53 protein-coding genes (2 of these 53 cut by a window edge) are annotated in these 57,300 nt (G+C 57.4%); 25 read left to right on the top strand and 28 right to left on the bottom strand.

The genetic code is table 11. The features are described from left to right. From ghrB to ACL2XN_RS18275, 3 genes are all read left to right on the top strand, one after another. Positions 1-439, top strand: the 3' portion of a protein-coding gene (gene ghrB, locus ACL2XN_RS18285; protein ID WP_410016684.1) for a glyoxylate/hydroxypyruvate reductase GhrB. Its footprint begins 536 nt before the window's first position; the window shows 439 of its 975 coding nt (coding positions 537-975); the start codon falls outside the window, past its left edge; the stop codon is at positions 437-439. 158 nt (positions 440-597) lie between these two features. Further along, entirely contained in the window at positions 598-1,596 is a 999-nt protein-coding gene (locus ACL2XN_RS18280; RefSeq protein WP_410012963.1) for an AI-2E family transporter, read from the top strand. Positions 1,597-1,684: 88 nt separating this feature from the next. Next, the gene (locus ACL2XN_RS18275; protein WP_410012959.1) at positions 1,685-2,953 is read left to right on the top strand and encodes a valine--pyruvate transaminase; all 1,269 of its coding nucleotides are present in this window, start codon (positions 1,685-1,687) and stop codon (positions 2,951-2,953) included. 77 nt (positions 2,954-3,030) lie between these two features. Here ACL2XN_RS18275 and ibpB read toward each other — a convergent pair whose 3' ends face one another. Both ibpB and ibpA read right to left on the bottom strand, forming a co-directional pair. Beyond that, positions 3,031-3,492: a small heat shock chaperone IbpB gene (gene ibpB / locus ACL2XN_RS18270; RefSeq protein ID WP_410012958.1), complete on the bottom strand. Its 462-nt coding sequence runs from the start codon at positions 3,490-3,492 to the stop codon at positions 3,031-3,033. Between the two features lie 114 nt (positions 3,493-3,606). After that, entirely contained in the window at positions 3,607-4,020 is a 414-nt protein-coding gene (gene ibpA, locus ACL2XN_RS18265; RefSeq protein ID WP_410012957.1) for a small heat shock chaperone IbpA, read from the bottom strand. A 288-nt stretch (positions 4,021-4,308) separates the two neighbouring features. Between ibpA and ACL2XN_RS18260 the strand changes: the two genes are divergently transcribed. Next, on the top strand, positions 4,309-4,659 hold the full coding sequence (locus tag ACL2XN_RS18260) for a YceK/YidQ family lipoprotein (protein WP_413721704.1): 351 nt from the start codon (positions 4,309-4,311) through the stop codon (positions 4,657-4,659). 26 nt (positions 4,660-4,685) lie between these two features. Here the strand turns inward: ACL2XN_RS18260 and ACL2XN_RS18255 are convergent, their stop codons facing one another. The 15 genes from ACL2XN_RS18255 to ACL2XN_RS18185 form a co-directional block, all read right to left on the bottom strand. Beyond that, on the bottom strand, positions 4,686-5,735 hold the full coding sequence (locus ACL2XN_RS18255) for a LacI family DNA-binding transcriptional regulator (RefSeq protein ID WP_413729209.1): 1,050 nt from the start codon (positions 5,733-5,735) through the stop codon (positions 4,686-4,688). A gap of 152 nt (positions 5,736-5,887) precedes the next feature. After that, the gene (locus tag ACL2XN_RS18250) at positions 5,888-6,043 is read right to left on the bottom strand and encodes a hypothetical protein (protein WP_413729208.1); all 156 of its coding nucleotides are present in this window, start codon (positions 6,041-6,043) and stop codon (positions 5,888-5,890) included. Between the two features lie 11 nt (positions 6,044-6,054). Beyond that, positions 6,055-7,401 carry an MFS transporter gene (locus tag ACL2XN_RS18245; protein ID WP_410012954.1) on the bottom strand — a complete coding sequence of 449 codons (1,347 nt, stop codon included), beginning with the start codon at positions 7,399-7,401 and terminating at the stop codon, positions 6,055-6,057. 377 nt (positions 7,402-7,778) lie between these two features. Next, positions 7,779-9,128: an MFS transporter gene (locus ACL2XN_RS18240; protein WP_413729207.1), complete on the bottom strand. Its 1,350-nt coding sequence runs from the start codon at positions 9,126-9,128 to the stop codon at positions 7,779-7,781. A gap of 123 nt (positions 9,129-9,251) precedes the next feature. Then, positions 9,252-10,196, bottom strand: coding sequence for a dihydrodipicolinate synthase family protein (locus ACL2XN_RS18235; protein ID WP_410012952.1), 945 nt, complete (start codon positions 10,194-10,196; stop codon positions 9,252-9,254). Continuing rightward, on the bottom strand, positions 10,193-11,854 hold the full coding sequence (locus ACL2XN_RS18230; RefSeq protein WP_410012951.1) for a signal transduction protein: 1,662 nt from the start codon (positions 11,852-11,854) through the stop codon (positions 10,193-10,195). Before ACL2XN_RS18230 ends, ACL2XN_RS18235 begins: the two co-directional genes overlap by 4 nt. A 25-nt stretch (positions 11,855-11,879) precedes the next feature. Continuing rightward, positions 11,880-13,469: an FGGY-family carbohydrate kinase gene (locus ACL2XN_RS18225; RefSeq protein WP_413729206.1), complete on the bottom strand. Its 1,590-nt coding sequence runs from the start codon at positions 13,467-13,469 to the stop codon at positions 11,880-11,882. 523 nt (positions 13,470-13,992) lie between these two features. Further along, a complete protein-coding gene (locus ACL2XN_RS18220) occupies positions 13,993-14,931 on the bottom strand; it encodes a 2-hydroxyacid dehydrogenase (RefSeq protein ID WP_413721709.1) in 939 nt (312 codons plus the stop codon). Positions 14,932-14,946: 15 nt separating this feature from the next. Then, a complete protein-coding gene (locus ACL2XN_RS18215) occupies positions 14,947-16,260 on the bottom strand; it encodes an MFS transporter (protein ID WP_410012948.1) in 1,314 nt (437 codons plus the stop codon). Between the two features lie 127 nt (positions 16,261-16,387). Beyond that, complete coding sequence (dgoD, locus tag ACL2XN_RS18210; protein ID WP_410012947.1) at positions 16,388-17,536, bottom strand: galactonate dehydratase; 1,149 nt, start codon at positions 17,534-17,536, stop codon at positions 16,388-16,390. Between the two features lie 268 nt (positions 17,537-17,804). Next, positions 17,805-18,572, bottom strand: coding sequence for an SDR family oxidoreductase (locus tag ACL2XN_RS18205; protein ID WP_413729205.1), 768 nt, complete (start codon positions 18,570-18,572; stop codon positions 17,805-17,807). Between the two features lie 99 nt (positions 18,573-18,671). Next, positions 18,672-19,295, bottom strand: a complete 624-nt coding sequence (locus ACL2XN_RS18200; RefSeq protein ID WP_410012945.1) for a 2-dehydro-3-deoxy-6-phosphogalactonate aldolase — start codon at positions 19,293-19,295, stop codon at positions 18,672-18,674. Next, a complete protein-coding gene (locus ACL2XN_RS18195; protein WP_410012944.1) occupies positions 19,279-20,175 on the bottom strand; it encodes a 2-dehydro-3-deoxygalactonokinase in 897 nt (298 codons plus the stop codon). The genes ACL2XN_RS18200 and ACL2XN_RS18195 overlap by 17 nt, the downstream gene beginning before the upstream one ends. Further along, positions 20,172-20,870, bottom strand: a complete 699-nt coding sequence (locus ACL2XN_RS18190; protein ID WP_410012943.1) for a FadR/GntR family transcriptional regulator — start codon at positions 20,868-20,870, stop codon at positions 20,172-20,174. The genes ACL2XN_RS18195 and ACL2XN_RS18190 overlap by 4 nt, the downstream gene beginning before the upstream one ends. A 249-nt stretch (positions 20,871-21,119) precedes the next feature. After that, positions 21,120-21,812, bottom strand: coding sequence for a FadR/GntR family transcriptional regulator (locus tag ACL2XN_RS18185; protein ID WP_410012942.1), 693 nt, complete (start codon positions 21,810-21,812; stop codon positions 21,120-21,122). 284 nt (positions 21,813-22,096) lie between these two features. Between ACL2XN_RS18185 and ACL2XN_RS18180 the strand changes: the two genes are divergently transcribed. Together ACL2XN_RS18180 and uxuA are read left to right on the top strand one after the other, a co-directional pair. Further along, positions 22,097-23,404, top strand: coding sequence for an MFS transporter (locus ACL2XN_RS18180; RefSeq protein WP_410012941.1), 1,308 nt, complete (start codon positions 22,097-22,099; stop codon positions 23,402-23,404). Positions 23,405-23,462: 58 nt separating this feature from the next. Beyond that, positions 23,463-24,647, top strand: a complete 1,185-nt coding sequence (gene uxuA / locus ACL2XN_RS18175) for a mannonate dehydratase (protein WP_410012940.1) — start codon at positions 23,463-23,465, stop codon at positions 24,645-24,647. Between the two features lie 64 nt (positions 24,648-24,711). On the opposite strand, the gene yidA is transcribed toward uxuA, so the two are convergent. The 6 genes from yidA to dnaA all read right to left on the bottom strand — a co-directional run bounded on the left by yidA (position 24,712) and on the right by dnaA (position 33,727). Then, complete coding sequence (yidA, locus tag ACL2XN_RS18170) at positions 24,712-25,527, bottom strand: sugar-phosphatase (protein ID WP_413730992.1); 816 nt, start codon at positions 25,525-25,527, stop codon at positions 24,712-24,714. Positions 25,528-25,690: 163 nt separating this feature from the next. Further along, positions 25,691-27,379, bottom strand: a complete 1,689-nt coding sequence (locus ACL2XN_RS18165; protein WP_413729204.1) for an ankyrin repeat domain-containing protein — start codon at positions 27,377-27,379, stop codon at positions 25,691-25,693. Positions 27,380-27,676: 297 nt separating this feature from the next. Then, entirely contained in the window at positions 27,677-30,091 is a 2,415-nt protein-coding gene (gene gyrB / locus ACL2XN_RS18160; RefSeq protein ID WP_410012937.1) for a DNA topoisomerase (ATP-hydrolyzing) subunit B, read from the bottom strand. A gap of 18 nt (positions 30,092-30,109) precedes the next feature. Beyond that, complete coding sequence (gene recF, locus ACL2XN_RS18155; protein WP_410012936.1) at positions 30,110-31,204, bottom strand: DNA replication/repair protein RecF; 1,095 nt, start codon at positions 31,202-31,204, stop codon at positions 30,110-30,112. 24 nt (positions 31,205-31,228) lie between these two features. Further along, entirely contained in the window at positions 31,229-32,329 is a 1,101-nt protein-coding gene (dnaN, locus tag ACL2XN_RS18150; protein ID WP_410012935.1) for a DNA polymerase III subunit beta, read from the bottom strand. Between the two features lie 3 nt (positions 32,330-32,332). Then, positions 32,333-33,727: a chromosomal replication initiator protein DnaA gene (gene dnaA / locus ACL2XN_RS18145; protein WP_410012934.1), complete on the bottom strand. Its 1,395-nt coding sequence runs from the start codon at positions 33,725-33,727 to the stop codon at positions 32,333-32,335. A 644-nt stretch (positions 33,728-34,371) separates the two neighbouring features. Between dnaA and rpmH the strand changes: the two genes are divergently transcribed. From rpmH to ACL2XN_RS18115, 6 genes are all read left to right on the top strand, one after another. Continuing rightward, positions 34,372-34,515 carry a 50S ribosomal protein L34 gene (rpmH, locus tag ACL2XN_RS18140; protein WP_162368595.1) on the top strand — a complete coding sequence of 48 codons (144 nt, stop codon included), beginning with the start codon at positions 34,372-34,374 and terminating at the stop codon, positions 34,513-34,515. 17 nt (positions 34,516-34,532) lie between these two features. Then, positions 34,533-34,892, top strand: coding sequence for a ribonuclease P protein component (gene rnpA / locus ACL2XN_RS18135; RefSeq protein WP_162368594.1), 360 nt, complete (start codon positions 34,533-34,535; stop codon positions 34,890-34,892). Then, positions 34,856-35,113, top strand: a complete 258-nt coding sequence (gene yidD, locus ACL2XN_RS18130) for a membrane protein insertion efficiency factor YidD (RefSeq protein WP_410012933.1) — start codon at positions 34,856-34,858, stop codon at positions 35,111-35,113. Before rnpA ends, yidD begins: the two co-directional genes overlap by 37 nt. A gap of 2 nt (positions 35,114-35,115) precedes the next feature. Continuing rightward, a complete protein-coding gene (gene yidC / locus ACL2XN_RS18125; RefSeq protein WP_410012932.1) occupies positions 35,116-36,762 on the top strand; it encodes a membrane protein insertase YidC in 1,647 nt (548 codons plus the stop codon). A 95-nt stretch (positions 36,763-36,857) separates the two neighbouring features. After that, positions 36,858-38,222: a tRNA uridine-5-carboxymethylaminomethyl(34) synthesis GTPase MnmE gene (gene mnmE / locus ACL2XN_RS18120; protein ID WP_413721714.1), complete on the top strand. Its 1,365-nt coding sequence runs from the start codon at positions 36,858-36,860 to the stop codon at positions 38,220-38,222. A gap of 16 nt (positions 38,223-38,238) precedes the next feature. Beyond that, positions 38,239-38,523 (top strand): CopG family transcriptional regulator, encoded by a 285-nt coding sequence (locus tag ACL2XN_RS18115; RefSeq protein ID WP_413729203.1) that lies wholly within the window; start codon positions 38,239-38,241, stop codon positions 38,521-38,523. Between the two features lie 59 nt (positions 38,524-38,582). Here ACL2XN_RS18115 and ACL2XN_RS18110 read toward each other — a convergent pair whose 3' ends face one another. After that, entirely contained in the window at positions 38,583-39,449 is an 867-nt protein-coding gene (locus ACL2XN_RS18110) for a LysR substrate-binding domain-containing protein (protein ID WP_410012929.1), read from the bottom strand. A 108-nt stretch (positions 39,450-39,557) separates the two neighbouring features. On the opposite strand from ACL2XN_RS18110, the gene ACL2XN_RS18105 reads away from it, so the two are divergent. After that, positions 39,558-40,157, top strand: a complete 600-nt coding sequence (locus ACL2XN_RS18105) for a LysE family translocator (protein WP_410012928.1) — start codon at positions 39,558-39,560, stop codon at positions 40,155-40,157. A gap of 294 nt (positions 40,158-40,451) precedes the next feature. Beyond that, entirely contained in the window at positions 40,452-41,357 is a 906-nt protein-coding gene (locus tag ACL2XN_RS18100; RefSeq protein ID WP_413729202.1) for an Rpn family recombination-promoting nuclease/putative transposase, read from the top strand. A 148-nt stretch (positions 41,358-41,505) separates the two neighbouring features. On the opposite strand, the gene ACL2XN_RS18095 is transcribed toward ACL2XN_RS18100, so the two are convergent. Continuing rightward, entirely contained in the window at positions 41,506-42,366 is an 861-nt protein-coding gene (locus ACL2XN_RS18095; protein WP_410012925.1) for an aldo/keto reductase family oxidoreductase, read from the bottom strand. 96 nt (positions 42,367-42,462) lie between these two features. On the opposite strand from ACL2XN_RS18095, the gene ACL2XN_RS18090 reads away from it, so the two are divergent. Both ACL2XN_RS18090 and ACL2XN_RS18085 read left to right on the top strand, forming a co-directional pair. Next, complete coding sequence (locus tag ACL2XN_RS18090) at positions 42,463-43,356, top strand: LysR family transcriptional regulator (RefSeq protein ID WP_413721718.1); 894 nt, start codon at positions 42,463-42,465, stop codon at positions 43,354-43,356. A gap of 400 nt (positions 43,357-43,756) precedes the next feature. After that, complete coding sequence (locus tag ACL2XN_RS18085; protein ID WP_413729201.1) at positions 43,757-46,483, top strand: cation-transporting P-type ATPase; 2,727 nt, start codon at positions 43,757-43,759, stop codon at positions 46,481-46,483. 209 nt (positions 46,484-46,692) lie between these two features. Here ACL2XN_RS18085 and ACL2XN_RS18080 read toward each other — a convergent pair whose 3' ends face one another. Both ACL2XN_RS18080 and ACL2XN_RS18075 read right to left on the bottom strand, forming a co-directional pair. After that, the gene (locus tag ACL2XN_RS18080; RefSeq protein ID WP_413729200.1) at positions 46,693-48,012 is read right to left on the bottom strand and encodes a ferric reductase-like transmembrane domain-containing protein; all 1,320 of its coding nucleotides are present in this window, start codon (positions 48,010-48,012) and stop codon (positions 46,693-46,695) included. A 472-nt stretch (positions 48,013-48,484) separates the two neighbouring features. Continuing rightward, a complete protein-coding gene (locus tag ACL2XN_RS18075; RefSeq protein ID WP_410012921.1) occupies positions 48,485-49,393 on the bottom strand; it encodes an alpha/beta fold hydrolase in 909 nt (302 codons plus the stop codon). An 89-nt stretch (positions 49,394-49,482) separates the two neighbouring features. On the opposite strand from ACL2XN_RS18075, the gene ACL2XN_RS18070 reads away from it, so the two are divergent. The 8 genes from ACL2XN_RS18070 to ACL2XN_RS18035 all read left to right on the top strand — a co-directional run bounded on the left by ACL2XN_RS18070 (position 49,483) and on the right by ACL2XN_RS18035 (position 56,666). Beyond that, positions 49,483-49,869, top strand: a complete 387-nt coding sequence (locus ACL2XN_RS18070; protein ID WP_413729198.1) for a MerR family transcriptional regulator — start codon at positions 49,483-49,485, stop codon at positions 49,867-49,869. 264 nt (positions 49,870-50,133) lie between these two features. Further along, positions 50,134-51,024: a glycine betaine ABC transporter substrate-binding protein gene (locus ACL2XN_RS18065; protein WP_410012919.1), complete on the top strand. Its 891-nt coding sequence runs from the start codon at positions 50,134-50,136 to the stop codon at positions 51,022-51,024. A 19-nt stretch (positions 51,025-51,043) separates the two neighbouring features. Then, entirely contained in the window at positions 51,044-52,618 is a 1,575-nt protein-coding gene (locus ACL2XN_RS18060; protein ID WP_413729197.1) for an HAL/PAL/TAL family ammonia-lyase, read from the top strand. After that, positions 52,593-53,240: an ABC transporter permease gene (locus tag ACL2XN_RS18055; RefSeq protein ID WP_410012917.1), complete on the top strand. Its 648-nt coding sequence runs from the start codon at positions 52,593-52,595 to the stop codon at positions 53,238-53,240. The genes ACL2XN_RS18060 and ACL2XN_RS18055 overlap by 26 nt, the downstream gene beginning before the upstream one ends. After that, the gene (locus ACL2XN_RS18050; RefSeq protein ID WP_410012916.1) at positions 53,237-53,881 is read left to right on the top strand and encodes an ABC transporter permease; all 645 of its coding nucleotides are present in this window, start codon (positions 53,237-53,239) and stop codon (positions 53,879-53,881) included. Before ACL2XN_RS18055 ends, ACL2XN_RS18050 begins: the two co-directional genes overlap by 4 nt. 5 nt (positions 53,882-53,886) lie before the next feature. Further along, positions 53,887-54,837: an ABC transporter ATP-binding protein gene (locus ACL2XN_RS18045; RefSeq protein WP_410012915.1), complete on the top strand. Its 951-nt coding sequence runs from the start codon at positions 53,887-53,889 to the stop codon at positions 54,835-54,837. Between the two features lie 21 nt (positions 54,838-54,858). Next, positions 54,859-55,863 (top strand): ornithine cyclodeaminase family protein, encoded by a 1,005-nt coding sequence (locus ACL2XN_RS18040; protein ID WP_410012914.1) that lies wholly within the window; start codon positions 54,859-54,861, stop codon positions 55,861-55,863. Continuing rightward, positions 55,860-56,666: a phosphate/phosphite/phosphonate ABC transporter substrate-binding protein gene (locus tag ACL2XN_RS18035; RefSeq protein WP_410012913.1), complete on the top strand. Its 807-nt coding sequence runs from the start codon at positions 55,860-55,862 to the stop codon at positions 56,664-56,666. The genes ACL2XN_RS18040 and ACL2XN_RS18035 overlap by 4 nt, the downstream gene beginning before the upstream one ends. Here ACL2XN_RS18035 and ACL2XN_RS18030 read toward each other — a convergent pair. Continuing rightward, entirely contained in the window at positions 56,655-56,876 is a 222-nt protein-coding gene (locus ACL2XN_RS18030; RefSeq protein WP_410012912.1) for a DUF1127 domain-containing protein, read from the bottom strand. The genes ACL2XN_RS18035 and ACL2XN_RS18030 overlap by 12 nt on opposite strands. Positions 56,877-57,069: 193 nt before the next feature. On the opposite strand from ACL2XN_RS18030, the gene ACL2XN_RS18025 reads away from it, so the two are divergent. Then, positions 57,070-57,300, top strand: the beginning of a protein-coding gene (locus ACL2XN_RS18025) for a PLP-dependent aminotransferase family protein (RefSeq protein WP_413723518.1). It continues 1,185 nt past the right edge of the window; the window shows 231 of its 1,416 coding nt (coding positions 1-231); it begins with the start codon at positions 57,070-57,072; its stop codon lies beyond the right edge, outside the window.

Genomic DNA, 57,300 nt, shown 5'->3' with positions numbered 1-57,300 from the left:
GCACGCCGAGGCGGAAAGCCGTTTTGACGCCGAGTATTGCGATCTGGATACCCTGCTGGCCCGGTCTGATTTTGTCTGTATCATCCTGCCGCTGACGGATGAAACCCATCATCTGATCGGCCGCGAGAAGCTGGCCCTTATGAAACCCGGCGCTATCCTTATCAATGCCGGACGCGGTCCGGTAGTGGACGAAGCGGCGCTTATCGAGGCGCTGGAAAACCGTACCATCCGCGGCGCCGGCCTGGATGTCTACGAGCAGGAACCGCTGCCGGTGGATTCGCCGCTGCTGCGCCTGCCGAACGTGGTGGCCATGCCGCATGTGGGCTCCGCCACCGATGAAACCCGCTATCAAATGGCCGCCACCGCGGTGGATAATCTGATCAACGCCCTTACCGGCCGGATTAGGGAAAACTGCGTTAATCCCCAGGTCATCAAATAACCCTTGCTCCCATCGCCTTTACATAACGATTCCCCGTCCACCCGGGCGGGAAAAGCGTATCATGGCCGCTAAAATAAACGTTGCCGGCATCAGCGCTACGCTATGCTTTTTTATGGTATGCGATAAAATGGAATCAAGCGGTATGGAAAGGAACAATAATGACTATTAGTCATACTCACATCAAAATCAGCACCTTTGTGTTGATGCTGCTGTTTATTGCGATCATTATCCCTTTGCACTTATTTCCCTGTTTTGTCGCGGGGTTCCTGGCCTATGAAATCATTTTCGCCCTTACGCCCTGGTTTGAGCGCATCATCGGCGGCCGGGCGCGCTGGGTCGTGGTCAGCATCATCGCCGCCGTGGTAGTGATTGTCATGACGCTATCCATTGTCAGCCTGGTCAGTTTCCTGACCTCGAATATCCAGCGCGGCATTGATTTAACCGCCGAAACCAACCGCATTTTCTCCGGCGTCAAAAATCGTCTGCCCGATATATTGCCAGCCTACCTGCCGGACAGCGCGGAAGAGCTGAAAAACCAGGTTTTCGCCGTGGTGGAAAAAAACCTCATTACCATCCGCAATATGGGACGCAGTTTTTTGCACGGCTTAATCACCATCCTTATCGGGCTGATTATCGGCGCGATTATCTCATTGAATAAGCCATCGGGACGCACCACCTATTTTCGCGAGCAAATGCTGCAGCGCGTACAGAATTTATCCAGCTCTTTTCGTAATATCGTGTTTGCCCAGATCAAGATTTCGCTGGTCAATACCATCCTGACCTCTATCCTGCTGCTGGTGATTTTTCCGCTGTTCAAGGTGCATCTGCCGTTATCCAAGACGCTGGTGGTGGCCACCTTTATCTTTGGCCTGCTGCCGATTATCGGCAACCTGATATCCAATTTCCTGATGATTATCTCGGCGCTCTCCGTCTCGCTGCCGATAGCGGGCGTGGTGCTGGTATATTTGATGCTGATCCATAAGCTGGAATATTTCCTCAACGCCGAGATTGTCGGCAATCGCATCCAGGCCAAATCCTGGGAGCTGCTGCTGGCCATGCTGGTGTTTGAAGCGGCGTTTGGACTGGAGGGGCTGGTGGCCGCCCCCATCTATTACGCCTACCTGAAGACCGAATTGCGCGGTCTGGATCTTATCTGAAGCGCCGTCGCAAAATAGCGGTTGCCTGGCGTGACGCAAACGGTATGGTAACACTCAGGCTTACGTTAATATTATCCGAACCCATTTTATGACCTACTCGCTTTTCGGTAAAAAATTCACCCGCCATTCCGGCATCACCCAGCTGATGGCCGATATGAACGATGGCCTGCGCGCACCGGACGCCATTATGCTCGGCGGCGGCAACCCCGCCGCCATCCCCGAAATGGAGCGTTATTTTCACGCGCTGTGCCAGTCCATGCTGGCCGACGGCACCCTGGGCGAAGCTCTGTGCAACTACGACGGCCCCCAGGGCAAAAACGCGCTGCTGACCGCGTTGGCGGCCATGCTGCGCCAGGAGCTGGGCTGGCCGGTGACCACGCGCAATATCGCGCTGACCAACGGCAGCCAAAGCGCTTTTTTCTACCTCTTCAACCTGTTTGCCGGGCGCGGCGCGGACGGCGGCCTGCGTCGGGTGCTGTTTCCCCTGGCGCCGGAATACCTGGGTTATGCCGATGCCGGGCTGGAGGAGGATATGTTTGTCGCCGCCAAGCCGACCATTGCGCAGTTGCCGGACGGCCAGTTCAAATACCATGTGGATTTCGAACATTTAAAAGTGGGCGGGGATATCGGGCTGATTTGTGTTTCCAGACCGACCAACCCCACCGGCAACGTGATTACCGACCAGGAGCTGCTGCGCCTTGACGCGCTGGCCCGCCAGCATCAGGTGCCCCTGCTGATTGATAATGCCTACGGCCTGCCGTTTCCCGGCATTATCTTCAGCCAGGCCGCGCCGTTGTGGAATCCCAATATTATCCTGTGCATGAGCCTGTCCAAGCTGGGCCTGCCGGGGGCGCGTTGCGGTATTATCATTGCCAATGAAGAGGTTATCGACGCCGTCAGCAATATGAACGGCATTATCAGCCTGGCGCCGGGCGGGCTCGGCCCGGCGCTGGCCGCCGAGATGATCCGGCGCGGCGATTTAATGCGCCTGTCGCAAACGGTGATCCGCCCGTTCTATCAACAACGGGTGCGGGAAACCATAGCTATCCTGCGCCGCTACCTGCCGCCGGAGCGTTGCCTTATCCACACGCCGGAAGGGGCGATTTTCCTCTGGCTATGGTTCCAGAACCTGCCGATTACCACCGAGACCCTCTACCAGCGGCTTAAACAGCGTGGCGTGCTGATGGTGCCGGGGCATTATTTTTTCCCCGGGCTGGAAACCGAGTGGCCGCATGCGCAGCAGTGTATGCGTATGAATTATGTGCCCGACGCCGATAAAATCGAGCGGGGCATCGCGATATTGGCACAAGAGGTGGAGCGGGCGTTTCGGGAAACGGCGGGCAGCGCTGGCCAATAACCTGGCCGCGGTTTTTAATGAGCGAAAACGCCGCGCGGTAACTCCGCGCGGCGTTTTCACGATCAAGACCGGTGTTATTACTGGCCGGCCGCCGGGGCTTCAGCCTGATGCTCAAGCACCTGGGGCTGGGCGTCGCCGATGGCGATCTTGCGCGGCTGCAGGGATTCCGGCACATGGCGTTCCAGCGCAATATGCAGCAGCCCGTTAACGAACTCCGCCTGCGTTACCGTCATATGTTCCGCCAGGGTGAAGCTCAGGGAGAATTCTTTGCAGACCAGCCCCTGATGCAAATATTCAACCTCGCGTTCGGGCGGGGTGGGCTTGCCGGCAATGGTCAGGCGCGGCCCTTCCACTTCAAGCGTGAGCTCTTCTTGCTTAAAGCCCGCCAGCGCCAGGGTGATGCGATAATGGTTATCATCGCTTTTTTCAATATTATACGGCGGGAAGCTAAAGGCTTCCTGATTGCCCTGCATGGTGCTGGCTAATTTATCGAAACCGATCCACTGACGCAGTAAAGGTGACAGATCGTAATTACGCATGGTATTAACTCCTTCTATGAAGCGAGATTATTTTCCCCAGCCCGCGGCTGGGTTAGCCCCCGGTTACGGCAGGCGGATGTTATTACATTATCGCGGCGATCGGCCGCGATCGGTTTAATTGATTTCGATACGCCGCGGCTTTAGTGTTTCCGGCACAACGCGTTCTAAATCAATATAGAGCAAGCCGTTTTCCAGATTGGCGCCTTTAATTTGAATATGCTCGGCCAATTGGAATTTGCGCTCGAAATTGCGTTCGGCAATCCCCTGGTATAAATAGTTCCGCTCGGCGGGTTCTTGCGCATGAGCGCCTTTAACCGTTAATAAATTATCATGGGCGGTAATATCCAGCTCATGTTCGGCGAAACCGGCTACGGCGATGGCAATGCGGTACTGGTTTTCATTAACCAGTTCAACATTGTAGGGAGGATAACCGCCATTGCCCTGACTTTGTCCTGATTCAAGCAGATTTACCAGCCGATCAAAGCCAATAGCGGAACGGTACAGGGGTGACAGATCAAAATTACGCATACAACAGCCTCCAACATTCAGCGAGGTGACAAACAACCTTCCGGATGGACAGGTCAGTGACCTAAATACCCTTACGGCGTACTTATCTGGGGTCACATTAATAAAATGGAGCCGGCCGCGGCATTTTCAAGCGTCAATAAGAAAAAAATCTCCTTCATTTAGCAAAAACTGCAAGTCACGGGCTGAATATCCATTACACTGATAACGGCAGTAGGGAATACTTACCGCAATACCGGGCGGAATGCATAGCGTTAGTAAAATTACCACCCTAATGGATGTATAGGAATCATGTTGAAACAAGTATTATTCATTCTGACAACAGGCTGCGCGTTGCTGGCCAGCAACGGGTGCTCAAGCGTGATGAGCCACACCGGGCCCGACCAGGGTTATTATCCGGGTACCCGCGCCAGTGTGAATGTCATCCGGGATGAGGATACCAGTTGGGCCATGGTGCCGCTGGCGCTTATCGATCTGCCGTTCTCGGCGGTGCTGGATACCCTGCTGTTGCCGTATGATTATCTGCGCAAGGATAGCGATAAATCCGCCGATTCACCGCGCGAACGTATGCTGCACAGCGGCGCCAACAGCCCCGGCGGTTCCCGGCATAAAAACAAGGCCGGCGGCGCCCATACCCTATAAGCCGCCACGCCGGCAACCGGGGGAGTTTAAGCTTGCCCGGCCGGATCGGCCTTGCCCTGGGCCTGCTGACAGAACGCCGCCCGCCGGCGGTGCTTAAGCGTCATGGGAATGACCGACTTGACCGGCGCCGTTTCGCCCTCCATGGCCTGCGTCATCGCCTGGAACGCATGCTCGACCCAGGCATCCTCGTCCTGGCGCATCGACCAGGTGTTATTGGGTAAAAAACCCAACATGGGATGCTCATCGAAAGTGCCGATATTCATCTCGGCGGGAATATAGCCATAATGTTCGCGCAAGACGTTAAGCGCGCCTTCCAGTACCGGCAGCGACGAGGCGATAAAGGCCGGCGGCGCATCCTGGTGCAATTCGAAAAAACGCTGCATCAACAGCTGGCCGTCTTCGCGCCGGTTATGCTGGGCGGTCAGTACCCAGTCCGCGTTTTCGCTGATGCCATGAGCGGCCAGGGTCTCGGTAAAGCCCTGTAAGCGCTGTTTTATGGTCGGCTGTTGCATATCGCCGGCCATAAAAAACAGCGGCAATGTCCCGGCATCAATGATGGCATGGGTTAACGCCGCGCTGCCGTTGACGTTATCGCTGACCACCAGCGACACCGCGCTGTCGCTGAAATCGCGATCGAGAAAGACCAGGGGTTTGGTAAAACGCTTGATATGGTGATTTTGCGCCGGCAATGACGAGGGCACCACGAACAGCCCGTCGACATTGCGCTGCTGCATGGTTTCCACCAGGGTATTTTCGCGTTCGGTATCGCTATAGGTACAGCTGGTGGTCAGTTGATAGCCCGCCTCGCGGCAGCGGATTTCCAGTTTTTCCGCCAGGGTGGAGAAAAACAGATTGGATAACCTGGGAATAATCAGCCCCAGGGTATCGGTTTTGTTCAGCTTCAGGCTGCGGGCGGCATGATTAATGGTATAACCGTATTCGCCCACGTAGCTGGCAATCCTGCTTTGCGTTTTGGCGCTGATACGATATTGCCCGGCTTTACCGTTAAGCACCAGGCGAACGGTGGTGATTGAAATACCCAGCGCTTTGGCTATCTGCTCTACGGTCTTGGCCATCTTATCGGTTAATCCTGTTATCGAATTCTGTAGATAACGCAGTATAACGGACTGGCTAACTCGAATCAGCGGATAATTACGCCAAATACTCACGCCTTGCTCAATAAAAAGTGGTTTTTCCCCTCCGGCCGGCGCGGATGCGTCCATTCCGGTCAGAGTGTCACGCCCTGTTGCCGTGCTTTCTGCGTCCGTTGCCGGGCAATGGGCCCGGCAACGAATGTCAAGATCGCCTCACGCTCAGCGCTGCTTTGCAATAGCGACTCGCCGGTGGCGTAATGAAAATAGCGCCGCCGGGTTATTTTCGTCATGTTGATCAGGTTCAGCGCTCTTTTATCGCGGACAGATCCGCCCGATAGCTCTCCTTGGTAATACACACGCAGCAAATGGTAATCGTCGCCATGACGGCTAAGAATAGCGATACCGGCCAGGAATCGCCGCCGGACCAGGCAATCAGCAGGGTACCGATCATCGGCGTCAGGCCGCCGACAATATTGGCCAATTGGAACCCCAGCGACACGCCGGTATAACGCACATTGGTATCGAATAATTCGGAAAAAAAGGCCGGCTGCACGCTAAACATCATGCCCAGGCCGACGGAATAACAAAAGGTGGTGGCGAAATAGAACATTTTCACCGAGCCGGTATCGATCATCCAAAACAACGGAAACGCAAAAATCAGCGTAATAGCCGCGCCGGCCAGATACACCGGCCGCCGGCCGATTTTATCCGACAGATAACCGAAAAACGGGAAGGTAAAAATACCGACAAAACTGGCCAGCAATAAGCCGTTGAGGGCGGTTTCGCGGCTGAAGTTTAATTGCCGGGTGACATAGGACATAAAAAACGCCACGGTCAGCCAGCCGAGCACGATTTCGCCCATGCGCATGCCCATGGCGGTCAGCACCGCGCGCCAATGGTATTTCAGTACCGCGATAATCGGGAAATCATGTTTTTGGCCGGTGGCTTTGCCTTCGGTAAATACCGGCGTTTCTTCAATTTTGGAGCGGATATACAGGCCGACAAACAACAGGGCGACGCTGAGCAGGAACGGAATGCGCCATCCCCAGCTCATCAGCTGCGGTTCCGGCAGCCAGGCGACGATGGCAAACACCGCCGTGGCGATAAACAGCCCCAGCACATTGCCCAACTGGACAAAGGTGCCGAAAAAACCGCGCCGGTGCACCGGGGCGTATTCCGTGACCAGCGTGGTGGCGCCGCCCCACTCGCCGCCGATGGCGAATCCCTGGCACAAGCGCAGGAAAATCAGCAGCAGCGGCGCCAGATTGCCGATGGCGGCGTAACTGGGCACCAGGCCGATACAGAATGTCGAGGCGCCCATGATCATCAGTGACAGCACCAGCGATTTTTTACGGCCGATTTTATCGCCGTAATGACCAAAAACGATGGCGCCGATAGGCCGGCTGACAAAGGTAATCGACAGGGTAAGAAAAGAAACGATCAGACCCATAAACGGCGTGAGATTGGGAAAGAATAATTTCGGGAACACCAGCGCGGCGGCGGTGCCATAAATAAAAAAATCATAAAATTCGATGGTGGTGCCGCTCAGCCCCGAACCGAGCACCGTCATCAATTTTTTATTCTGCGCCTTTTTTGCCTCTGCGCTGGTGCCGGCGTCGGCCAATGTTGAATCAGTTAAGATAGACATAACTCATTCCTTATGGATAGAGGGAATCATTACCAGACGGACCCGCCGCCATCGACGTTCAGGCTGCAGCCCGTCATATAAAAGGAAGCATCGGGCGCCAGGAAGATAATGGCGCCGTGATATTCCTGCGGACGGCGTCAACGTCTCATTTCTTGCTAAGTCGAGTTAGCAATTTAGCTAACGGCAGATGGGCTGGCAAAGGGTTTTGTTATGAAGTGTGAGCAGGATCGAGGCGAAAGTGTTAACGCCATGATGACGTTAAGATACAGCCAGGGGCAACGCCGCCGGCCGCCGGAAAAAACGGCGGACGGCGGACGGTAAATCAAACGGCGGGCAAACCCCCTGGCAGGGGAAGATCCGTTGCACAGCCCCGGCAATCAGTGATCGAGCGTCAGGTCGCGACGCGAGGTCTCCGGCGCGCGCCAGGCGGCGTAGGCAGCCACCAGCGCGGCAATCACCACGTACGTCGCCACATAGGTCCAGTCGTCATGATCCAGCGCGGTCAGTCCCTTGGCGATAAAAGGAGTAAACCCGCCGGCGACGATCGCGCCCAGCTGCGCGCCGATGGACGCGCCGCTGTAGCGCACCTTGGGGCCGAACAGTTCGGTAAAGAAGGCCGGCTGTACGGCGTTAATGGAATTATGGGCGATATTGATCAGCAGGATATACCCCAACACCATCAGGACAAACGAGCCGCTTTCGAGCAGCCAGAAAAACGGAAACGCCATGGCGGCGGCGAACAGCGCGCCGAAGATATAGATAGGACGACGGCCGACCCTGTCGGACAGCATGCCGAAGAACGCATGCATCGGAAACGCCAGCACGCAGGTGGTCATCACCACATTCAGCATGGTTTGCTTATCCACCCCCAACTGCGAGGTGGCGTACGAAACGGCAAATACCGTGGCCAGAAAGAACGGCACGCTTTCGGCAAAGCGCAACACCATGATCAGCAGAATACTGCGCCATTGGTGACGCACCACCTCCACCACCGGGCTGCTGGCTTTTTCGCCGGGCGCGGTGGTGGGATTTTGCCGCTCGCGACGTTGCACCGCTTGAAATACCGGCGTTTCTTCCAGGCGGCGGCGCATATACAGGCCGACCAGCACCAGGGCGAAGCTCAGCATAAAGGGAACACGCCAGCCCCACGACATCAGCTGATCTTCCGGCAACAACGTGATGAGCGCAAAAATCCCGGTGGCCAGCAGCTGGCCGGAAAAGCCGCCGGTTTGCGGGATGGACCCCAACAGGCCGCGCCGGTTGGCCGGCGCGCTTTCCACCACCATCAGCATGGCGCCGCCCCACTCGCCGCCGACCAGGAAACCCTGGGTAAAGCGCAGCACGACGAGCAGAATGGGCGCCCAGACGCCGATTTGCGCCCAGGTAGGCAGGCAGCCGACCAGGAACGTCGCCACCCCCATGCCGCCCAGGGTAATCATCAGCGTGTATTTACGGCCCAGGGTATCGCCCATATGGCCGAAAAAAATACCGCCCAGCGGCCGGGCGATAAACCCGACGCCGAAGGTGGCGAACGACGCCAGCATCGCCGCCAGCGGGCTGATGGTCGGGAAAAATATTTTGCCGAACACCAGGGCGCTGGCCAGCCCGTACAGCAGGAAGTCATAAAATTCGATGGTATTGCCAATCCAGCTGGAGATCACCACCCGGCGAATATTCGACCTGTCGAGCAGTTTGCGGTCTTGGGTTATATCAAGAGAAATAGACATGGGTTCCTCATTATTTCTTATCTGTCCCGCCTGGGCCGGACAGGTTATAGGTTGTGGCGCGCAGCCGCGCGCCACGGGCGTAGGGCAAAGATCGTCTTAAAACTCTTGTGGCCGGCGTCGGGTTTACTGCGGGAGCACCAGTTGCCGTATTTCGTCGCCCAGGCGCGCCATGCTGTCCACCGCCGCCGGGAAAAAGCTGTCGTTGAACGCGCCGATGCCGCGCACCCGGCACTGCATGGTAGTGAAGTTGCCCAGTTCCCGCTGCCAGTATTTAGCGCAGGCGGGATAATCCAGGCTCTCGATCAGGGCGGCGGTGGCGAGATAATCAGCCACCCGCCGCGCCTGTTGCGGCTGGCCATGCCAGTTTTCATAGAGCCAGACATAGAGCTGCGGATGGAAATTGGCCATCACGCCGCTGTAGGCGTGGCAACCCGCCTGCCAGGATGCCAGCAGGGTTTGGCTGTTGGCGTTGGCCAGGTGCAGCCGGGAACCCTGCGTCAGCGCCAGCCGGCGCCGCATGGTGGGCAAATGGCAACTGGTGTCCTTGATAAAGGTGTAGCGATCGCTTAACGCGCACCAGCGGATAATCTCATCCGACAGCAGGCGTTTATACGGCCAGGGACATTCGTAAATACCTAAATCCAGCGTCGCCGGCAGCTGTTGCGTCAGTCGTTGCAGGGTAGCCAGCGTTTTTTCATCGCTCTCGCCTTGCAGCGCCAGACGGTTGCTTATCAGGATCAAAGCGTCAATGCCGGTCTGCGCCATGGCGCCGAGCTGTTCCACCTGCTGGCTCAGCCCGCTGGCGGTGTGTCCCGACGCCACGACCGGCACGCGTCCGTCCACCTGGGCGACGATGCGCCCGACCAGTTCGCGTGATTCTTTATCACTGAGGAAAAACATCTCGCTCGACTGGCAGTCGGCGAACAGGCCGTGCACCCCGGCCGCCAGATACCACTCCACCAGCTTTTCCAGCGACGCCCAGTCAATCTCGCCCCGTTCGTCAAAGGGCGTTAACATCACCGGCCAAATGCCGGCGTATTTTTGCCCATCCCGCGCCGATTGCGTCATGCCCGTGGCCCCGCCAGCAGATCAACCGCGCTGCCCGCCGCCCGTACCCGCACGCCGAGCGTCAAGGCCTGGGCGACAAACGCCTGATAGACCTCGCCCAGCAGATCCTGATCCACATAGGCCAGCGTCAAATGGTTGCTTTGATGGCCCGCCATCAGATCGTCGCGCCCGATGCCGTCCAGCACCGCATTCAGCAGCGGCCATTCATAGTTGGTGGCGCGGCGGCGGCGCTCGAATTCCTCCGGCGGCAGCTCAACGGCGGTGCCGGTGCCCATATGCATGACCACCTGCGTGCCTTCGTAATGGGCGCGCGCCCAGATAAAACGCCCGGCTTTGCCCTGCCCGGCGATGGTGGAGCCGCCGTAGGGGAAAAACATCGCCGGCTGACGATAACCGGTAGCCCCGGCGATACCGCCCTTCAGGTGGGCAAACGGCACCGCACCGGAGATTTCCAGATCCCAATAAAACGTACCCTGGTAGTCGCTGCCCCAGCGGATATCGTGCAGGGTGGTCTCGGCGGGCAGGCCCAGGCCATCCAGCAGGCGCCACATCATCACCTGCGGGATGGCGCTGCCCATATCCACTTCATTGATGCAGGGAATGGCCTTGCCCGGCCAGATAATCCCGCCCTGCTCATCCGGGATGGGAAACCGCTCGGCGTTGCCGATAGCGCCTTCGGCAAAATCGGACGCGGCGCAGCAATCCTTCAGGCCCTGCTGATATTGCACCCCCACCGCCGCCAGACCGAAGCGCTGCACGAAACGCGCCATGGCAATCATCATCGCGCACTGTTCCAATACCTGCTCACGCGTCAGCGACTGGGCTCCGTCCGTGCCGAAGTCAAATGTCATGCCGCGCTGCTCATACCAGGCGAGGCACTCCTCGCGCAATGACGCCGGCACCTTGGCCATTTCCACCAACAGCGCCGATTGCGACAGGGATTCCAGCGGGATGCCCGCGTTTACCAGCGCCTGCTGCGGGAAGACCCCATTAATCATGCCCATGCAAAAGGTATCGAACAGGCCGATAATCGCCTTATGACGCAGGATGTATTCCCCCGCCGCCCGGCCGATTTGCCCGGCCGGGCTTGCCATCAGCGCATGGGTGGGCGCGATATCGCGCAAATAGCCGGTCTTATGGCTCAACGCGCCGTCGCGCAGCCAGGTGCTTAATCCCTGGTAGAACAACTCGTCGTCAAAATTTTCCGACCACAGGCGGGAATAGGCGGCGCCCAGGCTGGTCAGGGTGCCCGCCATGCAAAGCATACCCACCAGGCCCGGCCAGGTGCCGTCGAAATTGGCCAGCAGTAATACCGGGCCGCGATGATGCGCCAGCGACGGCGCGATATGATGGGAATACTGCCACGCGGTCAGCAGCACGATAACCGGCGCGTCGGGGTCAATGGCGGCGAACAAATCGCCGCCTTCTTTCTGGCTGCTGATAAAGCCATGGCCGCGATCGGCATGGATCGGATGGGCGCGCTTGATGCGGTATCCCAGTTTTTCCAGCGCCGCCTGCAGCTTTTGTTCATAATCCTGCTGGGTCGGCCAACAGGTGACATTAGCCGGTTCACGCAAATCGGCATTGGCGACCAGCAACACTTCCCGATTGCCTGCCTGGATCATCGCCGGTGAAGGCGGAAGGGTAAATTTCAACATGGTTTGCTCCTGGTAAATAATAAGGTCAGCGCCAAACGCGCATGTCGTTTTCGGCCCGCTGCGCATCGTCATAAAGCCGCAGGTAAACCTGGTATTTCGCCTGATGGAATGCCGCGCTGCCCGCATCGGCGCGGATAACCTCGCCGGGACGCACCAACGCGCGCGCCGCGTCGGTCAGGGTGGGAAAGGCACCGGCCGCCACCGCGCCCAACAAGGCCGCGCCGAGAGTGACGGCGTCATCCTCGGCCGACAGCTCGATATCGCAGCCGGTGACGTTGGCGTATTCGCGCAGCCAGAGGGGATTTTTGGTGGCGCCGCCGCAGATCAGCAGCCGGGTAATATGATGACCGGCCTGGTTCATGGCGTCGATAATATGGCGGGTGCCGTAGGCAATGGCCTGCAGGGTAGCCAGGTAGAGCCGGGCCAGCGCATCCGGTCCCTGCTCCAGCGTCAGGCCTATCACCGCGCCGCGGGCGAGCGGATTGGCGCGGGGCGAACGGTTGCCATGATGATCCGCCAGCACATGCAGATGGCGGGTGGGGAACGGATCGCGCCGTTCAAGGTCGTCCACCCAGGCATTAAGCAGCTCATAGTCGCTGCACTGCCGCTCACGGGCCTGCTGTTGCAGCAACGGCCAGGCGGCATGCCCCCGCAGCGTCCATTCCACCAGCGCGCCGGCGGCGCTCTGGCCGCCCTCGCTCAGCCACCAGTCCGGCAGCATCGCGCCCCAATAGGGTCCCCATACGCCCGGGACATGAATCTCACGCCGGTTAACCAGCATATGGCAATTCGACGTACCGCTGATAATGGCCAGGGCGCCCTCGGGTTGGGTTGCCACCAGCGCCAGTCCGCCCGCATGGGCGTCGATAATGCCGCCTGCCACGGTCACCGCGGTGGTCAGGCCGCACTCCCGCGCCGCCCGGTCGCTGAGTCGCCCTGCGGGCCGGCCCAGTTCCAGGATCGCCGGCGGCACCTTCTCCAGCAGGTCTTCCAGGTCAATCGCCCGCAGCAGCGGGGCGCTGAACTGGTTTTCATGGGCCAGGTAATTCCACTTACAGGTCAGCGTGCAGGTGCTGGCGGCATCCACGCCCGTGGCGCGCCAGACCAGGAAATCCGCCAGATCAAACAGTCGCCAGGTCCGTTGGTAACGCTCGGGAAAATGACGCTTCAGCCACAGGACTTTCGGCAATTCCATTTCCACGCTCACCTCGCCGCCGACATAGTCCAGCGCCCGATCGCCTGTGGCGTTGATATCCTGGGCTTCCCGCACCGCCCGATGATCCATCCACATAATAATATCGTGCCCGGCGGCGTTATCTTCGGCCAGCGAAACCCCCTCGCCGGCGCTATCCACCGCCACCAGCGAACAGGTCGCGTCAAAGGCCAGGGAAACCACCGATTCAGGCGCCACGCCTGCGGTGGCCACCGCCTCTTGAATCGCCGCGCAGGCCTGCGACCAGATTTCCTGTGATGATTGTTCGACCACATCCGGCCGGGGATGGAACTGACTGATAGGGCGCACGGCAAAGCCCAGCCGGGCGCCTTGCTTATCAAACACGCCGGCCCGGACGCTGGCCGACCCCACGTCCACACCGATAAAGCACTGGTTTTTCATGCTTGCCCCCTTTGCTAAGTCGAGTTAGCAATTTAAGCAAAGGTATTGGCGGTGACAAATGAATTTTATGGGATTTGTGAGCTGGATCGGGAAGCGAGACGTAAGGCGATGATAATCAAAAAATTATAACGGCCAGATCTTTCTTTACCGCCGGGCGCGGTAGGCTCTTTGCGCACCGGACCCGCCGGACAGGCCAAGCAGCACGCCATAACATTGATAGCCGGACCTTTCTCCCGCATTTAAATGCGGAGCAGCCAGCCTTGGCAGGGGTTTCTCTTGAGCTTGCGGGGGCTTATGTTGCCGCGGTGTGGGCTTCGCTTGCCGTGCGTTAAGGTGTTTTATGAGCGGCCAGGGGGACCCTGCATACGGCTCCCCTGGTCGCTTGCCCGCGCCGGGCAGTTCATCTCTCCGCCCGGCATATGGCAAGCGAAACCCGCGCCGAAGCGACATAAACGTGGCGGCATTCATCTTCGCGGGCACCCCATATTGCCAGGCCACATCAGCCCATAGCGCGCCAAGCGGATTAGTACGGCGCCACCGGCGTCAACAGCGGCTTGCCCGCCAAAAACGCCGCGATATTATCAAACACCAGATCCGACATCGCGCGCCGCGTATCATGGGTTGCGCTGGCCATATGCGGCGTAATCACCACATTCGGCCGGTTAAACAACGCCGCGGGCACCTCCGGCTCGTGGCTGAACACATCCAGCCCCGCGCCGCCGATAATCCCCCGCTCAACCGCCTCGATCAAATCACCCTCATCCACTACCGTACCCCGGGCGATATTAATCAAGATCCCCTGGGCACCGAGGGCGGCCAATACCGGCGCGTTCACCAGCGAACGGGTTTTCTCCCCACCGTTAACGCACACCACCAGGAAATCGCTGGCGGCCGCCAGTTCCACTACCGAGGTATAAAACGGCCAGGGACTGTCAGGCAACTGACGATAATCATGATATGAAATCGCCATATCAAAGGCCGCGGCCCGCCTGGCAATCGCCTGGCCGATACGCCCCATGCCGATAATCCCCAGCCGCCCGCCGGATACTTTTTTGGTCCAGGGATACCCCCCGTCCCGCCAGCCGCCCTGCTCGATAAACCGCTGCGCGCCCACGATCTGCCGTGAGGTCGCCAACAACAGCCCCATCGCCATATCCGCCACGTCCTCGGTCAGCACGTCAGGCGTATTGCATACCGCAATGCCCCGACGCGTGGCCGCGGCCACGTCAATACCGTCATAACCCACGCCGAAATCGGCAATCAGCTCAAGCTGCGGGAATTGCGCGATAAACGCCTCGGTGACGGTGGATTCGCCGTTCACCACCAGCACCCTGGCCTGCCGCGCGGCCGGCGGCCGTTCCGGCTCCGGCAGCGAGGAATAATCCACCATATGGAATTGCTCTTCCAGGCGGCGCGTCAGCGCGTCGGGTAACATGGCGGCCTTGATAACGGAATAAGTCATAAATAATCCCTGCGATTAATGTGATAACGGTGATACGGCGCCTGGCTTTACCGCAGGCGTCCGGGTCCGGCCGACAAAGATGCCCACCACGCCGCCAATCACCAGCGCGACGGCGATAATCATCAGCCCGTAATGATAACTATTGGTCAGATCCTTGATTTTCCCCAGCAGCGGCGGCAGGCCCAGGCCGGCGAAATTGGCGATGGCATTGATAAAGGCAATGGAGGCCGCCGCCGCCACCCCGGTCAGTTTCTCGGTGGTCACCGCCCAGAATATCGGCGTCAGGGCAAAGTTAAAGCCCACCGTCAATACCAGCAGAATATAGGCCAGCCACAGGTTGGCGGTAAAAATGGAGATGCCCAGCAGCAGCCCGGAGATGATCAGCGGTACGCCCAAATGCAGCGCGCGCTCTTTGGTTTTGTCCGAATGACGGCCGTTGAGATACATAAACAGGCAGGCGAAGACAAAGGGCACCGCCGCCAGCACGCTGATAACAAAATTGCTCTTGTCCGCCACCATGCTTTTTAATATCAAGGGCAGGAATAAGGTAATGCCGATGGAGCAAAACGCTTGCAGGAACCACACCAGGCTCAACAGCCACACCACTTTATTTTTCAGCGCGCTGCCCCAGGAATGGTCCTGGCCCACGACCGCGTCGGCGTTATCCGCCGCCAGGGTCGCCTTCAGCCAGCTTTTTTGCTCCGCACTCAGCCAGTGGGCTTTATCCGGGCTGTCGGAAAGGTAAAACAACACCATCACGCCCATCACAACCGCGGGGATGCCTTCAATAAAGAACAGCCAGCGCCATCCCTCGATACCGCCCAGGCCATGCAGACCCAGGAGACTGCCGGAAACCGGCAGGCCGATAATCGACGCCAGCACCGAACCCATATAAAAAAACGACATGGCCCTGGCCCGGTTGCTTTTCGGGAACCAGCAGGAAATATAATAAATAATACCGGGAGCAAAACCGGCCTCCGCCATCCCCAACAAGAAACGCATGACATACAGCTGGGTCGGGGTATGGATAAAGCCCATGCCGGTGCTGACCAGCCCCCAGGTTATCATGATGCGCGCAATCCATAATTTGGCGCCGACCTTCGTCATTAAAATATTGCTGGGCACTTCGAAGAGAATGTAGGAAATATAAAACATGCCCACGCCCAGCCCATACATGCTGGTGGTCAATCCCAGGTCGGCGTTCATTTGCAACGCCGCCACGGAAATATTGGTTTTATCCAGGTTGGAAATAAAATAGCACAAGATAATAAACGGGATTATTTTTAAATTCAGCTTGGCCAGGGTAGAGGTACTTAAATCGATATTCATATCATCACCTTTAGGCCACGCCCGGCCTGGGAGCACAGGACTCCTGACTGGGCGTGGTGAAGCAACGCGGGATGGTACTGCTTAATATTATGGCATTACTATAATGGCACTCATCTATAGCGGGTAATTACCACTCCGCCACCGCACCGTCAGGATAACGCCATACCGGATTACGCCATTCACCGGCGTTTTTACTACGCTCAATCACCAGTTCCTCATTAATTTCCACGCCCAGACCCGGTTTATTTAATGGATAAAAATAACCGTCAGTCATTTTAAAGTCATCTTTATTAATCACATAATCCAGCAGTTCCGCACCCTGGTTATAATGAATACCCATGCTTTGTTCCTGCAAAACCGCGTTATAGGAAACAAAGTCCACCGCCAGACAGGACGCCAGGGCAATAGGGCCTAACGGGCAATGCGGCGCCAGCGTGACATCGTAAGCCTCCGCCATTGACGCGATTTTCAGGCATTCGGTAATGCCGCCCGCATGGGACAGGTCGGGCTGGGCAATCGCCAGGCCGCCGGCCGCCAGCACGCGTTTAAATTCAAAGCGCGAGAACATACGTTCGCCGGCGGCGATGGGGATCGAGGTTTGCGCCGCCAGGCGCGGATAGTACTCCGCCTGTTCCGCCAGCACTGGTTCTTCGATAAACAGCGGCCGGTAGGGCTCCAGCTCCTTGATCAGCAGCTTCGCCATCGGGGCGTTAACCCGCCCATGGAAGTCGAGGCCGAACTCGATATCATTACCCATGGCTTCACGCACCTGGGCCGCCACCGCCACCGCCGCATCCACCTTGCGTGAATTGTCGAGCAGGCCCATCTCTTCGCAGCCGTTCAGCTTAAAGGTATCAAAGCCAATCGCGGTGAGTTTTTTCATGCCCGCAATCACATCGGCCGGGCGATCGCCGCCGACCCAGCTATAGGCCTTGATGCGATCGCGCACCAGGCCGCCCAGCAGTTGATATACCGGTACGCCCAGCGCCTTGCCCTTGATATCCCACAACGCCTGATCGATGCCGGCGATGGCGCTCATCAAAATCGGCCCGCCGCGGTAAAAACCGGCGCGGTACATCGTCTGCCAAATATCGTTGATGCGCGCCGGATCCTGGCCGATGACATAATCCGCCAGTTCATGCACCGCGGCCTCGACGCTCTTGGCGCGGCCTTCAATTACCGGCTCGCCCCAGCCAACGATGCCCTCGTCTGTTTCGATTTTCAGGAACATCCAGCGCGGCGGCAGCCGGTAGGTGGTGAGTTTGGTGACTTTCATACTCTGTTTTCCTCTCAAGCCTGACTTTAATGACTCCAGCCTGCGGTGTGAAGCAGCGCTATCATGCCCATGATTGTAGCACCATCATTTTATATTGTACTACAATCTGGATCACACTTTAGGCAATCCAACGGCGGGAAAACGCCGGCGCCCGGGACTGACAACGGCGTATTCTGGACGCCAGGCATAAAAAAGCCGGTCATATTCTGACCGGCGGGACGAAAAAGGTTTGCGGGCCGGGTGAAACCCTGCCCGGCGCCCAGGCGCGTTACAACACTGAAAGCCATCCGCCGTCGACATAGATGATCTGCCCGCTGACATAGTCGGACGCCGAAGAGGCCAGGTATATGGCGGTGCCGATCAGCTCTTCCGGTTTACCCCAGCGTTTGGACGGATTGCTGCTTTTAACCCAGGCGTCAAATTCCGCGTTGTTCACCAGATCGGTATTCATTTCGGTAATAAAATAGCCCGGGCCAATGCCGTTGGCCTGGATATTATACCCGGCCCACTCCGCCGCCATGGCGCGGGTCAGCATCTTGATGCCGCCTTTCGCCGCCGTATAGGGCGCAACGGTTGCGCGCGCGGCCTCGCTGGTCAATGAACAGATATTGATAATTTTACCGCCGTCGCCTTTGGCGATCATCCTGGATGCCGCCTCGCGGGATACGATAAACGCGCTGGTCAGGTTGGTGTCGATCACCCGCCGCCAGTCGGCAAGCTTCAGGTCGACCAGCGGCTGGCGATGCTGGATACCGGCATTGTTTATCAGGATATCCACGTGCGCGCCCTCGTCATCCAGCCGGGCGAATACCGCCGCCACCTGCTGCTCATCGGTGACGTCAAACGCCATACCGCGCACGGCCAGCCCTTGCCCGCGGAGCTCGGCCACCGCCGCCGCCAGGGTATCCTCATGCAGACCGTTAAGGATCACGGCGGCCCCGGCCCCCGCCAGGCCCTTGGCATAGGCAAAACCCAGGCCGCGCGCCGATCCGGTGACCAGCGCTGTGCGGCCGGACAAATCAAATAAACCCGTCATGGTATTCCCCCTTTCCGTTAAGCGTAACACAGCCTTGGTCGCCTCGCCGGGCGCACGGAAGGGCATCACGCGGCTTGCCGCGCGCGCCGGCCGGCGGGACTAGCGTGCCTGCGCCGCGGCCCGGTAAGCGGCGACAAAAGCCGCGGCCTGCTCCCGCGTGCGGCCGACCGGCTGGCCGGCGCGGTAAAGATCGCTACCCAGGCCCGCGCCGATACATCCGGCCTTCAGGTAGAGATGCAGATTTTCCGGCGTAATGCCGCCGACGGCGAATACCGGTATTTCCGGCGGCAGTACCGCTTTCAGCGCTTTAATATAATCCGGACCGAACGACACCGACGGGAAAATTTTCAGCGCCTGCGCGCCGGCGTCCAGAGCGGTAAAAGCCTCGGTGGCGGTGGCGCACCCGGGACATACCGCCATGCCATGGCTTACGCCGCGGCGGATCACGTCAGGCTGGATATTGGGCGTGACCAGCAGCTTGCCGCCCAGCCATGCCAGCTCGTCCACCTGCGCGGGCTTCAGCACCGTGCCGCCGCCGATCAGCGCGCGGTCGCCAAACGCCTGCACCGTTTTGCCGATACTTTCCTGCCAGTTCGGCGAGTTCAAAGGGATTTCCACCGCGTCAAATCCCGCCGCCAGCAGCGCCTCGACATGCTCCAGCACTTCGCCGGGCGTAATACCGCGCAGGATGGCGATTAGGGGAAGTTTATCGTTCCAGTTCATTGACTATGCTCCTTATGCCGGCCTGGAATGACGCATCGCCATCCAGTAACCGGTCGTTAAGACCCGCATATTGCAGCGCCTGACGATAGCGGGCCGCAAGCGACGGATTGCCGATAATGGTAATGGTTTCACCGCCGCCGATGGCCCAGCCGCGCTGCATCTGCGCCACTTCATTGCCAATCAACAGGCCGGAGAGCCATTCGCTCACCGCGCTGGTATCCAGCTGGCCCAGCACGTGGGCGGCGCGGGTTTCGAACAGGCACCGCAGAATATGGCTTTCACGGAAGCCCTGCTCCATTCCCTGGCGGAAAATATCCGGGTTCGGCCGCTGTTCGCCGACGCCGACGCCCACCAGCGACTGCTTCATCAATAAATGGTGCAGTTCTCCGGTCATCACCGTGCGGAAATCATCGATCACGCCGTCATTGACGCGCACCCATTTACTGTGGGTGCCGGGCATCAGGTACAGGGCGCCGGGCTGGGAACAGTAGGCCCCGAGAAGCTGGGTCTCCTCGCCGCGCATCACGTTGCAGTTGCCGTCGCCGATAATGCTGATGCCGGGAATAATCCAGGCCTTCCGCGGCGCGGCCTGCGCCACCAGGGTCAGCCGTCCGGCCAGGTCGCCCAGCCGCGTGGGGCACGGCAGGTAGGGCACCGGCACCCAGCCGGCATTGCTGCCCACCATGCCGGCCATCACCACCGGCACATCGTGCTGCCGCCAGGGCGCCAGCACCTCATGGAATACCTGCTCCGCCGTGCGCGAGCCCAAACGGGTGACCCCGGCCTCGGACTGCTGGCTGCCGGCCAGTTCGCCGTCCAGGTACAGCCAGGCGCGTAAGTTTGTCGATCCCCAATCTATGGCGATATAACTGTTGCTCATGTTATGTCCTTCAGCCTTTTGGTCGAGCTGGCAATCATGGTGACCGCCGCCTGCTCCGCCGCCTCGCAATCCTGATGCCTGATGGCGTCGTATAAGTTTTTATGCTCTTGCAGCGTGCGCGGCATATTGCCTTCGTCCGCCATATAGGTGCGCTCGAACACCGCGCGTTGCAACGAGCTGATGGCCACGCCCAGCTGTTGCAACACCGGATTATGCACCGCGCTCAGCACCGCCTGGTGGTAACGGATATCCGCCTCATTAAAGGCATCACGATCGTGACTGTTGGCAATCATCTCGTTCAGCGCCGTCTCGATAACCGCCAGTTCGCCGGAGGTGGCCCGCTCGGCCGCCCACCGCGCGATGGTCGGTTCCACCAGATGGCGCACCTCGGTCAGCGAGGCGATTAACCGCGGGTCATAATCCAGCGCCAGCACCCACTGCAAGACATCGGTATCCAGGTAATTCCACTTATTGCGCGCGCAAACAAAGGCGCCGCGATAACGAATAATCTCGATTAAATTCTTGGCCATCAGGGCGCGCAGCACTTCACGTATGATATTGCGCGAGGTTTCGAACTCCTCGCACAAATCCGCTTCCGACGGCAGTCCCGTTCCGGGGATATACTTACCGCTGACGATCTGCTGACCCATTTCATGGATGATGCGATCGGTTTTGCTGAGAGCCTGACGGTCCATAACATTTCCCACAAAGTGATAAAAATAAGGCCACTTTATCATTTAATGGTTTTATGTCGCGGCACTGCTGCACAATTTTGCTTTAAGCGCTAAGAACCTGTGAACTATTGTAGCACCATATTTTTATATTGTACTACAATCTGGATCACGTTTTAGACATGCCATGGGCGGCGAACGCCACGCGCATGGCCGGAAGATGGAAAAGCGGGGAGGATACACTGCTACGGTAAACCGCCAATGCCGCGCGGGCTACTTCCCGTCGTCGAACAGGCGATCGTAGACATGCTGCAGATGCAATTCCATGCACAGCCTGGCACGCGCGGCGTCGCGCTCGATAATCGCCTGGGCGATATCATTGTGATCGCGATTCATGGACAACGGAAAATCGTTATCGGCATAATGGCTTTCCAGCCGGACAAAACGCGAGCTTTTACGTTTGTTCCACAGATATTCCATCATATCGCGCAGCACTTCATTGCCGGTCATTTCACTGATCAGCACATGAAAACGCTTATCCTCGCGCAGGAATTTTTCATCGTTGACATGCAGCTGGGTTAAATCGTGGGTCACTTCCCGCAATTCGGCGCGTTGGTCATCGGTGCCGTTGCGCGCGGCCAGTTCCGCCATCGTTGACTCGAAGATTTGCCGCGCCTTGATCAGGGATTTCAGGCTGAACTCTTCATCGGCGTGGGGCTGGGAGAGTTTGGGCAAGGGATCGGCGACAAAAACGCCGTTGCCGGTGCGGATTTCCACCCAGCCGGTAATTTCCAGCGCAATCAGCGCCTCGCGGATGGAAGAACGGCTGACGCCGAGCTGTTTCGCCAGTTCCCGCTCGGCGGGAATCATTTCGCCTGGCTTGAACTGACCGGTATTGATACACCCGATCAGTAAATTGGAAATCTGCCGGTAAAGACGTTCAACTTTAAGCGTAGGTAATTCCATATTGCCTCCAGCGCAAAACCCGTATCGCCGGCACGTCAGCCGTTAAATTGGCGAGAGCTTAACACAGCGGCCGGGACGGCAAAAAAAATTAATCGCCGCGGATCTCAGCGCTTAAGACGATTAATGAGATCTGCATCACGGAAATCAACCAAATGTTAAGGAATAGTAGCCAGGTCCAGTGGCCTGACCACCAGACCTTCAGTCCTTTTCCCTGTAACCATCGTGAAGTGATTCTCTTACAGGGTCAATAAGACAACAAAAAAATCGCTGTTGAGGATCCTTGTATGCCCACCATTGCCCTAGATCAATTGCAGCCGCTGCAAAAAACGGCCCGGATCAAAAAGATCCAAACGGTCTCGCTGATTTTATTATTTATCGCCGGGATCATTAACTTTCTCGATCGCGGCTCGCTGTCCGTCGCCAACCAGGCGATCCGCGGCGATCTGGGATTATCCGCCACCGAATTCGGCGTCTTGCTGTCGGCCTTTTCGTTATCCTACGGCATAGCCCAATTGCCCAGCGGTATCCTGCTCGACCGCTTTGGCCCGCGCATCGTGCTCGGCGGCGGCCTGTTCTTTTGGTCGCTGATGCAGGCGCTGGCCGGTTCGGTGAATTCATTTTCCCATTTTATTATGCTGCGCATCGGCCTTGGCATCGGCGAAGCGCCGTTTATGCCCAGCGGTGTAAAGGTGATCGGCGACTGGTTCCATCCCAGGGAACGCGGCGTGCCGGTGGGCATATTCAATTCCTCCACCACCCTCGGGCAAGCTTTTGCCCCGCCGATCCTGGTTGCGCTCCTGCTGGCGTTCGGCTGGCGCACCATGTTTGTGATGATTGGCGTCGCCGGCATTGTCATCGCGTTATGCTGGTGCGTCTGGTATCGCAACCGTGAGCGCTTTCCGCTTACCGCCGAGGAGCAGCAATACCTGGATGCTTCCGCCACGCCGCGCAACGTCACCCGCCTGTCCTTCGGCGAATGGGGCGCGCTGTTTAAACGCCGCACGGTATGGGGCATGATCCTGGGTTTCAGCGGCGTGAACTATACCGGCTGGCTGTATTTGTCCTGGCTGCCGGGCTACCTGCAGGCCGAACGCGGGCTAAGCCTGGCCAATACCGGCTGGGTGGCGGCAATCCCCTTCCTGTTCGGCTCCATCGGCATGCTGGTCAACGGCGTGGTGGCCGACCGGCTGGCCAAGAAAGGCTATTCCCTGATTAAAAGCCGCAAGACGCTGATCTGCTTTGGCCTGGTGTGCTCCGCCGCCTGCACCCTGCTGGTGGTACAATCCACGTCCACCACCATGGCGGTGGCCTTTATCAGCCTGGCGCTGTTTTTTATCCATTTCGCCGGTACCTCCGCCTGGGGGCTGGTGCAGGTCATGGCGCCCTCGCGCATGGTGGCGTCGGTAAGCAGCATCCAGAACTTCGGCAGCTTTATCTGCGCCTCTTTTGCGCCAATTGTGACCGGCTGGGTGGTAGATACCACCCACTCGTTTAATCTGGCCTTGATTATTTGTTCATGCGTCACTTTCGCCGGCGCGTTATCTTATTTCTTTATCGTCAAAAATCCGATTGAAGAACAATCCGCTGCGTAGCCCTTTGCGGCTCAAAGCCCGGCTACGCACCGCTACGTTAAACAGCAAGGAGTGAATTATGGAACATACATGGCGCTGGTACGGCCCTAACGATCCGGTATCGCTGGACGACGCCCGCCAGGCGGGAGCCACCGGTATCGTTACCGCCCTGCACCATATTCCCAACGGCGAAATCTGGACCGTCGAGGAAATCAAGAAACGCCAGGCCATCCTGGCGGAAAAAGGACTGGTATGGTCGGTGGTGGAAAGCGTCCCGGTGCATGAGGATATCAAGACCCACACCGGCAATTACCGCCAGTATATCGCCAATTACCAGCAGTCCCTGCGCAACCTGGGCGCCTGCGGCATCGACACCGTTTGCTACAACTTTATGCCGATACTGGACTGGACCCGCACCGATCTGGCCTACCCGATGCCCGACGGATCCCGGGCGCTGCGCTTCGACGCTATCGCCTTCGCGGCATTTGAACTGCATATCCTCAAGCGTCCGGGCGCCAAAGAGGACTATAACGCCGATGAGCAGCGCCAGGCGGCGGAGTATTTTGCCGCCATGAGCCAGGAACAAATCGACCAGCTGACCGCCAATATCATCGCCGGCCTGCCGGGCGCCGAGGAAGGCTACACGCTGGAACAGTTCCTGGAGCAGCTGGCGCGCTACGACGGCATCGATAAAGCCAAACTGCGCGAACATATGGCCGAATTCCTCAAGGCCATCGTGCCGGCGGCGCAGGAATCCGGCATCGTGATGGCGGTACACCCGGACGATCCGCCGCGTCCGATCCTCGGCCTGCCGCGCATTGTCTCCACCATCGAGGATATGCAATGGCTGAAAGAGACCGTCGACAGCATCAATAACGGCTTTTGCATGTGCACCGGTTCCTACGGCGTGCGCGCCGATAACGATCTGGTCAAGATGGCCGAAACCTTTGCCGACCGCATCCATTTTGCCCACCTGCGCGCCACCCGCCGGGAGGAAAACCCGAAAAGCTTCCACGAGGCCGATCACCTGGACGGCGACGTGGATATGGTAGGCGTGGTTAAAGTCATCCTGGCCGAAGAGCAGCGCCGGCGCAAACAGGGCAATACCCGCGCCATTCCCATGCGCCCGGACCATGGCCACCAGATGCTGGATGATTTAAAGAAAAAAACCAATCCCGGTTATTCGGCTATCGGACGGCTGCGCGGATTGGCGGAAGTGCGTGGCGTCGAGCTGGCGCTTAAGCAGACTTTTTTTAACGACTAAGGCGTATCACCGCTGAATGCCGCCCGTTCCCGACCGGGGGCGGGCGCTCTCCGTTCCACACGCCTCACGCGTCCAGCACGAGCTGGCGAATGGCCACCGCCACGCCGTCTTCCCAATTGGTTTTAGTGACAAACTGGCTGGCCGCCTTGATCTCGTCGATGGCATTGCCCATAGCGACGCCGGTGCCGGCGTAGTTAATCATCGCCAGGTCGTTGGCCTGATCGCCAATGGTCATGACCTCGTCCGCCGTCAGGTGCAGATGCTCCGCCAGCGCTTTAACGCCCTCGCCTTTATTAGCCTGTTTATTCAGCAATTCCAGATAGTATTCGGCACTTTTCATAATGGTGTAGCGCTCATACGCCTGCGCGGGAATGTGGCTAATCGCACGGTCCAGGATGGCCGGCGGGTCAATCATCATCACCTTCGGAAAGCGCATGGTGGGGTCCATTTCATCCACGCGGCGGAATTTAAACGGCATACCGGTTAGATAGGCTTCATGAACGGTATAAGGGCTGATATCCCGATTAGCGGTATAGAGGGTATCGAAGTCCAGCGCGTGAAAATGGACGTTCAGTTGTCGCGACAGCGCCTCCAGATAGCGGTAATCGTTGATATCGAGCGTGGTCTGCGATATGCATTCACCGTTTACCGTTTTCTGCACCAGGGCGCCGTTATTGGTGATGCAGTATTGTCCTTCGCCAAGCAGATTTAACTCCAGCAGATAGCGCTGCACCCCGATAAAAGGCCGGCCGGTGGCCAGCGCCACATAAACGCCTTTCTTTCGCGCCGCGTCTATGGCCTGCCTGACCGCCGGGGTGATCTCATGCTGCGGGTTCAGCAGCGTCCCGTCCATATCAATTGCTATCAGTTTTATCGCCATCTTATCCTCGTTATATAATATCATCACGACCTGAACACCGCCGTGGCGTACCGCTTTCAGATTAGCGCGCTAACGATATAATAATAGCTCAATTTGATGTTATAAAAATAGCAATTTATCACGCCGAATGCTGCGGGTTAAAGAATTCTCCGGCGCGTGGCATCTATATTCGGGGGTTCATTGCCGTGGATTTTTGATTGCTCGCATATCCTAACGCCCATTTGCGGCTATTCATTGCGACAGAATGGCTTTTTAATATTACCTCGATATCTTTGCGTTGGTTTTTTACCGCCAACCCTAAGGCTGTAAAGCCATTTTTTTCGGCGATATGTATATCAATTTCATCACAGTCTAATAAATTCAACACCATTTTTGTTTCTCCCTTAACCACAGCCTGCATCAGGGCGGTAACGCCGAAGTTATTTTTACAATTTATAATAACATCAAGTTTATCCTTCACATAATCGTACGCATTATCGTCATTATGGCAGACGGCGGCATGAAGAAAGGTATTGCCATTTTTATCTTTATTAAGAGGATTTACCTTTCCATTAATGAAATACCATTTATACAACGCAAAAATATTTTCTTCCATAAAATCATTTAAAACACTGTAACGATCGCCGCACCAGTCTAAACAAAAATTATTGAGCAGCAATTCCGACGGTGTATTGATAATAGCAAAGCGGAGTAGATCGTCGTCTAAAACGCCTTGAACCTTTTCCGAACACAATGCCACCAAGGTTAACGGCCCTCTAAAGACACTTTCGTACTCCACCCAAAAAAAACCATTAAATGATTTTACAATAATTCTACCAAAAATAAGAACATGCTTAATATGAAATACAATCTCTTTATTATTTTCCGCCGCCAATGCTTCCGCTAAAGCGCCATAAATAGCATCGGCATCCTTAAGTAAGAAGGGCCGATTGTTATCCACATTGCGCGCCAGGACCGTGTTGAGATCGACCGGCGGGCTCGATAATTGCGCAAATTTTTCCACCGCCTGATGACCGCACTCGCTAAAATACCGCATCCCGTCGATGTCCAGGTGATGCCCCGGCTCATTAAGGATCTTCTCTATCCTATGGCGTATCATGTTGCCAATGTCTTTAATAACACTGACAATATCTACTGCCCGGTTAAGTTGTTCAAGCAAAGGCAAGAAATAAGGCTCCGTCTCGGATAGTATATACTTGCCGACAGTGTTATTTTTATATAAATATTGATATAACCAATTAGCTTTTGTCAAATGACCTTTGTACGCATTAATGTATTGCTTCCTTTTGCCATCATCAAAATATTGATGATGGCATGCGACATGTTGTGCCAGCATGGCGTTAATGATGTCGCACCTTCTGGTGTATACATGCCCGCTAACCGCTTTAAAGCCATCAATCGCCGAATCCGCAAGTAAGATGGCGGTCAAAACTTCCCCTACGTTTTTTTTCAAACTTTTGAAAATATCGCCAAACGAGTCTTTAATATGAACGTTTGCAATAGAAAAACAATTGGAATTTAACTGTCTAAAACTATGCAAACATTGGTTAAGATTGATGTACAGAAGCCTTTTTGATTCAGCACTGAAATTTTCATAATGATTTAATTTTTCGCAAAAACTGATGATATCTGTACGGAATTGATCATGGCACTCCAGAAGTTCCGCAATAGCGATTAAATCATTCTCTGTTTGCTTAATATAGTGTTTGAACGCGTCGCTCTTTTCAAAATTCTCATAACTGCCGTATTTTTCCGCCGTATAAATTATTCTTGCTGTCGGGGGCGCCGGTTCCGAGACGGAGTGATCGAAGACGGACGGGGGGTAATAAACAGACGCTGTAATAACCTGCATAATCTCTCCTGGTAAGACATTTTATATTTAACGCCAATTAAATAGATGATACATTTTTTAATTGATTTGACTCGGATCGACGGACTGGCGGTCAACGCAGACCTTACCCGGTTCATCATAATGTGTGTTGCTAATAGTAAATACAAGATGTGCACGGACCGCAGATTATCTCTTTTCAACCTGTTGTTATTTTATTTATTATTCACTGTTTTTTTGCAAAAAAACGGGCGATAACCGATGATAAAAAAAAAACCCGTGCAGCCAAAGGCGCACGGGCATTTTATCTTTAGTATAATATCAGATATCGATATTGGCCGCCTTCAGGGCATTCTCTTCAATAAAGGCGCGGCGTGGTTCCACCGCGTCGCCCATCAGCGTGGTAAACAGCAGGTCGGCGGCAATGGCGTCCTTGACCGTGACACGCAGCATACGGCGGCTTTCCGGGTCCATGGTGGTCTCCCACAATTGCTCCGGGTTCATTTCCCCCAGGCCTTTATAGCGCTGGATAGCCAGACCGCGACGGGATTCCTTCACCAGCCACTCCAGCGCCTGCTCAAAGGTGGTCACCGTCAAACGGCGTTCGCCGCGTTCCACAAAGGCGTCTTCTTCCACCAGGCCGCGCAGTTTTTCACCCAGGGTGCAGAGCTTGCGGTATTCGCCGCCATGGACAAATTCAAAATCAAGCACATAGTCGGTATCGACGCCATGGGTACGGATGCGCAGCACCGCCTCATACTGCTGACGCTCGCGGTTTTCACGAACTTCAAAACTGTAGTTGCTGCCGTGCTTTTCGTTCTGGTTCAAATCCGCCACCAGCGCGGCAATCCAGGCGGTCACGCGGTCCCGGTCGGCCAGATCCGCTTCATTGAGCGAAGGCTGGTAAATCAGGTGATTGAGCAGCGCGCGCGGGTAGCGGCGTTCCATGCGGCCAATCATTTTCTGTACCGCATAGTGTTCGGCCACCAGGCTTTCCAGCGGCGCGCCGGCCAGCGACGGAGCGTGCTCGTTGGTATGCAGGGCCGCGCCGTCCATCGCCAGGGCAATCTGGTATTGGTCCATGGCGTCATCGTCCTTGATGTACTGTTCCTGCTTGCCTTTTTTCACCTTATACAACGGCGGCTGGGCAATGAACACATGGCCGCGCTCGATGATTTCCGGCATCTGACGATAGAAGAACGTCAGCAGCAGGGTACGGATATGGGAACCGTCGACGTCGGCATCGGTCATAATGATGATATTGTGATAGCGCAGTTTATCGGGATTATATTCATCCCGGCCGATGCCGCAGCCCAGCGCGGTAATCAGCGTGGCCACCTCCTGGGAGGAGAGCATCTTGTCAAAGCGCGCTTTCTCGACGTTGAGGATCTTGCCCTTCAGCGGCAAAATCGCCTGGTTTTTACGGTTACGGCCCTGCTTGGCGGATCCGCCGGCCGAGTCCCCTTCCACCAGGTACAGTTCTGATAAGGCCGGATCGCGTTCCTGGCAATCCGCCAGCTTGCCCGGCAGGCCCGCCAGGTCCAGCGCGCCTTTGCGGCGGGTCATTTCACGCGCTTTGCGGGCTGCTTCACGGGCGCGCGCGGCGTCGATGATCTTGCCCACCACGATTTTGGCGTCGGTGGGGTTTTCCAGCAAATAGGCCACCAGACGCTCGTTCATCTGGGTTTCCACCGCGGTTTTCACTTCAGACGACACCAGTTTGTCCTTGGTCTGGGAAGAGAACTTAGGATCGGGCACTTTCACCGATACCACGGCAATCAGGCCTTCGCGGGCGTCGTCGCCGGTGGCGCTGACCTTGGCCTTTTTGCTGTAGCCTTCTTTATCCATGTACGAATTCAGGGTACGGGTCATGGCGGCGCGAAAGCCGACCAGATGGGTACCGCCGTCACGCTGCGGGATATTGTTGGTGAAGCAATAAATGTTTTCCTGGAAACCATCGTTCCACTGCAGCGCGATTTCCACGCCGATACCGTCTTTTTCCGTGGAGAAATAAAACACGGTGGGATGGATCGGGTTTTTATTCTTGCTCAGGTATTCCACAAACGCCTTGATGCCGCCCTGGTAGTGGAAGTGATCTTCTTTATCGTTACGCTTGTCCTTCAGGCGGATGGACACGCCGGAATTCAGGAAGGACAGTTCGCGCAGGCGCTTGGCCAGGATTTCATATTGAAATTCTACGTTATTGGTAAAGGTGGCGAAGCTCGGCCAGAAGCGGATGGTGGTGCCGGTCTGGTCGGTTTCACCGACCACCGCCAGCGGCGCCTGCGGAATCCCGCCCAGGTAGGTCTGCTCATGGACGCGGCCTTCGCGCCGCACTACCAGTTCCAGCTTTTCCGACAGGGCGTTGACGACGGAAATACCCACGCCGTGCAATCCACCCGACACTTTATACGAGTTATCATCGAACTTACCGCCGGCATGCAGTACGGTCATGATCACTTCTGCGGCGGAAATGCCTTCTTCTTCATGGATGCCGGTGGGGATCCCACGCCCGTCATCCTGGACCGATACGGAGTTATCTTCGTGGATTGTAACCACGATTTCTTTACAATGGCCGGCGAGGGCTTCGTCAATTGAGTTATCCACAACCTCGAATACCATATGGTGCAGACCGGTGCCGTCATCCGTATCACCGATGTACATCCCTGGGCGTTTACGCACCGCGTCCAGTCCTTTGAGTACTTTGATACTTGAGGAGTCATAAGAATTCGACATCAACGTTTCTCGCTCATTTTAAACTTCGGATTGAATACGTATTTTACCTTGTTCCACCTGGAACATCCTGCCCTTTTCATCCGTAATATCACGGATTTGTTCAGCGCTCAGCGCGCTGACAAACACCTGTGCCCGGGTGGCTTTCAGGCGCTCCGCCAGTAACCGGCGCCGGCCGGTATCCAGCTCGGAAGCGAAGTCGTCTATCAGGTAGAGACACCGCCGCCCGCTCTGGCGGGTGAGAAATTCGCCCTGCGCCAAACGCAGGGCGCACATCAATAATTTAAGCTGCCCGCGCGAGAGGATATCCTCCACCGGCACCCCGTCGGCGCGAATGCGAAAGTCCGCTTTATGCGGGCCGGATGCAGTATAGGTCAAGGCCCGATCGCGCTCAAACTGACGCTCCAGCAGCTCGCCGTAATCGCTCTCGCGATCCCATCCGCGCTGGAAGCTGAAATCCAGCTGGAACTCCGGCAAAAACTGGGCGCAGGTGGCGGTGATATCCACCGCTATCGCCGCGCTGTAGTCGGCGCGCCATTGGCTAATCCTGGCGGTCAGGGGCACCAGTTCCTGATCCCAGGCGCGCAGCTGCGCGTACCGGCTGACCTGGCGCAGCGCCGCATTCCGCTGCCGGAGCAGGCGCTTGAGGTTGCTCCAGGCATTGAAAAAATCGGGATCGTGATGAAAGCACCCCCAGTCCATAAAGGCGCGACGGTATTTCGGCCCCCCGTTAAGCAGGGTGAATCCTTCGGGAGTAATCAGCTGCATCGGCAGCAGTTGGGCCAGTTCGGCGATTTTATGGCCGTCGCTGCCGTCGATGCGCACCCGGCTATCGCCCTGGCGGCTTTTACTTAAGCCCACCGAGGATTGGCGGTCGTCCGCCGTATTGCCGTCAATGCGGCCATGGAGGGTAAATTCCGGCTGCTCATGGCGGATAACGCGCCCAATCTGCAAACTGCGGAACGCCCGGCCGTGCCCGAGGGTGTAAATGGCTTCCAGCACGCTGGTCTTCCCGCTGCCGTTGGCGCCGACCAGAAAATTAAAATCGGCCGCCAGGGCCAGATCGGCGGACTCGATATTACGAAAATCACGGATAAGCAGGCGGGACAAGGCCATTTAACACACTACCTTACCACATCTCTAGAGACGCATCGGCATAACAACATATGCTGCCGCCTGGCTGGCGCAGTCTTCGATCTGCACGCTGGACACCCCATCGGTAAGCAATAAACGGACGTTTTCGCTTTTCAGGGCGTTAAGCACATCCAGTACGTAGCTGACGTTAAAACCAATTTCCATCTCGGTTCCCTGGTAAACAACGTCCAGGATTTCCTCGGCTTCTTCCTGTTCGGGATTGTTGGCGGTAATTTTCAGCTGATCGGTGCTGAGGTACAGCCGCACGCCGCGGAATTTTTCGTTGGAGAGAATGGCGGCGCGGGCGAAGGCCTGCTTAAGCACATCGCAGCCCGCTTCCAGGGTTTTATCGGGATTTTTCGGCAATACGCGGCGATAATCCGGGAAGCGTCCGTCAACCAGCTTGGAGGTAAAGATATAATCACCGACGCTGGCGCGAATATTGTTGGTGCCTATCTGCAGTTTCAGCGGCGTTTCGCCGCCGTCCAGCATCCTGACCAGCTCCATGACCCCTTTACGCGGCACGATCACCGAATGGGTGGGCAATTGCTGGCCGACCGGCATCGAACACACCGCCAGGCGATGGCCGTCGGTGGCCACGGTACGCAACTCTTCGCCTTCGGTTTCAAACAGCATGCCGTTGAGGTAATAGCGCACATCCTGATGGGCCATGGAAAACTGGGTCGATTCAATCAGGCGCTTAAGCGTGGACTGGGGCAGGGTGAATTCGACATCGCTCTGCCAGTCGTCCAGATTGGGGAAATCGGTCGCCGGCAGGGTCGACAGCGAAAAACGGCTGCGCCCGGAGCGGATCAACATGCGATCGCTTTCCAATATCACCGTGATCTCCGCCCCATCGGGCAGGCCGCGGCAGATATCAAAAAATTTCCGTGCCGGCACGGTGGTCGCCCCCGGCTCATGGGGCTGGGACAGGGCCACTTTCGCCACCATCTCCATTTCCAGGTCGGTGCCGGTCAGCAACAGACTGTCTTCGGCGACCTGCAATAACAAATTGCCCAGGATCGGCAGGGTGGGACGGCCGCCCAGCGGGCTGCTGACCTGTTGCAGTGGTTTAAGCAGATGCTCTCGTTCAACGATAAATTTCATAGTTTAGGAAGATAATGTTCTGATTAAGTTGGAGTAATCTTCTTTGATATCGTGGCTCTCTTCACGCAGCTGCTCGATTTTCCGGCAGGCATGCAGCACCGTCGTATGATCGCGTCCGCCGAACGCGTCGCCGATTTCCGGCAGGCTATGGTTGGTCAGCTCTTTCGACAGCGCCATCGCCATCTGCCGCGGACGCGCCACGGAGCGGGATCGCCGCTTCGACAGCAGATCGGCCACCTTGATTTTATAATATTCCGCCACGGTTTTCTGGATATTATCGATGGTGACCAGTTTTTCCTGCAGCGCCAGCAGATCGCGCAACGCCTCGCGCACAAAATCGATGGTGATGGCGCGGCCGGTAAAGTTGGCGTTGGCGATTACCCGGTTCAGCGCGCCCTCCAGCTCACGCACATTGGAGCGTAGCCGTTTGGCGATAAAAAAAGCCACTTCCCCCGGCAGGCGGATATCGTTCTCGTCGGCTTTTTTCATCAGGATCGCCACGCGGGTCTCCAGCTCCGGCGGTTCGATCGCGACCGTCAGACCCCAACCGAAACGTGATTTCAGACGATCCTCCACCCCGTTGATCTCCTTGGGATAACGATCGGAGGTCAGGATGATTTGCTGATTACCTTCCAAAAGCGCATTAAAGGTATGGAAAAACTCTTCCTGCGAACGCTCTTTATTGGCGAAAAACTGGATATCATCGATCAGCAGGGCATCGACGGAGCGATAGTAGCGTTTAAATTCTTCAATGGCGTTGTTCTGCAGGGCCTTCACCATATCCTGCACAAAACGCTCGGAATGCATATACACCACCCGGGCATTGGCCTTACGCGCCATGATGCCGTTGCCCACCGCCTGCAGCAGATGGGTCTTGCCCAGGCCGGTACCGCCGTACAAAAACAGCGGGTTATACGCGCCGCCGGGATTGTCCGCCACCTGCCGCGCCGCCGCGCGCGCCAGCTGGTTGGATTTACCCTCGACGAAATTATCAAAATTATGTTTCGGATTTAAATTTGAACGGTAGGACAATTCAGGCTGCACCGGCGAGCTGTCCCAGCTTGGCCGCGCGGGCCTGGGACGGGACGCCTGCACCGGCGCCTCGCTGGCATGGCTGACCGGCTGCTGATGGGCGACCACCACCGATAACGGCGGCTTGCTGCCGACTTCAAAACGCAGCAAAGGCGCATCGGTGCCGCAAAAATCGTTTAACAACCCATTGATATTATTCAGATATTTATCGCGCACCCAATCCAGGACAAAACGATTCGGAGCATATAGCGCCAGCGTGTTGTCGTTGAGCTCCGCCTGCAAAGGGCGAATCCACATACTGAATTCTGTGGCAGGTAATTCATCCTGTAGTCGGGCAAGGCATTGCTGCCAAAGCGAAAGTGACACGGCGGACTCCAATCGAACAAGATCAACAAAAGAAAAGAAACACAACTGTATGATTCAGGATCATCTTTTTGACACCGGCTACCGCGATGGCAGCCCGCGAACCGCCTTTAACGGTTTACCGCGACGAAATCCCCGGAGGATCCCCGTCAGGGACTGCGGATCATAACGCAAAGCGCGTCCAAGATCCTCCTCTTCTACACAGTTTTGATCCTTTTTATCCACAGGCTCCCAGGGGCGCGAAAGAGTGTAACCGATTCTCCATTCGCTGGATAAAATGTAACTCTTATATCAGTGAAATTAAGCATAGTCTGATTTTCGACCACTGCCCGCCGCCGCGGGATCCTAATAATAATGCGCTTGATCCCGGCAGATCCTTGCGCTTTGCCCCGGAACCCGTATAATTCTCAGCCCTACGCGTGACACCTGGTCAGCTTGTCTGGTTAAGTTTGATTTTCAGACGGGGTTGCCGGGATGGACACGGGTATCCAGGTGGGTAAAACGTGATGAGAATTGACTCAGGACTGTACAATTATTACAATCCCCGCCTCTTTGTCCTTTGATGCGATTGAGGCGTCGGTCTTTTTCACGCCGAGTAGCCAAACGCGTTTACTGTGAAGTCACACATTTGTTAGGTATAAATCGCTATGAAACGCACTTTCCAACCGTCCGTCTTGAAACGCAACCGTACCCACGGTTTCCGTACTCGTATGGCAACGAAGAATGGTCGTCTGGTTTTGGCACGTCGTCGTGCTAAAGGCCGTACACGTCTGTCCGTATCTTCTAAGTAATAAAGCTAACCCCCCCGGTGGTTAAGCTAGCATTTCCCAGGGAGTTACGGTTGTTAACTCCCAATCATTTTACTTTCGTCTTCCAGCAGCCACAACGGGCCGGCACGCCGCAAATCACCATCCTCGGCCGCCTGAATACGCTGGGGCATCCCCGCGTCGGTCTGACGGTCGCCAAAAAACATGTCAAACGGGCCCATGAACGCAACCGGATCAAGCGGCTTACCCGCGAAAGTTTCCGGACGCACCAGCACGCCCTGCCCGCCATGGATTTTGTCGTCATCGCCAAGAAAGGGGTGCAGGATTTGGATAACCATGCCTTGACGGAAGCGTTGGAAAAATTATGGCGCCGCCATTGTCGCCAGTCTCCTGGTTGTTAATCGGGTTGATACGCGGGTATCAACTGTTTATCAGCCCGTTGCTGGGATCTCACTGCCGGTTCCAGCCCAGTTGCTCGCAGTACGGTATTGAGGCGATACGCCGGTTCGGAATGTTAAAAGGCAGTTGGTTGACATTGAAACGCGTATTAAAATGCCATCCTTTGAACCCAGGTGGCGATGACCCCGTGCCGCCGAAAACCAACGATAACAGAGAACATTAAAGATGGATTCGCAACGCAATCTTCTTGTCATCGCTCTGCTGTTCGTGTCTTTCATGATCTGGCAGACCTGGCAGACGGACCACAATCCGCAGCAGCAGGCCGTCACGACAACGCAACAGACAGCGAACACGGCAACCGGTGACGCAGCAGTAACTCAGGGACTACCCGCCAGCGGGCAGGGGCAACTGATCAACGTGAAAACCGATGTGCTTTCACTGACCATCAATACCCGCGGCGGCGATATCGAGCAGGCCCATCTGCTGACTTATCCGGATAAACTGGGTTCCGATCAGCCGTTCCACCTGCTGGAAACCTCCCCCGAGTTTGTCTACCAGGCGCAAAGCGGCCTGACCGGCAAAAACGGCCCGGACAACCCGGCCAACGGCGAGCGCCCGCTGTATAACATCAACCAGGACACCTATGTGCTGGCCGATAACCAGGGCGAGCTGCGCGTGCCGCTGACCTACACCGGCGCCGACGGCGTGGTGTACACCAAGACCTTTATCCTGAAACGGGGCGACTACGCGGTGGGCGTCGAGTACGCTGTTAAGAACACCGGCGATAAGCCGCTTGAACTGGCCCTGTTCGGCCAGCTGAAGCAATCCGTCGATTTACCCAAGCATCGCGATACCGGCAGCAGCAACTTTGCCCTGCACACCTATCGCGGCGCGGCCTACTCGTCCAGCGACACCAAATATAAGAAATACAGCTTCAGCGATATTAAAGACGGGCCGCTGAGCATCAATACCCAGGGCGGCTGGGTAGCCATGCTGCAACAATATTTCGCCACCGCCTGGATCCCGGGCACCCAGGGCACCAATACGTTTTTTACCACCCATATGGATAACGGCCAGGCCGCGGTGGGGTTTAAATCCTCGCCGGTCACCGTTGCCCCGGGCGGTGAAAGCACCCTGGACGCCACGTTATGGGTCGGCCCCGAAATCCAGGACAAGATGGCGGCCATCGCCCCGCATCTGGATTTGACCGTGGACTACGGCTGGCTGTGGTTTATCAGCCAGCCGCTGTTTAAGCTGCTGAAGTTTATCCACAGCTATGTGGGTAACTGGGGCTTCTCGATCATCGTCATCACCTTTATCGTCCGTGGCATTATGTACCCGCTGACCAAGGCGCAGTACACCTCCATGGCGAAGATGCGCATGTTGCAGCCGAAGCTGGCGGCCATGCGCGAGAAAATCGGCGACGATAAGCAGCGCATGAGCCAGGAAATGATGGCGCTGTATAAATCCGAGAAGGTCAATCCGCTGGGCGGCTGCCTGCCGCTGGTGGTGCAGATGCCGATATTCCTGGCGCTGTACTATATGCTGATGGGCTCCATCGAGCTGCGCGGCGCGCCGTTTATCCTGTGGATACAAGACCTGTCCGCCCAAGACCCGTACTATATCCTGCCGATCCTGATGGGCATCACGATGTTCTTCATTCAGAAGATGTCGCCGACCACCGTCGCCGATCCGATGCAGCAGAAAGTGATGACCTTCATGCCGGTCATCTTTACGGTGTTCTTCCTGTGGTTCCCCTCCGGCCTGGTGCTGTACTATATCGTCAGCAACATGGTGACCATTATCCAGCAGCAGCTGATTTATCGCGGCCTGGAAAAACGCGGCCTGCACAGCCGGGACAAAAAGAAATAACCCCAGTCGGTTTTCCGGACGCTAAACCCTGCCAAGGCGGTCATCTGACCGCCTTGGTTTTTTTAAGCGCGCCAGCGGCGCGAAGAGAGAACAGTATGAGCCAAATGGATACCATCGTTGCCCAAGCGACGCCGCCCGGACGCGGCGGGGTAGGCATGCTGCGCGTTTCCGGGCCCATGGCCGCGGAGGTGGCGCGCCAGGTGCTCGGCACGTTGCCCAAGCCCCGTTATGCCGATTACCTGCCGTTTCGCGCGGTAGACGGCACCACGCTGGACCAGGGCATCGCACTGTTTTTTCCCGGCCCCCATTCCTTCACCGGCGAGGACGTGCTGGAGCTGCAGGGCCACGGCGGCCCGGTAATACTGGATATGCTGTTAAAACGCATCCTGGCCCTGCCAGGGCTGCGTATCGCCCGTCCGGGAGAGTTCTCCGAGCGCGCGTTTCTCAATGATAAGCTGGATCTGGCCCAGGCCGAGGCCATTGCCGACTTAATCGACGCCAGCTCCGAGCAGGCGGCCCGTTCGGCGGTAAACTCATTACAGGGCGTATTTTCCCAGCGCGTACATCATTTGGTGGAAGCACTTACTAACTTGCGCATCTATGTCGAAGCGGCCATCGACTTCCCGGATGAGGAAATTGATTTCCTTTCCGATGGCAAAATCGAAGGCAGCCTTAACCGCGTCATGGACGACCTGCGCCAGGTACGCTCAGAGGCCCGCCAGGGCAGCCTGCTGCGCGAGGGCATGAAGGTCGTCATCGCGGGGCGGCCCAACGCCGGCAAATCCAGCCTGCTGAACGCCCTGGCCGGGCGCGAGGCGGCTATCGTCACCGCCATCGCCGGCACTACCCGCGACGTGCTGCGCGAACATATCCTGCTCAACGGCATGCCGCTGCATATTATCGACACCGCCGGCCTGCGCGAAGCCGGCGACGAAGTGGAGCGCATCGGCATTGAACGCGCCTGGCGGGAAATCGAGCAGGCCGACCACGTATTGCTGATGGTGGACGGCGCCCGCACCGCCGTTAACGACCCAGACCAGCTGTGGCCGGAACTGATTGCCCGCCTTCCGCCGGCCATGCCGCTGACGGTAATCCGCAATAAGGCCGACCTGACCGGTGAAGCACCGGGTATCACCGAAGTAAATGGCCACTCACTTATTACCCTTTCCGCCCAGTCCGGCGATGGCGTTGATCTGCTGCGCGCGCATTTACAGCAGAGCGTGGGCTTTAACGGCAGCCTTGAGGGCGGGTTCCTGGCCAGGCGGCGGCATTTACAGGCGCTGGATATCGCTGGCGCGCATCTGGTACAGGGTAAAGAACAGTTAGTAAGTGCTTACGCGGGGGAGTTGCTGGCGGAGGAACTGCGGCTGGCGCAGCAGGCGCTCAGCGAAATTACCGGGGAATTCAGCTCGGATGATTTGCTGGGGAGGATATTTTCGAGTTTTTGTATCGGGAAGTGAGAACGGAAAGGTAATCTTGGAAAAAATAACATCTTTTGCTTTGTTGGACGCCATCATGTCAACACCCGCTATCCCTCTCAAAATCGACGACAGGCTTAAAACGCGTGTCAAAGAGTGGGCGGATGCACGCGAGAGTTTTAAGCGGGAAGCCATCGACTCTTGGCATCACTACCAGGAGAGCGGTTTGCATCTGACCGGTGATGAAATCTACGCCTGGCTGCGTGATTGGGGAACAGAAGCGGGCAAGGATAGTCCTGAATGCCACAACTCATCATCTCAGAGCGAACCGCAACCCCGTTAATTCGCCGCCGTGAGTTTATTACCCGAAAATAAACTTTTAAATCAATTGCATATACATTTTTAGCTTCTGTAAGAGGGGACGCCCACGCTATGGCGTATTTGCTGCGCGAGTTCGCTCACTGCACGTGGAAGCTGTCCTTTCGCGTGGTAAAGATTGATGGCGAACGGGGGAAGTTTGGGCAGGTTCTCGCCAAAGGGCAGGATGCTGAGATCGTTCGGAACGGTCGAGGCCAGCCACACCGTTACCGCCAAATCAGCCTGAACCGTGGCCCGTGTCGCATCAATGCTGCCGCTCTCGAACATCGTTCGCCAGGCAAGATCGCATGCGCTGAGCGCCTGCAAAACAACGGGGCGAAAAGCGCAGGTTTCCGCGACCATGGAAACCGGAAGCGGGTTCTTCAGATACGCCGCGCCGCCCTTCGCGCCGACCCAGACCAGACGATCCACCGCCAGGCATTCTCCCCCCGACGTCCCGACCGGCTCCTCGATCAGGGCGAGATCTATTGCGCCATCAGTAATGGCGGTCAACAGTTCAGGGGAAGCAAGACAAACAAGTTTGATATCCACCTGCGGATACGCTTGCGAAAAAGCCTTCAGGATCGGAGGTAGCCAGGTTCCGACCAGATCATAAGGCGCGCCAAGGCGGACGAGGCCATCTATGGGTCCTTCCGCCATCTCGGCCCACAGCTCGTCATTCAAAGTGATAAGGCGCCTTGCCTTTGCCAGGAACCGCTCTCCGTTTGAGGTCAGGCGAAGAGCTCTGTTCTGACGTATAAATAATGCGCCGGATAAGTCCTCCAGCCGGGCAATCTGCTGGCTGACCGCGCTCTGCGTAAGATGCAAAGCATTACCGGCCGCTGTCATGCTGGCGTGATCGGCGACGGCGACGAAGGTGCGAAGTAGAACGATATCGAGATTGCGAGCCATGGCATGCATTATGACTTGTAATGCATGCCATGCACAATATGAGATTCAATTATGCATGGCGCCGCGATAGAGTTCCCCAATACGTTTGAGATGCGTGGGGAGAATTGCATGTCCATCGCTGAGTTTTTGCCATTGGTTCTGTTTGTCATGGTCTCGACGATAACGCCGGGCGGCGCCACGACGTTAGCTACCGCGTCCGGCGCCCATTTTGGCTATCGCCGCTCCTTGCCATTGATGTGCGGAATCGCGGTGGGTCTTGCCGCCATGGCCGCCGGTGCCGCTGCCGGACTAGGAAGCGTTATTTTGGCGTTTCCATCTCTCCAGCTTGCCATGAAGCTCGTCGGCACCCTTTACCTGTTATGGCTCGCATGGAAAATGGCGCGCAGCGGCCCGCCACACCTGCATTCGAACATTGCCAGGCCCACGGGATTCTTCGGCGCGGTCTGGCTGGTCTGGCACAACCCGAAAGGCTGGGCGATGACCTTAGGCGCCGCCGCCTCCTTCGCCTCGCTGGCGGCCGGGCCAATTCATCTCGCCCTCACCCTCGGAGGTTCGTTCGGGCTGGCGGCGATCCTTTCCCTGTCCCTTTGGTGCATCGCCGGCTTGCTACTCGCCCGCCTGCTTCGGACAGATACGCAATGGCATGCGCTCAACGCTTTATTGGGCATTCTGCTCGCTGTGTCCATTATTCCGATGTGGCTAGAATGAATAATACTCTTCGCCTTGAGCGGCGCGGCAAAACACGAGCGGAATAACACTGTCGGTGTTATCGATGAAGAAAGAGAAAATCCACGAAAATCACAAAAAGCCGATCGAACAGCGAAAGTCAGCTATTAAATAATGGCATTATCGCATTAATTTAAAAAATAATTATCAAACATAAAGGGGCGCGTGCATAGACGTTTCATTAAAATGCGCACCTCCCCCCAAATTGATATCGGCCTCCCTCCCCCCGCAATGGCGTTTATATCCTGTATACCATAACGCCGCTACAGTACGCCGATGAAAACATTCCCCACACCCCATGATTCGTTATTCAGGCAATTTTTTAGCGATATCGGCGTCGTAACCGATTTCCTGCACATACATTTGCCCCCGGCGCTGCGGGAAATGTGCGACTTAGGGACGCTGGCCATCACCTCCGGCACCTTTATCGAGGACGACATGAGCACACAGTGCTGCGATATCCTTTACAGCCTGCGTACCACGGCGGGAGCGGGGTATATCTATTGCCTGATTGAGCATCAGTCCAGCGCCGATGAGATGATGGCGTTTCGCCTTCTGCGCTATAGCGTGGCGGCGATGCACCGCCACCTTGCCCAGGGCAATAACACGCTGCCGCTGGTGATACCGCTGTTGTTCTACCACGGGACCCGCAGCCCCTATCCCTACAGCACCCGCTGGCTGGACGGCTTTCACGACCCGGCGTTGGCGCAGGCGCTGTATTGTCAGCCGTTTCCCCTGGTGGATGTGACGGTTATCCCCGACGATGAAATCAAAACCCACCGTAAAGCGGCGTTGCTGGAGTATGTACAAAAGCATATCCGGGACAGGGATATTAACCTTCGGCTGCGGGATATCGCCTTATTGCTGGAGTTGGCGCCTCCCGGCAAAGAGCTGGTGGTATGCCTGATGCACTACCTGGCGCAAGAAGCAAATAGCCTTGACCCGGAGATTTTTTTCCGTAATCTGGGAAGAGATACGCCACGCTACAAGGAGGAGATGATGACCATCGCAGAGCACTGGGTATTGAAAGGACGACAGGAAGGACGAAATGAAGGACGCAGCGAGCGAGATAAAGAAATCGCCCGTAACATGCTGGCCATGGGCCTGGAGCGGGCCACGGTATCACAGGTTACCGGCCTGGGCGACGCGGAGCTTGATGCCCTGGCGGACGCCGGGGCATAAAAGCGACATTTCCGCCCTGGGAACATGCCGCCAGCAGTCTGCCGCTGCCTCTTGATACAACTTATCATGGTGGCTCAATAATGTGAAAACGCCCCACGACCTATCCAGTAGCAAGCTAAGCACAAGACGCGTTTAGCCGCCGACCGCCCTACTGCTCCAGCAACGCGACATCTTCCGCCGATAGCCGCACTTCGGCCGCCGCCAGATTTTCCCGCAGATGCGCCGGCGACGACGTGCCGGGGATCAGCAAAATATTCGGCGAGCGCTGCAACAGCCAGGCCAAAGCCACCTGCATGGGGGTGGCATTCAGCCGGCGCGCGACATCATTGAGCGCCCCGGATTGCAGCGGCGAAAATCCGCCCAGCGGGAAAAACGGCACCAGGGGAATACCCTGGGCGGCAAGCGTATCAATGAGGGCGTCGTCCTGGCGATTAGCGAGATTATAGAAATTCTGCACACAGGCGATGGGGGTGATCTTCCGGGCATCGTCTATCTGCGTTGGCGTGACGTTACTCAGGCCGATATGGCGAATCAGGCCGCGCTGCTTTAACTCGGCCAGCGCGGTAAGCGGCGCTTCCAGGGAGCCCTCCACCGGATGCTGAATATCCAGCATACTGCGCAGGTTCACCACCTCGATCACATCCAGCCCCAGATGACGCAGGTTATCTTCGACCGCTTGAGTGAGCTCTTCCTTTGAAGAGGCCGGATGCCACCCCCCCTTGTCATCCCGGCGCGCGCCTACCTTGGTAACAATACACAGATCGGCGGCATAGGGGTGGAGTGCGTCTTTGATCAGCCGGTTGGTGATGTGCGGCCCATAAAAATCGGAGGTATCAATATGGTTGACGCCGGCGGCCACCGCGTCTTGCAGCACACGCAGGCACATGGCGGGATCCTTGGGTGGGCCGAATACGCCCGGCCCCGCCAGTTGCATGGCCCCATAGCCGATACGGTTGACCTGGCGGTGGCCGAGTTGATAAGTGCCGGCGGCGGTGTTGTTGTTTGTCATAGTGGCTCTCCTGTGCAATATATCCACCATTGTAGGCGCTGCGATCCTGTGCGACTATAGGGTTAAATAGAGACGGGCTGTGCGGGATTCTGGACAATGCAAATCGATCTTGGGCTGCTGAACGCGGTAATGGCAGTGGCCAAAGCCGGCGGTTTCCGGGAAGCGGCCCGGGCCATCAACAGCAATCCCTCGCGCCTGAGCGATGCCGTGCGCCGCGCCGAGCAGCAGCTCGGCGTGCGGTTGTTTAATCGCACCACCCGTTCCGTGGCGCTGACCGCCGCCGGAAAGATGTTATTGGATCGGTTGCTGCCGGCAATGAACGAAGTGGAATCGGCGCTTGATGCCGTCAACGCCTTTCGCGATACCCCCAGCGGCACCCTGCGGTTGAATGTGCCCGTCAGCGCGGTGCGTTTGGTCTTACCCGGCATCATCCCGGCGTTTCTGGCCCGATATCCTGAAATACAGCTCGAAATAATGGCAGACAGCAATGTGGTGGATATCTTTTCCGCCGGCTGCGACGCGGGCATACGCTACGACGAAAAGCTGGAGCAGGATATGATTGCCGTCCCCATCGGCCCCAGGCGACAGCGTTTTGCCGTCGCCGCGGCGCCCGGCTACCTTGACCGCCGGGGCCGGCCGGCGCATCCCCGGGACCTGCTGCGCCACGCGTGCCTGCGCGGTAAATATGCCAGCGGCATCATGCCGGAATGGGAATTTGCCAAAGATGGCGAAAGGGTCAGGGTGCAGCCCTCGGGACCGCTTATCGTAAGCGTAGGGGCGGCGGTGGATCTGGCGGTGGAAGCGGCGGTGGCGGGCATCGGGGTGATCCAGCTGTTCGAAGAGTGGCTGCGTCCCCATCTCGCCAGCGGCGCGCTGGAGCCGATACTGGAATCCTGGTGGACGGATTTCTCCGGTCCTTATCTGTATTACCCGGACCGGCGGCTGGTGCCGGCGCCGCTGCGCGCCTTTATTGATTTTATTCGCGAGTAGCAACAGTAACTCTATATAGCGACATAATAAGTCAGACCATTAATTAATAAAAATTGATATTTAAGAGACTAAAGAATAAATTTATTTAATAAACAGCCGCCCATTTAATATTAATTGTGCTTTTACCGGCAAGCACCGTCCCCGTTCAACCAGGCTCACCGAAAAATATCCGGCCAATTAATTATTACACTCCTGTTAATAAGCTGACCGATCTCTCATTGATAACGGCATGAGGCTGTTATTATTAGGTTACTTTTCATCGCCTTTTTACTACCCAAACGCCGCCGTCGGCCGGGTGTGGCCACGCGGCGGGTCAATGTTATTTCGCTGCGGAATAAAACAACGCGTCATTGTCTTGTAAACATAATCTATTATTTGTTTGCCCTTTGGAGGTCATTACATGGCTACCGCACCGGTAAAACCATCTGTTTCACCAACGAACCCGGACCAAGCCTGGTACAGGCTGGATACGAAGGAAACGTTGCGCCAGCTTGACACCACCGATGCCGGATTAAGCGCGCATGAGGCCGCCGAACGCCTGCGCCGCCATGGCGCCAATGAACTGCCCGCGCGCAAAACCCGGCATCCGTTATTACAATTCCTGGCGCACTTTAATGATGTGCTGATTTATATACTGCTGATTGCGGCGGTATTAAAAGGGATTATGGCGCAATGGGTCGATATGGTCATTATCCTGGCGGTGGCGGTGATTAATGCGCTGATTGGTTTTGTGCAGGAAAGCAACGCTGAAAAATCGCTGAAAAGCATTCAGGGCATGCTGTCCAGCACGGCGGTGGTGATTCGCGCGGGGATTACCCAAACCATTGCAGCCCGGGATTTGGTGCCCGGCGATATCGTCGCCCTGCGCCCGGGCGACAAAATCCCGGCCGACCTGCGGTTATTGGAGGCCCATAACCTGCTGGTGGAAGAGGCCATTCTAACCGGTGAATCGACAGTGGTGGCCAAACATATCGGCGCGATTGATCGGGAGGTGACGATTGGCGATCGCGTTAATTTGCTGTTTTCCGGCACCACCATCAGCGCGGGCACGGCCAAAGGCGTGGTGATAGCCAGCGGCGGCGATACCGAGTTAGGCCATATTAACCAGATGATGGCCGCCATCGATCCGCACCGCACACCGCTGTTGACGCAAATGGATCGCCTGGGCAAAGGCATTTTCATGCTGATCCTGGTGATGATGGGGCTGCTGTTTATCTTCGCTTTTTTCCTGCGCGATATGCCGTTCACCGACTTGCTGCTGGCGCTGATAAGCCTTGCCGTCGCCGCGGTGCCCGAAGGATTGCCGGCGATCATCTCCATTATCCTGTCGCTGGGCGTACAGTCCATGGCGCGGGCGCGGGCGATTATCCGCAAGCTGCCGACGGTGGAAACCCTGGGAGCCATGACCGTGGTCTGCTCCGATAAAACCGGCACGCTGACGATGAATGAAATGACGGTAAAAGCGGTGGTGGTGGCGGATCGCAGCTATCGGGTGGCCGGGGAAAGTTATGAGCCGGTGGGTAAAATTTACCCGCAGGAAAGCGAGCAGGCGGTGGCACTGAGCGAGGATGCCGCCCTGGCGCGCTTTATTACCGCGGTGGAATTGTGTAATGACAGCCAAATCCGGCAGGACGAACGGGGCCTGTGGGGCATTACCGGCGGGCCGACGGAGGGCGCGCTGAAGGTACTGGCCGCTAAGTCCGGCCTGCGGCTTGGCGAGGTCAGCCTGCTGGATAAAATCCCCTTTGACTCCGCGTATAAATATATGGCGACCCGCCATCAGATCGGCGATGAGACCCTGGTTTTCCTTACCGGCGCGCCGGACGTGCTGTTTACCTTCTGTCACCAGGAACTGGCGCAAGAGGGATTACGCCCGTTTCGCCGTGATTTCTGGGAAGAGGAAATGGCGCGCTATGCCAGGCAGGGATTGCGGATGGTGGCCGCCGCCTTTAAACACCCCATACCAGGAGAGACGGGCCTGGAGCATGCGGATATCCAGCGGGGCATGGTATTTGCCGGCATCGCCGGCATGATGGATCCGCCGCGTCCCGAGGCCATCGAAGCCATCGCCCTGTGCCAGCGTGCCGGCATTCGCGTGAAAATGATTACCGGCGACCATCAGGAAACCGCCATGGCCATCGGCGCCATGCTTGGGATCGGCAATGGGGTTGAATCCATTACCGGCAGCCAGCTGGAGCATATGGATGACAACCAGCTGGCCGGCGCCGCGGTGCATTATGATATTTTTGCCCGCACCAGCCCGGAGCATAAGCTGCGGTTGGTCAAAGCGCTGCAGGACAAAGGCGGGGTGGTCGGCATGACCGGCGACGGCGTTAACGATGCACCGGCGCTGAAACAGGCCGATGTGGGTATCGCCATGGGAATTAAGGGTACCGAGGTCACCAAGGAAGCGGCGGACATGGTATTAACCGATGATAATTTCGCCACTATCGCCAACGCGGTTAAAGAAGGGCGACGCGTTTACGACAACCTGAAAAAAACCATCCTGTTTATTTTGCCCACCAACCTGGCGCAAGGGCTGTTGATTATCTTCGCCATCCTGGCCGGCGCGGTGATCCCCCTGACCGCCCTGCAAATATTGTGGGTGAATATGGCCACGTCCACCACGCTGTCGTTCGGCCTGGCCTTTGAACCGGCGGAAAAAGGCGTGATGCTGCGCCCGCCGCGCGATCCCGCCCGGCATGTGCTGGACGGACATGCCATCTGGCGTATCGCTTTTGTCGGCACGCTTATCGCCTGCAGCGCCTTTTGGCTGGAATCATTGCTGCTGCCGCGCGGCTACAGCGGCGAATTTATCCGCACGCTGGTCATGCAGACGCTGGTCACCGCGCAATGGATTTATATGTTCAATTGCCGGGTAATGGACCGCTTCCCATTGAACCGGGAAATATTCCTCAACCGGGGATTATGGCTGGTCACCGGCGTGCTGATAGTGCTGCAACTGGCCATTATCTACCTGCCGTTTATGAATCGGGCGTTCGGCACCGAGCCGCTGCCGGCTTTTTACTGGGGCGTTACCCTGCTGGTCAGCATCGGTATATTCATTATTGTTGAAATTGAAAAATGGGTGTTTGCCCGGTTAAGAACCACGGCTAACGCGGCCTAAGTCCAAAGGCCCGGCCATCGGCGCCGGGCTGGCATACCAAACACAGGATTAACCGGATCTTTTCGTCCCGGCCGTCACTGTAAAAGGGGCGTGCCGGGCAATCATCCATAGACCCGTAAACAGGCGAACAGTAGCGCCAGCATCACGATAATAAGCCCGCTGATCAAAGCCAGCCGTTCGGCGACACGTCGTTGCATAGCCTGTGCTCCTCAAGCGAAGTTATAGCGTTCGGTATGGTATTTGGCCATCGGCACATCCATCTCGGCCAGGGCGTGTTCAATGGCATCCATCATCACGTTCGGCCCGCAAATAAAGTATTCATGCAAATTATACGGCGGCGGCAGGTGGCGCCTGAACAAGGCGGCGTTAATGAAGCCGGTCTCTCCCGTCCAGCCCTCATGGGGGCGGGACAGAACATGCACCAGCGTCAGATCAAGCCGTGCCCGCAAGGCGTCCAGCTCCTCGCGAAAAGTAATGGATTCCCAGTCCTTGCTGCCGTATATCAGTACCACCGGGCGTTTATCGCCACGATCGGCCAGGGTGCGCAACATGCTCATCATGGGGGTAATACCCACGCCCCCGGCAATCAGCACATGCATGTCGGCCGGGTTGCCGATGGTGAATGCTCCGTACGGACCGTCGAGATACACCCGTTGTCCGGCGGTAACCCGGGCGATTTTAGCGGTGAAATCGCCCAAGTTGCGGATCGACATCTCTACGCGTCCGCCTTCCGCCTCCGCGCTGGAGGAGAACGAGAAGGGATGACCAGTAATATTAAACGGACCCTTCCACAGCGTCAGCCAGCCGAACTGGCCCGGCGTAAAACCAAACCCCTTATGTCCCTCCGGCATCATCACCAAGGTGGTGGTGGCGCCGCGTTCGGCTTTCACCTGCGTTACCCGGTAGGGCCGGCGTAGCATAAAAAGAGGTTTTACCAGGCGGACATACAGCAGCAACGCCAGCCAGAACAGCATCAGCCCGCACCACAACGCTTTTTTTACCGGGTCATTAAGATAAAAGCCCCATGCGGCCATATGCAAAAGTCCCGCCGCCACGGCCGCCACAGCCAGGATGATATGGGTGAGGTGCCACACCTCATAGCTGAGCCTGAGTTTCACCCGCCATAGCGCCATGACGATCAGGGCAATCAGCGAATAGGTGGATATCGCCGCCAGCCTAGCGCGCCAGGGGGCCGCGAAAAAATTAAGCAGCGCAAGCAGCTCCGGGCGGATAATAAACAAAATCAGCGGATGGGCCAGCACCAGGCCAAGGGCGATTAACGAGATGCGCCGGTGGAAATGATAGATAACATCCTCGCCCCAGGGTTTGGTTACCCAGCGAAAGCGCGCCGTCAGGCCGAATTGCAGCCCCATGATCGCTAATCCCGAATATCCCAGGGCCATGGATAACTCGGTCCAGAAATCACGCGCGGGCGGCAGCGAGCCTAACAGCAGGACAAACAGCGGAGCCGAAATAAAGAACAGATAAACCAGCAGCCACAGGCTATTACGCAGCGCAAAGGTAAGCATGGTTAACTCCCCGCACAGATCATTATTATCAGATTTCGGTCAGTATAAGCCTGTTTAACCTGGCAAAAATTGCGTCAGCTCTCCGTTTGTAAATAATCTCTATTAAAAAATAGAATTCATCTCGAGTAAAATTAAATTGTGATCGCGGTACGGAATAAGAGTAATTATTCTTAATATTCCAATGGCAGAGAGAGTTAAATAAATAACCTTGTTATTAATATTCCATTGATCATTTTATTTATAAGCTTTTTTTATCGTTTATCCGGGTGGCATAACGCATTTTTATAATATTACCGCCGGTCGCAATGATGGCGTCAGACGTCCCCGGCCAGCGCCGTTACCCGCTGGTAAATAACGAAGATACTTGCCGCTGAGCCAGAAACTAATACATGCCGCCGGGCATTTTAGCCCCGCGGCATGGCAGAACGTAATCACCCGCGCGTTGTTCATGCGGCCATCCCGTCAAACGGGCTTAGCGCGGCAACGTCTTATCGGTAAAGGCGGACAGATCGCGGTTAAAGCGCTCCGGCTCCTCGATAAAAGGCGCATGGCCCGAATTGGCGTAAAGCTTCTTTTGTATCGCCGGATTCAGCGCCTGCGCGCGGGCCATGGTCGTCGTTGGCCGCACTAGCGCGTCCCGGGCGCCATAAATCAGCAGCACCGGCACCCGGACCTTGCCCAGGGCCCTGGCCGCATCGACCGTTATCGACATCACGGCTCGCTGCATATCCCATGAGGCCATGGCGGCATTGGCGTATAGACGCCCGAAAGTGGCCGCGTCCGGCTGGGTATAGAAGCACAGGCTGAGGAAATCACGCACGGCGTCGAGGTGGGTCTTTAAATCAGGCGCATTCAAATCGCGATAGACCGCAGGATGCGGCGGTAGCTGATCGGGCTTAAGTTCAATCACGCCGTCAACATAAACCGCGCCGGCGATAGGACTATCGCCGTACTCTTCCAGATAATTGGAGATAACGACCCCGCCCAGCGACCACCCCACCAGCACCGGTTTTCGCGCATGCGACGTTTTGATGACCGCGGCGAGATCTTCCGCCCAGCGCCGTCCGTCGGTGTAAGACGCGGCGTCGGTGGGCTTACCGGACAGGCCGTGGCCGCGCATATCGTAGGTAATCAGACGATAGCGCGCAAGCTGCGGGCTGTTGATTTGCCCCTCCCAGTTAAGATGGCTGCCAAGCAGGCCGTGGATAAAAATAATGGCGGCGCCGTCGGGATTGCCCGCTTCCTGGACGGCTATTTTTACGCCGTCCGGCGCGGTAATAGTGTAGTTTTTCGTGTCGGCAAGCGCTGCCGGGGAAAAAGTGAACAGCGTGGCGGTCACCACCAGCGCGGACAAGATGCGGCTAAACGTAAATGTGGACATAAGCAATGCTCTTCGGTTGGACAAGAGCCCACAGACTCAACCCTCACACTGATGTCAGGGTCAAGGTAAAAATGTGCTATGCTGTTGCCATGAATAAAACGATTACGCCAGACTCGCTGACCGTTGGCCAGCTCGCGCGCGCAACCGGCGCCAGCGTCCGCTCTATCCGCCACTACGATGAGCAGGGGTTGCTCACGTCCATCCGCACCTGTAACGGCTACCGGTCATTTCCCCCGGCGGCGGTGGCTCAGGTCAGGCAGATCCAGCGCATGATCGCCACCGGCTTTAGCCTGGCGGAGATCCGCGCGTTCCCCGACTGCATGCGGATGATCGAAGGGGCGAGCGCCTGCCCCCAGACCACCGAGGTCCAGCGCAAGCGCCTGGATTCCATCGAGCGCCAGATAGCCGACCTCGAGCGCCGCCGCGCGCGCCTGCTCAAGACGCTGGCCGAGGGCGTTATCCCTCCCCTGGACTGATTTTCTTGCGGCTGGTCATCCCGACCGATCCGATCTGTCTTTGCTACTAACGCTATAACTTATGGCGAAAACGAATTTCACCCGCGCGGTGTTTATGCGCTACTTTCGAAGGGCCGTTCTCATATGCTGGTGCAATTGCGCGTGTTTACTCCGCGACAATAGCGGCTGATGGGCCTAAGCCAATGAGTATTGATGTTTTATATTGTTGGCATAGAAATTGTATATACCTGTCTATTCACACAACTCATTCTACTCTGGAAAAAAATGCGCATAACCCCCCTTAAGCAGATGGTATTTTTCATTGCCGGATTAAGCGCCTTAGCGTCAGCGGCCCAGGCAGCGGATTTTATCGTCGGCAGCAAGAGCTTTACCGAACAGTATATTCTGGCGGAAATCTATGCCTCGGCATTGGAGCAGGCGGGCATTCCGGTTGAACGCAAAATTAACCTGGGCGGCACGCTGATAGCGCAGGCGGCGCTGGTAAAAGGCGATATCGATATGTATCCCGAATACACCGGTACCGCCCTGAGCGCGGTGGTGAAAGGTGAATTGTCATCCGACCCGGACAAAGTCTACCAGCAGGTCAAAACCGCCTACGCCGAGAGATATCAGCTTACCTGGCTGGCCCCGGCCAGGCTGAACAATGGCTATGCTCTGCTGGTCAGTAAAGCCACCGCCGATAAATATCGCTTAAAAACCCTCTCCGATCTCGCCAAGGTGGCGCCGCAACTGACCATCGGCGCGGGGGCGGAGTTCGGCGATCGCCAGGACGGCCTGAAAGGACTGGAGCAGGTTTACGGCATTAAATTCAAATCCTTCCGCCAGTTCGCTAAAGTCGGCCTGCGCTATGATGCACTGGCCGCCGGACAGATCGATGTCGCCAACGGTTTCGCCACCGACTGGCAAATCGCCGACGGACAATATGTCTCGCTTGCGGACGATAAGCATCTCTTCCCACCGTATTTCGTCGCCCCGGTGGTCCGCGACCAGGCGCTAAAGGCCTATCCCAACGCGGAAGCGGCGCTTAATAAGGTCAGCGCGCTGCTTGATAACGCCACCATGCAAAAACTTAACGCCGCGGTGGAAAAAGACAAAGAAGAACCGGCCGACGTCGCGCAAGCGTTTCTGCGTGAAAAAGGCATTGTGAAACCCTGACAACCGGGCAAAAGTGATCATGACGTTTCATCTCGGTGGCGACAGTGCTTTAACCGTGGCAACGCTTGCGCGCATAGCGCGGGAAAATCAGCCGGTGGCGTTTAGTCCGGCGGCGCTTGAGCGCATAAAAAACGGCTTTTCTTTTCTTTACCAGCGCATAGACGCCGGCGATCGGATCTACGGCGTGACCACCGGCCTGGGCGCCGGCGTGGATACCGCGGTGCTCAATGGCGCCGACGGGCGCCGGGATAGCGCGCGCCTGCACGCCATCCAGCAGCGTATTCCACTGGCGCGCGCGGTAGGCGTCGGCCCGCTTGCCGATAGCGTACAGGTCAGGGCAATGATGCTGGCGCGGCTTGCCGGCATTGCCGAAGGGTATTCCGGCATCTCATTGCCGAGCGCGCAGGCCTTACTTAATTTATTAAATCTTGGCGTGCATCCGCAGGTGCCATTGCTGGGTTCGATCGGCGAAGCCGATCTGGCGCCGCTGGCGCATATCGGCTGCGCGCTGGCGGGCGACGGAGAGGCGGAATACCGGGGACAGGTCACCGATATCCGCGCGCTGGCGCGCACCCTGGGTTTCACCCTGCCGGCTCTGACCGGCAAGGATGGACTGGCGCTGGTTTCCTCCAATGCGGCAAGCGTCGGCCTGGCCGCCTTGCTGCTGGCCGATATTGCCCAACTGGTTAACGTCCAGGCCGGCGCCATTGCCCTGTCGTTCGAAGCGTTCCGCGCCAACATCTCCCCGCTGTCGTCATGGGCCAGCCGTATCCGCCGGCTGCCGGGAGGAGCGGAATGCGCGTCCCATCTGCTGTCGCTGCTGGCCGGCGGTGTTTTATGCCAGCCCGGCGGCGCGCGTCTGCTGCAAGACCCGCTGAGCTTCCGTTGCGCGGCGTCGGTGCTGGCAAGCGTCTATCAGGCCTTCAACCTGGCCCGGCAGGCGACTGAACTTGAGCTGAACAGCGCTGATGATAATCCGGCCCTGATAGCCGAGGCCGGGATGGTGTTGGCCAACGCCAATTTTGACGCCACGCATTTGGCGCTGGCATTTGAAGCCCTGGGTTTGGCGCTGGCGCGCCAGGCCAGCTGCGCCGCTGAACGCATGATGAAACTGATGTCCGAGGGGGCCAGCGGGCTGCCGCGCTTCCTGACGCCGCACCGCGGGCAGACGGGGTTTGCCACGCTGCAAAAAACCATTTCCGCGCTGACCGGCGATATTGTGCATCAGGCCAATCCGCTGTCCGCTATCACCATACCGGTGGCCGATCGGGTGGAGGACTACGCCTCGCAGGCCATGGCCGTCATCAGTAAAACGGCGCGCCTGGTGGAAAGCCTGCGCTATCTGGTAGCCATTGAATTGATGGTGGCGGCGCAGGCCGTCGATTTGCGCCAGGACCCACAGGCGCGGCTTGGCCAGGGCAGCGCGGCCGTTTATGCCCGCGTGCGCGGACGGGTCGCCGTATTGGTTCAGGATCGCTCCACCGCCCGCGATATTGAAAATCTGGCTAAGGCCATTACCGCCCCCGGCTGGCTGAACGCCGGCGAACAGCTTCTGGAGACTGAGTGCCATGCGTTGGGCTCCCAAACACCTTGATGATATCGGCCTGGCCTTATGGCAACATCTTTACCTGGTGGGCATATCGATAAGCGGCGCCTTCATCATCGCCATGATATTAGGCATCTGGAGCGCCCGCCGGCCCAAAACCTATGCGCTGGTGCTGACCTTCACCGGCATGCTGTTTTCCATTCCCAGCCTGGCGCTGTTCGCGCTGTTTATTCCATGGCTGGGAATTGGCCTGCTGCCGGCGATTGTCGGCCTCACCGCCTACGCGCTGATGATCATGGTGCGTAATATCGCTACCGGCTTTCACGCCATTGCGCCCGACGTGCTGAATGCGGCGCGCGGTATGGGTTATGGCTACTGGCGCATGCTGTGGGAGATTGAGCTGCCGCTGGCGCTGCCGTTTATTATCACCGGGCTGCGCATCGCCACCACCACTCTTATCGGCATCGCCACGGTGGCCGCCTATATTAACGCGGGCGGTCTGGGCACCATTATTTTCGCCGGGCTGGACCAGCGTTATCCGGAAAAAATCCTGGTGGGCGGCGGCCTGACCTCTTTGCTGGCCATCGGTGTCGACGCGCTGTTCCTGCTGCTGCAACGGCGCCTGGCGCGACGCGTCCATGCCGTCGTTCGCGTGGAGGCAAACGCATGATTTTTTTGGATGCGTGGCGCTGGATTGCGGCTAATCCGGATCAGTTCCTCGACGCCCTGCGCCAACACCTGGTGATGTGCGGGCTGGCGCTGTTGTTTTCGCTGCTGCTGGCTATTCCGATTGGGGTGAAAGTGGCGGCCTCGCCACGCGCCACGTTTATCGCCACCAATATCGCCAGCACCCTGAGAACCATTCCCAGCCTGGCGATCCTGGCGGCGGCGCTGCCGTTTTTGGGCATCGGGCTGCTGCCGTCGGTGGTGGCGCTGGTGATTCTCGCCCTGCCGCCGATCCTGCTGAATACCTGCACCAGCATTCAGGCGGTGGATAACGACACGCTCTCCGCCGCCAAGGGAATGGGGCTGACGCGCGCGCAAACAACGCGCCGGGTCATTCTGCCGCTGGCGGCGCCCGGCATTCTGGCGGGCGTGCGTACGGCCGCCGTGCAGGTGATCGGCGGCGCGGCGCTGGCCTCCTTTATCGGCGGCGGCGGGCTGGGTGATTTTGTCACCACCGGCATCGCCATTATGGATATGTCGCGCCTGCTGGTGGGCGCCATCCCCATCATCCTGTTGGCCATCGGCGCCGAACTGCTGTTCGGCGCCGTTGAAAAAATCGGGTTCAAACACGTCCCTAAAGGGTAAACCCCATGATCAGACTGGAAAATATTACCAAGATTTATCCCGGGACAACGGCAAAAGCGGTATTTGACCTGACGCTTGAGATTCCGGAAGGTTCCACCACCGCGCTGATTGGCCCCTCCGGCTGCGGAAAAACCACCACCATGCGGCTGATTAACCGGCTGGAGGACGCCACCCGGGGACGCGTCTTCGTTAATGGCGAAGATGTGACCGCCGTCGATCCCGTGCAACTGCGCCGCCAGATCGGGTATGTTATCCAGAACGTCGGCCTGTTTCCGCATATGAACATCGCGGACAATATCGCCACCGTGCCGCGTCTACTGGGCTGGGATCGCCGCAAAACCGACGCGCGTGTCGATGAGTTGCTGCATCTGGTCGGTCTCGATCCCGTCGATCGCGGCCGCTATCCGGCGGAACTGTCGGGCGGACAGCGCCAGCGCGTCGGGGTGGCCAGGGCGCTGGCGGCCGACCCGCCGGTCATGCTGATGGATGAGCCCTTCGGGGCCATCGATCCGCTGGTACGCGGCCGGTTGCAAAACGAATTTAAGCAAATCCTGCAGCGGGTTAAGAAAACCGTGGTAATTGTGACCCACGATCTCGACGAAGCCATCAAGATGGGCGATCGCATCGCCATTATGCGCGACGGTAAACTCTGTCAGTACGACACGCCCGCGGCTATCCTCAGCAAACCGGCCGATGACTTTGTCGCCGCGTTTATCGGCAGCGACGCGTCGTTAAAACTGCTGGCGCTGACGCCGGTCGGTCATGCGATGACGCCCGGCGCCCAAAGCGGCTATACCCTCTCGGTCAACGCCCGGGCGAGCCTGAAAGACGTGCTGGCCCTGATGCTGGCCCAGGATGCGCCAGGCGTGCGCATTACCGATGACCAACACCAGGTGCTGGGGGAATTAAACCGTCAGCAGCTTTTTCATTATCAGCAAACATTGCTTGCGGCCTGAGCGCCGGACTAAGGGAATTAAATGACTGCACACGTTAATATCAGTTACCTCAATGGCCCGGACATCCAGCAACTGGCGATGACCGACAGCGAAATCCTCGCCGCCGTCGAAGCCGGACTGCTGGCGCAGGGGCAAAACCAAACGGTCATCGAGCCCCGCATGCACCTGATCCCCGATCCGGCGTTTAACGGCCATTTCAACGTACTGCGCGGCTATATCGCGCCGCTTAACCTGGCGGGCGTGAAGGTGGTGGGCGACTACGTGAATAACTACCAACTGGGCCTGCCGTCCGAGATGGCGATGCTCAATCTATTTAACCCGCGCACCGGCATGCCGGTGGCCATCATGGACGCATCGGCCATTACCGATATGCGCACCGGAGCGATTACCGCGCTGGGCGCCCGCCATCTGGCGCGTAAAAACAGCAAAATACTCGGGCATATCGGCGCGCGCGGCACCGCTTACTGGAATGTACGCCTGCTGGACAGTCTGTATGACTTCGATGAAATCCGCGTTCACTCCCGCCGTCCGGAAAGTCGCAACGCCTTCGCGCAGCGCCTGGAACAGGATTTGGGCAAAAAGATTATCGTCACCGCCGATTGGGAAAGCTGTGTGCGCAATGCGGATATCGTGGTCGAGGCGTCACGGCTGGAAAAGCCGGCGCCCATGCTGAAAACCGCCTGGATCAAACCCGGCGCATTGGTCGTGCCCTACGGCACGATGAGCGCGGTTGAGCTGTCGCTGACCGACATCATGGATAAACTGGTGGTGGATGATTGGGGCCAGTGCAAAGGCGGCATGTTTGGCTCCCTGCGGGCGCACGTTGAAGCCGGCAAGCTTAGCGGGGAAACGCTGCATGGCGAATTGGGCCAGATCGTCGCCGGTGTTAAAAGCGGACGCGAGAACGACGATGAAACTATCCTGTTCTGGCATCGCGGTCTGTCGCTCAGCGATATTGCCCTGGGTCATGCGATGCTGGAAAAGGCGCGCAGGCTTGGTATCGGACAGGAGTTACGCTACGCATGATCGCCAACGGACGTATGTATTCGGTCACCGCGGCGGCGGCGGCGGGCTGGAAAACGCTGCTGCAGGCGGTCTACCGGCGCGCCGGCATCTCTGGGGAAGTGATTGATTATCCGGCCCCTGCCCCGCTGGAAGCGCTATGGCAACGTCCGGATCTGGCCGGGGTATTTATGTGCGGCCTGCCGTTTTCGCTCGGGCTGTTTCCCGTCGTGGCCATTGCCGCGCCGGTTCCGCTGCATTCGCTGCCCGATGGCCCCGGCAGCTACCGCAGCCGCCTGATCGTCGCCCGCGATGCGCCCTACCGGCAATTGCGGGATACCTTCGGCGGGCGCCTGGCGTTTACCAACCCGGAATCGCACTCCGGCTACAGCGCCCTGCGCTTTCACCTGCTGCCGTTCCTGCGCCCCGGGCAAACCACATTGTATCGCGAAACCACCGGCCCGCTGGTGACCCCGCGCCGGGTCGTGGAGGCCGTCGCCGGCGGCGACGCCGATATCGGCCCGGTGGACAGCTATGCCTATGAACTGCTGGCGCGCGACGAGCCGGCGCTGATAGAAAAAGTACGGGTGATAGATCACACCGCGCCGGCTCCGATGCCCCTGCTGGTGGCGTCGGCTTCACTGCCGCCGGCCGCGCTTGCCGCCCTGCAACGCGCGTTTATCGCCTTAGCCCAGGACAGTAACGGCTCCGCGCTGCTGGCGGCCCTGCAGCTGCAAGGATTTAAGATCCCCGACCCACGCGACTATCAGTTGCTGGCGCGGCGGGCAGCCGCCGCTGAACAGGCGGGATACCGGCTACTGCGCTGACGGGCCGCGCTCATCTTTATACGGCAGGTCATCACGGGTAAGGCCGATGTCCCGCAATTGCGCGTCATTAAGCGACCTCAGCGCCTTGCGGCTGCGGGAGTGTCGCCGCCACTGTTGATACCGGCCATATAACCGCCGCCACCAGCCGGTATTGCCGCAAGCGATGCGCTCAGGCGCGTTATCAGGGTCCGCCGTAATAAGATTCTTCATGGCTGTCGTCCATCCGCAATTGATGGCAACAGCATGAATCCTTTGCCTAAAAACGAGTAGATTCAACCGATTAATGGTTTGTCATAGACAGATGGCGTCACCATGACACATTATGTTATTTATAGAGGCCATCTGTATCCTTTTCCTGGCTGACCGCTACCAACATGGGTTAATTGACGACACGCATATGGCTATGACCCGCTACCACAATCTGGCTGCCCTGCTGGGCCAGCGTATTGAACAAGGTTTATATCCCATCGGTGTTCGCCTGCCCTCTATCAGGGTGCTCAGCAAAGAGCACGGGGTCAGCATCACCACCGTACAGCAGGCTTACCGCGAGCTTGAAGAACAACAGCTGGTCGAGGCACGGGCTAAATCCGGCTATTTTGTCGCTCACCGCAAACTGCGCCCCGGCCTGCCCGCC

The sequence above is a fragment of the Sodalis sp. RH22 genome (genome assembly GCF_047324165.1).
Classification (GTDB): Bacteria; Pseudomonadota; Gammaproteobacteria; order Enterobacterales; family Enterobacteriaceae; genus Acerihabitans.
Note: the sequence above shows the minus strand (reverse complement) of the source record. Positions and strands in the feature narration are given on the sequence as shown.

Bases quoted from the DNA above. Each gene is read 5' to 3' on its own strand.
- ACL2XN_RS18035 (WP_410012913.1), top strand. From the start codon at position 55,860: ATGATCGCCAACGGACGTATGTATTCGGTCACCGCGGCGGCGGCGGCG.
- ACL2XN_RS18215 (WP_410012948.1), bottom strand. From the start codon at position 16,260: ATGAATATCGATTTAAGTACCTCTACCCTGGCCAAGCTGAATTTAAAA.
- yidC (WP_410012932.1), top strand. From the start codon at position 35,116: ATGGATTCGCAACGCAATCTTCTTGTCATCGCTCTGCTGTTCGTGTCT.
- ACL2XN_RS18230 (WP_410012951.1), bottom strand. From the start codon at position 11,854: ATGTTGAAATTTACCCTTCCGCCTTCACCGGCGATGATCCAGGCAGGC.
- ACL2XN_RS18045 (WP_410012915.1), top strand. From the start codon at position 53,887: ATGATCAGACTGGAAAATATTACCAAGATTTATCCCGGGACAACGGCA.
- dgoD (WP_410012947.1), bottom strand. From the start codon at position 17,536: ATGAAAGTCACCAAACTCACCACCTACCGGCTGCCGCCGCGCTGGATG.
- ACL2XN_RS18040 (WP_410012914.1), top strand. From the start codon at position 54,859: ATGACTGCACACGTTAATATCAGTTACCTCAATGGCCCGGACATCCAG.
- ACL2XN_RS18235 (WP_410012952.1), bottom strand. From the start codon at position 10,196: ATGACGCAATCGGCGCGGGATGGGCAAAAATACGCCGGCATTTGGCCG.
- rpmH (WP_162368595.1), top strand. From the start codon at position 34,372: ATGAAACGCACTTTCCAACCGTCCGTCTTGAAACGCAACCGTACCCAC.
- ACL2XN_RS18090 (WP_413721718.1), top strand. From the start codon at position 42,463: ATGCAAATCGATCTTGGGCTGCTGAACGCGGTAATGGCAGTGGCCAAA.
- ACL2XN_RS18225 (WP_413729206.1), bottom strand. From the start codon at position 13,469: ATGAAAAACCAGTGCTTTATCGGTGTGGACGTGGGGTCGGCCAGCGTC.
- ACL2XN_RS18260 (WP_413721704.1), top strand. From the start codon at position 4,309: ATGTTGAAACAAGTATTATTCATTCTGACAACAGGCTGCGCGTTGCTG.
- ACL2XN_RS18240 (WP_413729207.1), bottom strand. From the start codon at position 9,128: ATGTCTATTTCTCTTGATATAACCCAAGACCGCAAACTGCTCGACAGG.
- ACL2XN_RS18205 (WP_413729205.1), bottom strand. From the start codon at position 18,572: ATGACGGGTTTATTTGATTTGTCCGGCCGCACAGCGCTGGTCACCGGA.
- yidD (WP_410012933.1), top strand. From the start codon at position 34,856: ATGGCGCCGCCATTGTCGCCAGTCTCCTGGTTGTTAATCGGGTTGATA.
- ACL2XN_RS18070 (WP_413729198.1), top strand. From the start codon at position 49,483: ATGAATAAAACGATTACGCCAGACTCGCTGACCGTTGGCCAGCTCGCG.
- ACL2XN_RS18110 (WP_410012929.1), bottom strand. From the start codon at position 39,449: ATGGCTCGCAATCTCGATATCGTTCTACTTCGCACCTTCGTCGCCGTC.
- dnaN (WP_410012935.1), bottom strand. From the start codon at position 32,329: ATGAAATTTATCGTTGAACGAGAGCATCTGCTTAAACCACTGCAACAG.
- ACL2XN_RS18250 (WP_413729208.1), bottom strand. From the start codon at position 6,043: ATGACGAAAATAACCCGGCGGCGCTATTTTCATTACGCCACCGGCGAG.
- ACL2XN_RS18195 (WP_410012944.1), bottom strand. From the start codon at position 20,175: ATGAGCAACAGTTATATCGCCATAGATTGGGGATCGACAAACTTACGC.
- recF (WP_410012936.1), bottom strand. From the start codon at position 31,204: ATGGCCTTGTCCCGCCTGCTTATCCGTGATTTTCGTAATATCGAGTCC.
- uxuA (WP_410012940.1), top strand. From the start codon at position 23,463: ATGGAACATACATGGCGCTGGTACGGCCCTAACGATCCGGTATCGCTG.
- ACL2XN_RS18060 (WP_413729197.1), top strand. From the start codon at position 51,044: ATGACGTTTCATCTCGGTGGCGACAGTGCTTTAACCGTGGCAACGCTT.
- ACL2XN_RS18065 (WP_410012919.1), top strand. From the start codon at position 50,134: ATGCGCATAACCCCCCTTAAGCAGATGGTATTTTTCATTGCCGGATTA.
- ACL2XN_RS18280 (WP_410012963.1), top strand. From the start codon at position 598: ATGACTATTAGTCATACTCACATCAAAATCAGCACCTTTGTGTTGATG.
- ACL2XN_RS18105 (WP_410012928.1), top strand. From the start codon at position 39,558: ATGTCCATCGCTGAGTTTTTGCCATTGGTTCTGTTTGTCATGGTCTCG.
- gyrB (WP_410012937.1), bottom strand. From the start codon at position 30,091: ATGTCGAATTCTTATGACTCCTCAAGTATCAAAGTACTCAAAGGACTG.
- ACL2XN_RS18200 (WP_410012945.1), bottom strand. From the start codon at position 19,295: ATGAACTGGAACGATAAACTTCCCCTAATCGCCATCCTGCGCGGTATT.
- ACL2XN_RS18055 (WP_410012917.1), top strand. From the start codon at position 52,593: ATGCGTTGGGCTCCCAAACACCTTGATGATATCGGCCTGGCCTTATGG.
- ACL2XN_RS18030 (WP_410012912.1), bottom strand. From the start codon at position 56,876: ATGAAGAATCTTATTACGGCGGACCCTGATAACGCGCCTGAGCGCATC.
- ACL2XN_RS18220 (WP_413721709.1), bottom strand. From the start codon at position 14,931: ATGACTTATTCCGTTATCAAGGCCGCCATGTTACCCGACGCGCTGACG.
- ACL2XN_RS18080 (WP_413729200.1), bottom strand. From the start codon at position 48,012: ATGCTTACCTTTGCGCTGCGTAATAGCCTGTGGCTGCTGGTTTATCTG.
- ACL2XN_RS18255 (WP_413729209.1), bottom strand. From the start codon at position 5,735: ATGGCCAAGACCGTAGAGCAGATAGCCAAAGCGCTGGGTATTTCAATC.
- ACL2XN_RS18095 (WP_410012925.1), bottom strand. From the start codon at position 42,366: ATGACAAACAACAACACCGCCGCCGGCACTTATCAACTCGGCCACCGC.
- ACL2XN_RS18275 (WP_410012959.1), top strand. From the start codon at position 1,685: ATGACCTACTCGCTTTTCGGTAAAAAATTCACCCGCCATTCCGGCATC.
- ibpA (WP_410012957.1), bottom strand. From the start codon at position 4,020: ATGCGTAATTTTGATCTGTCACCCCTGTACCGTTCCGCTATTGGCTTT.
- ibpB (WP_410012958.1), bottom strand. From the start codon at position 3,492: ATGCGTAATTACGATCTGTCACCTTTACTGCGTCAGTGGATCGGTTTC.
- ACL2XN_RS18085 (WP_413729201.1), top strand. From the start codon at position 43,757: ATGGCTACCGCACCGGTAAAACCATCTGTTTCACCAACGAACCCGGAC.
- ACL2XN_RS18185 (WP_410012942.1), bottom strand. From the start codon at position 21,812: ATGGAATTACCTACGCTTAAAGTTGAACGTCTTTACCGGCAGATTTCC.
- ACL2XN_RS18100 (WP_413729202.1), top strand. From the start codon at position 40,452: ATGAAAACATTCCCCACACCCCATGATTCGTTATTCAGGCAATTTTTT.
- yidA (WP_413730992.1), bottom strand. From the start codon at position 25,527: ATGGCGATAAAACTGATAGCAATTGATATGGACGGGACGCTGCTGAAC.
- ACL2XN_RS18050 (WP_410012916.1), top strand. From the start codon at position 53,237: ATGATTTTTTTGGATGCGTGGCGCTGGATTGCGGCTAATCCGGATCAG.
- ACL2XN_RS18165 (WP_413729204.1), bottom strand. From the start codon at position 27,379: ATGCAGGTTATTACAGCGTCTGTTTATTACCCCCCGTCCGTCTTCGAT.
- ACL2XN_RS18180 (WP_410012941.1), top strand. From the start codon at position 22,097: ATGCCCACCATTGCCCTAGATCAATTGCAGCCGCTGCAAAAAACGGCC.
- ACL2XN_RS18245 (WP_410012954.1), bottom strand. From the start codon at position 7,401: ATGTCTATCTTAACTGATTCAACATTGGCCGACGCCGGCACCAGCGCA.
- mnmE (WP_413721714.1), top strand. From the start codon at position 36,858: ATGAGCCAAATGGATACCATCGTTGCCCAAGCGACGCCGCCCGGACGC.
- ACL2XN_RS18075 (WP_410012921.1), bottom strand. From the start codon at position 49,393: ATGTCCACATTTACGTTTAGCCGCATCTTGTCCGCGCTGGTGGTGACC.
- ACL2XN_RS18190 (WP_410012943.1), bottom strand. From the start codon at position 20,870: ATGGACCGTCAGGCTCTCAGCAAAACCGATCGCATCATCCATGAAATG.